Source organism: Candidatus Binataceae bacterium, from assembly GCA_035500095.1.
Taxonomy (GTDB): Bacteria; Desulfobacterota; Binatia; order Binatales; family Binataceae; genus JAKAVN01.
This window is the reverse complement of record DATJXN010000132.1, coordinates 1-54,469: the sequence shown is the minus strand read 5'-3', so window position 1 is coordinate 54,469 and position 54,469 is coordinate 1. Positions and strand designations below refer to the sequence as shown.

The window sequence follows — 54,469 nt, the reverse complement described above, 5'->3', positions numbered from 1 at the left end:
ACCTCGTCCTCGAGCGTGCGGCTGATCTTGCGGAAATAGTTCGGCAGCCGCCCGCGCACGCTGAGATAGAGGTCGGCGATACGCTCGAAGCTGAAACGGTTATCGATGCCCTTCTTGTAGCCCTTGCCGATGACGTGCAGCTCGCCGAGTGCGCGCCCGATGGTTTCGAGCTGGCTCGGGCGCAGCCGCTCGGGCGCCACTATTCGCCCCTCGTGGTAGCGGTAGAGCGAAGCGCACTTGCCCTCGCATTCGCGCCAGTAGCGGCCCATCCGATCCTGAAGCGGATGCGGGCACGGAAACGAATGCTTGCGCAGGAAGGTCAGCAGGTCGATTTCGCGCTTGACCTCGCTCTCGGTCTTGACCTCGTCAACCCGCAGCGTGAAGCGGCCCTTGGCGGTTTCGATCAGGTAGTTGCTGTTGACCGAGCCTTGCGGGATCCCGACGGCGCCCAGGATGCGTCCGAGATTGTAGTCCTCCCCGAGCTGCTCGAGGAACGATTTATGAAGCTCAGTATATGCTGCCATGAAGATGACGTTATTTTGGTCGGACGCTCGCTCGCCGCAAGCATAGAGGCTACCCGAGAGTCCGTCAACTACGATCCGGGCAAAGCCGTTGCGGCACAAGTGTTTTTTACCGCGTAGTAGAGCGTTGAGAGCTTTACCCGCGGTGCAAATGATGAAATCGTGAAGTCCATCGAGAAGCGAGATGACCAGGACGCGCAACACCGGGACCCCGAGAGCGGCCGCCAAGGGAGCGACGCACGCGATGGAGGGACGTATGGCCCCGCCTTTCGAGCTTCCCGACGCCGGCGGCGCTACGGTGTCGCTAAAGGAACTGCTCGGCCGCGGCAATCTCGTCCTTTACTTTTATCCCAAGGACATGACGCCCGGATGCACGACCGAGGCGTGCGACTTTCGCGACGTCGCGGCGCGGCTCCGGGCGGCCGGCGCGCAGGTGGTCGGCGTCAGCGCCGATTCGCCCGAATCGCATCGCAAGTTCATCGACAAGCACGAGCTTAGTTTTCCGCTGCTGAGCGACCCCGGCAATCGGGTCACCCGGCTTTACGGGGTCTATAAGAAAAAGTCGCTATACGGACGCGAGTTCATGGGAATCGAGCGCACCACTTTCGTCATCGACCGCGACGGCATGATTCGCAAGGTCTTCCCCAAGGTCAAGGTTGTGGGCCACGCCGACGCTGTCGTCCAGGCGGTCGAGGCGCTCGCCTGAGGCCGTACACCCGGTCACGTCTCTCCCAAATTGAAGGGTTACTTGCGGTCTCAGGACGGCGCGTGTGCGCGCGGTCCGGCAGCGATCAGATTCTCGCGCAGGAATTCCTTGAGCGGTCCGTCGACTTTCCCGCCAAGATCGTGGCCGTCGTCGAAAAAGCGCGTCTCGACCTTGGCGCCGCGGCTTTGCAGCTCCTGCGCCAACCGCTTGGCCTGCTGCACGGGCATCTTCTTGTCATGCTCGCCGTGCATGATCAGGACGCTGCAATCGAGCTTGGGCGGCAGGTGAGCGATCACGCTGCGCTCGGCGAGCACGCGATGGCTCGGAAAGACCTGGCGCAGGATGGTCACCTTCTCGCGCAGCGGCGCCTCGGGCCACATCTTGAGCGTGTCGTAAAATCCCGATTGCAGAATCACCGCGCGCAGCCGCGGATCGCTGTCCATCAACAGGCCCGCTGCCACCGCGCCGTCCGACAACCCCCACACCGCGATACGGTCCGGATCGACGTCCGGCCGCACCGCCATCAGGTCAACGGCGCGATGCGCCGCTTCGACCGCCTGCGGTCCAACGAAGCGGCTCGGCCCAGAGGACTTGCCGTAGCCGGGGATACTGATGCAGGCCTCCAGCATGCCCATCGCGACCAGCCCTCCGCTTTGCTCGATACAGCGGCGCGCGTTGCCCTCGCCCGCCGTCAGCACGAGCAGCGCGGGCAGGCGTCCCGGGCCGGCGGCATGTGCTATAAAGCCTTCGATATTATAGTGGTCGGCGCCGACTTCGATTTGGAAGTTAAAGGGCGCAAAGGCGGGCTTTGGCCGCGGCTCGGTTCTGGCGGCGCGCCTGCAGGCGCCCGTCGCCGCGAGGGGAACGATCAGCGCCGCGGCGAGCGCGCCCTTTAACGCCCGGGGCAGATTCATTTTCGACTATGGCTCATCGGCTAACAGCCCTTTGATTGCACAGGGCAGGCGGATGCCGACCCGGTTCTCCCCCCAAGAATACCCCAGGGGCGAATTTATACATGCGCGGTTCGAATTTGAAACCACGTGCAGATGAAGTTGGCTGTCAATAAGACGTAGGCAGGCCCCGCGGCATTGAAACGCTCCCTGCTTTAATCGATACTTTCGTGTTCACCAAAGGAGCTTGCCGGCGTACGGAAACCGGCGCACGCAGATGGAAACCCAGTCAGCATCGCAAGCGGCGGCCGCACAAATCGATTTCGAAAAGAGCGGCGGCGTCGTCCCGGTCATCGCCCAGGATTATCAAAGCGGACGGCTTCTAATGGTCGCCTACATGAACCGCGAGGCGTTCGAAGAGACCGTCAAAACCGGCCACGCCTGCTATTTCTCGCGCTCGCGCAACCGCCTGTGGCGCAAGGGCGAGGAGTCGGGCAACTACCAGACCGTGCATGAAATCCGCATCGATTGCGACAACGACACCCTCCTGCTCTCGGTCGAGCAGCATGGCGACCGCGCGGCGTGCCACGAGGGCTTCGAGTCGTGCTTCTTTCGCATCCTGCGCGACGGAGCCTGGCAGACCGTGGACACGCGCCGCGTGGACCCGGCCAAGTACGGCCCCGGCTATGGCCATCAGCCGAAGCCGGCGCACTAAGCCGCGGCGCTTTCGCATTTTCGAAGTCCGTAACTCGTATAGAACGCGAGCGATTATGGCTGCTGACAACGTACTCAAATTCGGACTACCCAAGGGCAGCCTGGAAGCCCAGACTATCGAGCTGATGCGCAAGTCGGGATGGCGCGTGTCGGTCGGTGCGCGCTCCTACATGCCGAGCGTCGACGATCCGACGCTCAGCTGCCGGCTGCTGCGCCCGCAAGAGATGCCGCGTTATATCGCCGACGGGTCGCTCGACGCCGGCATCACCGGCAGCGACTGGATCGTCGAGAACGCGGTCAAGCTGCACGAGGTCGAAAGCTTCACCTACTCCAAAGTCTCGCTCGCGCCGACGCGATGGGTGCTGGCGGTGCCCGATTCCTCGCCGGTGCGCCGGGTGGAGGACCTCGATGGCAAGCGCGTGGCGACCGAGATGGTCGCCTTCACGCGGCGCATCTTCGCCGAACGTAAAGTTAAAGTTGAAGTTGAGTTTTCATGGGGCGCCACCGAAGCCAAGGCTGCCGAGGGACTGGTCGACGCGGTCGTCGAGGTCACCGAGACGGGCTCGTCGCTGCGCGCCAACGGCTTGCGCATCGTCGAGGAGCTTCTGACTTCGACACCGGTGCTGGTGGCCAACCCGGGCGCCTGGGCGGTCGGATGGAAGCAGGCCAAGATTCGGCAGATCGGAATGCTGCTGCGCGGCGCGCTCGACGCCGAGAACCGCGTTGGGATCAAGATGAACGTCGCGCGGGAGAATCTCGAAAAGGTGATCGCGCTTTTGCCCTCGATCACCGCGCCGACCGTCTCCTCGCTCTATCCCTCGCCCAATCTCAAGGGCAAGGAATGGACCGCGGTCGAGACCGTGATCGCCGAGCACACGGTGCGCGAGCTTTTCCCCAAACTGCTCGAAGCGGGCGCGGTCGGGATAATCGAATTTCCGCTCAACAAGATCATCTAACCGGCAAGCACACGACAAGACCGCCTGACAAGAGCGCCCTGAAAGGAGCCTTCGGAAAGATCCTGTGAACAGAAAAACCCCGCTCGCACTTTCCGTCTGCGCCGCCCTGCTGGCCGGCCTCGCTCCCGCGCTCATGTCCTGCAAATCTTCGGCCTCCACAACGGCCAGGGCACCGGCAGCCAACCTGCCCCCCATCACGGGCAAGCAATGGCGTCTCGAGAAGGAATGGATCGCGGCCGACAGCAAGGAAGACTATGCGGCAGGCTCCGCGGCGCTCCGCGAGTTCGATGCTTTCGGCGCGATGGAAGTGAGCAAGCTCTTTTACCATCATAACCTTGTGATGGTGCCGGCCGGCACGCTGGTCGGAGAAACCGCCCCGAGCGAAAATGGCGGACACCAGGTCCGCGCGCTCGACGGCCCGCTATCGGGTCAGACGCTCTGGCTCTATCCCGAGTCGGCCGAGAAAATGGGATTTCCCGCGGCGTCGCCCACTCCTTAAACGATCCCGTCGCCCGCTCGCGGGCGCGGCGCAACAAACCGCGCGGGAGGACATATGACGGCAACAAACCCGCCGATCAGGATGTATGACCTCGCAGGCGCAGAGCCCGAGCGCAGGTTCAGTCCCTACTGCTGGCGCATCCGGATGGCCCTCGCGCACAAGGGCCTCGAGGTCGAGACGATCCCGTGGCGCTTCAGCGACAAGGCAGCGATCGCTCATTCGGGACAGGACCGCGTACCGGTGATCGAAGATGGCGGCCGCGTGATCGCTGATTCATGGGCGATCGCCAACCATCTCGAAGACACCTATCCCGACCGCCCCTCGCTGTTCGGCGGCGCCGCTGGACGGGCCGCCGCGCGCTTCATCAATAGCTGGGCCGACACGGTGCAAAACCGCGGAATCTCGACCTTCGTCGCGCTCGGCATCGTCCGCCATCTCGACCCGCGCGATCAGGAATATTTCCGCCGCTCCCGTGCGGAACGCTTCGGCATGACGCTCGAGCAGTTGTGCGCGAATCGCGACGCGCGCATCGGCGGTTTTCGCCAGACGCTCGAACCGCTCAGGATGACGCTAAGATCGCAGCCGTTTCTCGGCGGCGCGGCGCCGCTCTATCCCGACTACATCGTGTTCGGCGGCTTTCAATGGGCGCGAACGATAAGCGACTACGTTCTGCTCGAAGCAGACGACCCCATCGCCGCGTGGCGCGAGCGGATGCTCGACCGGTTCGGCGGCCTCGCACGGCGCAACCCGGGTTACTGAAAGGTCCGGCCGTCGCGGGGCCGAGGCTATCCGCTGAACACGCGGTTGCATCACGGACGCTCTTTTCCTAAATCCGTTTCTTAAATCCGACCGGCCGCGATAATCTGGGCGGAGTTGCGCGCGTGATCGGCGCGCCTGCAAGCCTCGAGGAGGACCGCCCGTGATCCATCTCAACGCTTTCACCCAATGCTCGGTTTGTCCGCAATCCAAGGGCCAGTGGAAGCATCCCCGGGATCGCTCTTCGACCGGCTACCGCGACCTCGAGTACTATGCCGAAATCGCGCGCACGCTGGAGCGCGGGCGCTTCGATGCGTTCTTCTTCGCTGATATCCACGGCACCTACGACGCGTTCTGCGGCACCCGCGACGCGGCCGTGCGTCACGCCGTGCAGTTTCCGTGCAACGACCCGACCGTGCTTATCCCAGCGCTCGCGATGGTGACGCGACATCTCGGGTTCGCCACCACCTACAGCACGACCTACCATCCCCCGTACCAGGCCGCGAAGTTGTTCTCGACGCTCGACCATCTGACAAAAGGGCGCGTGGGATGGAACGTCGTAACCTCATATCTGCCCGACGCCGAAAGAAACGGACTCGGCAAGATATTGCCGCACGACGAACGCTACGATCGCGCCGACGAGTACATGGAGGTCGTGTACAAGCTCTGGGAACAGAGCTGGGAAGAGGACGCGGTCGTGCGCGACGCCGAGCGCGATATCCATACCGACCCTTCCAAGGTTCACGAGATTCGCCATCGGGGAAAATATTTCGACGTGCTCGGGCCGCATCTGTGCGAACCTTCGCCGCAGCGCACGCCGGTGGTTTACCAGGCAGGTCTTTCGGGCCGCGGGATGCGGTTCGCGGCGACTCACGCCGAGGCGGTGTTCGTGGTCTTTCCCAACACCACCGTGTGCCGCGCCTACTGCGACCGGATCCGCGAGCTTGCCGCCGAGCGCGGCCGCGACCCCAAACATATGAAGATTCTGCTCGCGATCGCGCCGGTGGTCGGCACCACCGACGCCGAGGCGCGCCGCAAGCACGAGGAGATGCTGCGGTACGCGAGCCCCGAGGGCGCGTTCGCGCTGTTCAGCGGATGGACCGGGATCGATCTTTCCAAGTACGGCCCGGACGACAAAATCGGCAACGTGAATTCCGACGGGATGCAGTTCCTCGCGCAGTACTTCTCCTCGGTCGATTCGACCCGCGAATGGACGATGCGCGAGATCGCCGAGTTCGTCTCGATCGCGAGCGTGATGCCTGTGCCGGTGGGAGACTACCGGCGCATCACCGACGAACTCGAGCGATGGATCGTCGAGGGCGGGGTGGACGGCTTCAACTATTTTTCGGTAGATACGCCCGTCGACTATGAAAGCTTCGTCGACCTGGTCGTGCCCGAATTGCAGCGCCGCGGGCTCTTGCGCAAGGAGTACGAGGCAAGCACGCTGCGCGAACACTACTTCGGCAAGGGCCAAAAGCGCCTCGTCGACGACCATCCCGGTGCCGCCTACAGCAGTTACCGCAGCGGGACGAAATCCGATGTCCCGGCGCCCGCGCGCCTTTCCGCCTGACCGCGCGCGCCTATCGATGACATCGCCCGCGCGCAGCGCGGCTTCGCGACTGCGGCGCGCACAGACCGCGGCCGCCCTTGTTCTCTACGCGATCGCATCGGTCGCCTTTTTCGGGATTCCGCTTTGGAGCGGGTTTTCCCATCTCCGCCTCGGTCTCGAAGCCGCCGGCGACGCGCAGATTCCGATGTGGGGACTCGCCTGGTATCCATACGCGCTCGCGCATCGCCTGGATCCACTTTTTACCCACGCCGCCTGGGCGCCGGCTGGATGCACGCTCGCCTGGTCGACGACGTTCCCGGGCGCCGCGCTCGCGATGTGGCCGGTCACGCGCGCCGCCGGGATCGTCGCCACCTACAATCTTCTTTGCCTGATGACCCCGGCGCTAAGCGCGTTCACTGCGTTCGCGCTCTGCCGCTATCTCACCGGCAACTTCCGCGCGTCATTGGCCGGTGGCTTCGTGTTCGGCTTCTCGACGTACATTAGCTGGGAGTTACTCGACCACCTGTCGCTCGCGATGGTCTTTCTGCTGCCGCTCTTCCCGTACCTGGCTCTTTCCTTTCTGAGCCGCGAAACCGCCCATGGATTCGACCGCGCTAAATACGTTACGGCTTTGAGCGCGCTCGTAATCGGCCAATTTCTGCTCTCGCCCGAGATACTCGCTACCGCAACGCTGTTCGGCGCCATCGCGATTGTCCTGGCAATGGGGACATTCGACGAAGCCCATCGCGCGCGGCTGAAAAACCTGAGCCGCGTCGCGGCAATCTCATACGGCCTCGCCGCGCTTGTGCTGGCGCCCTATCTCGTGCGCTTCTTCCCCTCGCCCTTCGGGATTGCGCCGATTTACAATCCTGCGCATTGCTCGACAGATCTGCTGAACTTCGTGTTCCCGACCGACCCGAGCATGTTCTCGCGCGCGCAGCCAATGCGCTGGCTGAGAAAGCGTGTGACCTGGGGATGCGAACCCACCGCGTATCTCGGCCTGCTGCCAGTGGTGGCGCTTCTTTTCGCCAGCAACCGTCCGCGTTCGCCGCGCGAGCGGATGCTGCTCGCGATGGGGCTTGTCGTCGCAGTGGCCACCCTGGGCCCAGTACTTCATTTCAACAGCCGGGCATTGCTGCCACTGCCCTGGCTTTTTATGGTGCCGATCCCGTTGCTCAACAACGCCCTCCTGGCACGGTTCACGGCTTACCTGTTTCTTGTTTTCGCCACGATCACCGCGGTCTGGCTGGCGCGCCGCGAAGGACGCGCCGCGGGCCGCTGGGTGCTGTGCGGCGCAGCGCTCGTTAGCATCCTGCCGGCCTTCCCGCTGACGCCGTACGTCGCCAGCGACAATGTGCCGGCCTTTTTCAAAGAGGGAATGTACAAGCGGTATATCACGGCGAACGAGAACGTGTTGATCCTTCCCTTCGGTGCCTCGGGGTACGCCGTGCTGTGGCAGGCCGAAGCAAACTTCCACTTCAGGATCCCACAAGGCCTTCGCCTGCTCGCAAACACCATCCCGCTCGAATTCGCGCGATGGCCTATAGTGCCCGCGTTGGCTGACGACGATCCGTAGATTCCCGGGTACACCGCGCAGTTTGCGTCGTTCCTCGCAACCCACGGCATCCGGACGGTGTTGATCGACCCCAATGAAGAAAAGCGTTTCGCAGGATTGTTCGAAGGGGCCCGATGGCGCCGCAACGAGGTCGGCGGCGTCGCGCTCTATCAAATCGACCCCGGCGAATTGGCCGCGTTCAAATTCGCGACCGTCGAAGAAATGGCCACACGCTATAACCTCGACCGCTTCGCGTCCATTTTGCATGCCGCGCGCCTGGCGCTCGACGCGGGCTTAGCCCCTGAACATCTCGATGCGTTCGAATTGCGCAGCCGCGGCACGATAAGCACGGTCCTCGCGGGTCGTCCGGTGCGGCCGCAGCTTGCGCGCCACGCCGCGATGGCCAAGTTCCTCGACTCGCGCGTCTTCGCTCTGCTGCTCGGCCGTCTGGCGCGCCATACGTATATTCAGTATCGCGTGATGGCTGAACTGGGGCGGGCGCCCGCGGTCGGGCTGACTACTTCGGGCATATGGCTCAGCCCGTGGAGCGGCGACCGCGTGGCGATCGGTGTGGTCGGCGACCGTCAATCCGTTCGCGACGTGATCGCTAAATACGGCCCCGGCGCGGCTCAGGTCTTTTATCCCTATCCATTGGAATACGGAGCCGACAACGCAACGGCCGACGGACAGAATCTCCTGGTGATGGTTTTTCCGCGCTCCGCTCTCGCCGCGCTCGACCAAAGGGACGCCGCGGCCGCCCGGCCGCGCCCGCTCGGCGCGAATTAGGTCGGCGGCAGAACCAGGTCCTGGCCCTTCTCCGAGATGAGCACCGCGAGAATCTTTGCCGGCCGGGTCTTGCTCGCGTTGCGGGCGATGCGATGCGTATGAGCCGGGAGTTCGTACCAGGTCTGACCGGCGTGATAGGTGACCGGTTTGTCGGGATCGACCTGGCTCACCACCGAACCCTCCAGGACGTAGGCGACCGTCGAGCCCGGATGGCTATGCGGCGAGTTCCCGGCGCCCGGTGCGAATTCGACGACCACCATGCTGATCTGCTTGCCGGGCATGTCGGGCAAGTCGTGCTGCATGATCGGACGCACGGTGACGCCCTTGTCTCCAGCAATGGGGTTCGGAGCCTTTGGGTTGGTCTCGCCCGTGGCGGCGGCGCCTTCGGCAGCCTCCGCCAGAGCGATCGCGGCGAACAGTTGCGAGGCTATCGCTGCTGAGCCGGCAATCGTCTTCATCATGTGGCGGCGCGTAATCATCATGTGCACGCTCCTGGAGGTAAGATCGCACATTAAAAAGCCTTAAGCCGGGCCGATGTCAATTGCGCGCGGCCGGCTCCAGAACCAACTGGGTCTGGGTCACAATTGCAAGCAGGCGTCCCTGCGCATTGGTGATCCGCGTCTGCCAGACCATCGTGCGCCGCCCGCGATGCAAGGCTGCGCATTCGCCTGTGACGGTGGTGCCGACCGGCGCCGGGGCGATGAAATTGGTCTTCGACTCGATCGTCGTGGTTGTTGCGCCCTCGGGCAGATTGATCATCGTCGCATACGCGCCGAGCGAATCGGCGAACGCCATCACGGCTCCGCCATGCAGCACCGTCGGCAGGGTGCAGAGATCGTCGCGCACGGCCATCTCGGCCGTAAGGCGCTCGGGCGCCGCGGTCAGGACGCGGATGCCGAGCAGTTCCGCGAAAGGCATTTTTTTCGCTTCGATGGTGGCTAACGGATCCATCGCCATGTTCTCTCTTGCTGCGCGCCTTTCCGTTCTCTTCCGGACTTTGGCCGCCGCGGTGGCGCTGCGTCCTACCTCGCTACTCGTTCTTCCATTGCGGTTTGCGCTTTTGCGCAAACGCGAGCGGCCCTTCGATCGCGTCCTTGGACTTCCACAACCTCTCGGTGGCGAGAAACTTGTGCCGGCACGCCTCCTCCAGGCCCATCCCAAGCCCCGTCATCGCAGCTTCCTTGCTCGCCTGAACCGATATGGGCGAACATTCCATGATCTCGCCGGCCCATCGCTCCGCCGTCGCCATCAGCTCCTTCAGCGGCACGACTTCGTTGACCAGACCCCATCCATGAGCCTCGGCGGCGCTCAGATGCTTACCGGTAAGAATCATCCCCATCGCGATCTTGAGCGGGATATGTCGCGGCAGGCGATGGACGCCGCCGGCCGCAGCCATCAGGCCGACCCGCGGCTCGGGCAGACCCATGCGCGCGTGCTCGGCCGCGATGATGATGTCGCAGGCGAGCGCGATCTCGCATCCGCCGCCCAGCGCGAAGCCGTTGACCGCGGCGATGATCGGCTTGGTGATGTCGAAGCGCGAGGTGATGCCGGCGAAGCCGCCCTTGCTCATCTGCGGGCGCTCGCCGCGATGCTCGGCGGTCCATTTGAGGTCGTTGCCGGCGGAAAACGCGCGCTCGCCGGCGCCGGTCAGGATCGCGACCCACATCTCTCGGTCGGCCACGAAATCATCCCACACCTGGTCCATCTCCAGGTGACACGGCGGATGCAGCGCGTTCATGACCTCGGGGCGGTTGAACGTGATATAGGCCAGGTGGCCGCGCTTCTCGTACTTGATGAATTTGAGCTCCATCGTTTGCCTCGCTTTTTAGCGTTCCGCGTCTTCGAGCAGTTCGAAAAAGGCGTCGATACTCTGCATAAGCTGGCGGCGAATCTGCGCGCGCGTGCCTTCGATCAGATGCATCGCGATCCGTCCCGTGCTGCCGTCGTTAAGCCGCACCTGCGCGTCCTCGACGCCCGAGACGTCGCCCTGGGTAAAGACCCGCATCCCGTAAACCAGCGCGGCGCGCTCCGCAGCGCCCTTGACCAGCCGTAGCTTGCGCGGCATCGATTCCTCCTCCCTCGCCGACCAACGGCAGCGGTTATAGCACGAATGGCTTTGCGCCAGTCACCCGCATGCCCCACTGCGCCTGCGCGGGCGGAGTTGAAGTTGGCGGGCCCGATGCAGGAAGCTAGCCGCGGCGATCCGCCCGCGCCGGTCAGGCGGGGCTGCAATAGCGGCGGCGCCAGGCGAGGCGATTCGAAATGAATGGCGACGAATATCTCGAGCGCGTGCGCAAGCTTGTTCCCGGCTTTCGCGAGCGCACCGCGCTGACCGAACGCACCCGGCGTCTGCCCGACGAGAGCTGGGCGGATTTTCAGCGCGCGGAACTGCTGCGCGCGCTGCAGCCCACGCGATGGGGCGGGTTCGAGCTTCATCCGGCGGCTTTTTATCGCGCGGTCATGGAAGTTGGGGCGGCGTGCCCGTCAACCGGATGGGTGCTCGGCGTGCTCGGCGTCCATTCATGGCAACTCGCCGCGTTCCCCGAGCGCGCGCAACAGGATGTGTGGGGCGCGGACTCGACCGTCCAGGCCTCGTCCTCGTACGCGCCCACCGGCAAGATCGAGCGCGTCGAAGGCGGCTTCAAAGTGAGCGGGAGATGGTCGTTCTCGAGCGGATGCGATTTCTGCCACTGGGTGATTCTTGGCGGCGCGACGCGCAATCCCGACGGCACACCCGACGCGCGGAGCTACCTGCTGCCGCGCGCCGACTACGAGATCGACGACAACTGGCGCGTGATGGGGCTCAGCGGGTCGGGCAGCAAGGATATTGTGGTCAGCGGCGCCTTCGTGCCCGAATATCGCACGCACAAATTCCTCGACGCGTACAACCGCGACAATCCCGGCCAGGCGGTCAATCCGGGCGCGCTGTACAGGCTCGCGTGGGCGTCGGTGTTCGCCTACGCGATCGCGGCGCCGGCGGTGGGCGCCGCGATGGGCGCGCTGGATTGCTGGCGCGAGGGAAGCCGCGCGCGGCGCACCGCCTACGACCACAAGATGGTCGCCGAGGATCCGTTCGCGCAGATGCGTCTGGCGGAGGCCGCCTCAGCGGTGGACGCCGCGGGGCAGCGGATGCTCGACACGTTCGACGAGATGATGCGCCTTGCCGCGGAGGGGCGCGAGATAGGCGTCGCACGGCGCGCGCGGCTGCGCTGGGACGCGGCCAACGCGGTGCAACTGAGCGTGCACGCGGTTGACCTGATGTTCGAGTCGAGCGGCGGGCGCGCCATTTTCCAGGACAATCCGATCCAGCGTTACTTCCGCGAAGTGCACGCGATGCGCGCCCACGCGCTCAACAATCCGCAGCGCGCCGGGCGAACCTTTGCGATGGCCGATATGGGCACCTTCATCAACGAGCGCGGCTTCCCGGCCGACATTTTCGTTTGAGCACGCGTTGCGGGAGTTCAATACTTCTATGGAGACGATCATTGTCGCGCGGTGGCAGGGTTGGTCCGGCAAGGGAATCGAGCATACCGTCCTCAGATGCACCGATAACTCGAATAGCGCGGACGGGGTCGTAATCGGTATCGCCGAGGGCGAGAATTTCGCGGCCACCTATCAAATTCGATGCAACGCCTCGTGGACTCCGGAGCACGCGTCGGTCGAGATTGTTGGTGAGCGACGCCAGGCGGAATTCGCAAGCAACGGTCGCGGGCAATGGACCGACGGGTCGGGCAATGCTCTGCCCGCGCTCGACGGCGCGATCGATATAGACCTTTCGGTGAGCCCGGTTACCAACACCCTGCCGATTCGTCGCCTGAACCTGACCAAAGGAAGTTCCGCAGAAATCCGGGTCGCATACGTGCACTTCCCCGACCTCGCGATCGTATGCGACCCCCAGCGGTACACCTGCCTCGAGCTGCTGCGTCGCTACAGATACGAATCGCTGGACAGCGACTTCGTCCGCGAGATTGAGGTTGACGAGAACGGTCGGGTTGTTACCTATCCGGGCCTGTTCAAACGTCTTGTCTGAGTTTTAAACCTCAACCTTTTACCGCTGCCCGATTATCGTGAACGGACATGAACTGTCGGAAGCTCGGACGGATCCGACCTCGGGCGGCTGGTATGACGCGTCGGGCGAGGAGAATGGCGACAAGTGCGCGTGGACGGTCGGTGCGCCGTACGTGACCTTCAGCAACGGCACCATCTGGAAAATCCAGGGATTGTGGTCCAACGCGGCCTATAACTCAGGCACCGGCTATCCAAACAGCCGCGGTCAGGACGGCTGCCTCAACGGGCCATAGAGCCTGACTTGTATCTCGCAACTCCCGGGAACCGTCGCGCGCCGCCGCCGCTCGCCGCGGGCTTCAAGTTGACTTCGATGCCCGATGATGACGAAATTCTGCGCGATGGAACCGCGCCTCGTTTTCGTCGTCGCTCTCGCTGTCGCGCTTGGCGGATGCGGTGTCGCCTATCAGGCCTCGACCGAGATGCGGGCCTCGCGCATGCAGCGCGACCTCAAGGTCGGCGAGAGCACCGTGGAAGTGCACAATCAGTGGGGCGAGCCCGATATCCGCCAGGATGCCGATCAGGACACGCAAATCTGGAGTTATGCCAAACGCTCCAACACCAATGACGTCGCTGCCACCCTGCTCTACACCAACACCAAGGAAGGCGATTCGGGGGAATTCGTTGACTTGACTTTCGTGGACGGCAAGCTGACTTCGTGGAAGGAAGCGACCCATACGATGCCCTCAAAGACGGGCGGCCCCGGTCTGAGTTTCGGCGTGCGCGGTCCCGGCTCGACTACCGGCAACAAACGCCACTACTAGGCCGGTTGGACGAGGATACCCGCCCGCATCATTCCGCGGCTTTTAATACTCCTTGTTCGTCCGAAGCAAACCGGCATCGGGTCTCCCTCCTGCCGCGCGGCGCTTTGACCGGACGAGTTCGCCCGAATTCGGTGGTAAAACCGTGAATTGGGACCGCCTTTAGGCTCGGCTGGCGATGAGGATGTTGCATGGCGACCGAACCATCGTGTCTAATCTCTAACGGAACACGGAAGGCGTGTAATCGCAAGGGACGCCTAGTCATCGACACTGAGGGCGGTAGGCTGGCGAAGAATTGATCCGATGGCGACGGCAAAGAAGACTTTCGAATCAATTCTCTTGGACCGTTCCTGGGTATCCGAACAGGACCTGGAACGCGCGCGCCAGCGCAAGAAGCCGGGGCAGGACCTCGCCGACGTGCTGGTCGATATGGGGGCGCTCGAGCCGCAGCGACTGGCGCGGGCGCTCGCGCAGGAATACTGGCTGCCCTTTCAAGCCCATGTCGACGAGCATGCGATCGATTCGGCGTTGCTCGGCAAAGTGCCGATCAATTACGCCAAGAAAAACGGCGTCCTGCCGCTTAGCGGCGACGGCCATAGCGTGACTGTCGCGATTTCCGACCCGGCCAACTACGAGCCGCTCGACGACCTGCGCATGCTGTTCGGGATGCCGGTGCATCCGGTGGTCGTGCCGACCGAAGTGCTGACCGACGCGATCAATCGCTCGTACGACCAGGCCACCACCACGACCGCGCAGGACCTGATGATCGACCTCGAAGAGGATCGCCTGGACGTCGTCGCCAACGAACTCGCGCAGGAGCCGCTCGACCTCCTCGACTCCGACGACGCTGCGCCGATCATCAAGCTGGTCAACGGCTTGCTCTCGCAGGCGGTCAAGGACCGCGCGAGCGACATCCACGTCGAGCCGTTCGAGCGCGAGCTGATGGTGCGATTCCGCGTCGACGGCATGCTCTACGACGTGATCTCGCCGCCCAAGCGCTTTCAGCCGGCGATAACCTCACGGGTCAAGGTCATGGCTGGCCTCAACATCGCCGAAAAGCGCCTGCCGCAAGACGGACGCATCCGCCTGCGCGTGGCCGGCCGCGACATCGACATCCGCGTCTCGACCATTCCGACCGCCTTCGGCGAGCGGATTGTGCTCCGCCTGCTCGACCGCGCGCAGGCACTGGTCGATCTCAATCTCGATCGGCTCGGCTTCACGGGCGACAACCTGGCGCGTATCGATCGGCTGATTCGCCAAAGCCACGGCATCATTCTGGCGACCGGACCTACCGGATCGGGCAAGACCACTTCGCTCTATGCCTGTCTCGCGCGGATCAATTCCCCCGAGAAAAACATCATCACGATCGAAGACCCGATCGAGTACCAGTTGCGCGGCATCGGCCAGATGCAGGTCAATCCGAAGATCGAACTCACTTTCGCAAGCGGCCTGCGCTCGATCCTGCGCCAGGACCCTGACGTGATCATGGTCGGCGAAATCCGCGACAGCGAAACCGCCGAAATCGCGATCCACGCGGCGCTGACCGGCCATCTGGTCTTCTCGACCCTCCATACCAACGACTCCTTCGGCGCGCTGACCCGGCTGGTCGACATGGGAATCGAGCCGTTCCTGGTCTCCTCGTCGATCCTGGCGGTAGTCGCGCAGCGCCTGGTTCGAATGGTCTGCCCGACCTGCCGCGAGCCTTACACGCCGACCCCCGCCGAACTCACACGCATCGGGGTGCATCCCGAGGACCTGAAGGGCCCGCTCTACCGTCCGTCGGCCAACGGATGCCGCGCCTGCCGCAATACCGGATACCGCGGCCGAACCGCCATCCAGGAGCTGATGCTGATGGACGACGAGGTTCGCACGCTCGTGATGCAGAAGGCGGACGCGGCGACGATCCGGCGCGCCTGCACCTCGCGCGGGATGAAGCTCCTGCGCCAGAACGGCGCCGAGCGTGTGCTGCAGGGCGAGACCACCGTCGAAGAGCTGTTGCGCGTGACGCAGGAAGATATTCTGTAGGCGCCCCGGCGTTCTAAAGTTCAGCAGCGATGCCTGTTTTCGCCTATCGCGGATTGGCCGCCAATGGCCGCTCGGTGACCGGCGTCGTCGATGCCGACAGCGTGCGCACCGCGCGCGGCAAGTTGCGCGATCGCGGCATCTTCCCCACCGAACTCGCCGAAGCGGAGCAGGCGGTCAGGCGCAGCCTGAGCGACTACCTGCCCTCTTTCGGCCGGCGCATCCCGCCCTCCGAACTTTCCCTCCTGACGCGCCAGCTAAGCTCGCTGCTTGGCGCCGGCGTGCAGCTGGTTGACGCGCTCGCCGCGCTTGCCGATCAGTCGGCGCGGGCGGTGACCAAACGTCTGCTCTCGCAGATCCGTGAGCGCGTACGCGAGGGAACATCGCTCGGCGACGCGCTCGCGGCCCATCCTGACACCTTTTCCGACCTGTACATCGGGATGGTGCGGGCTGGCGAGGCGGCCGGAGCGCTCGAAACCGTGCTCAACCGCGTAGCCGATTTCAGCGAGAGCCAGGCCGAGTTCAAGGCCAAGGTGACCCATGCGCTGACCTACCCGATAATCATGGTCTGCGTCGGCAGCGCGATCATGTTTTTCCTGATGGGTTACGTGGTCCCCCAGGTCGCGACCATCTTCCAGCAGAACAACGCCGCGCTGCCGCTCCCCACGGTCATCCTGATTGCGATCTCGAATTTCGTTTCGAACTATTGGATGGTCCTGCTGCTGGCAATCGCCGCAATCGTCGCCGCCGTGACGTACGCGCTCTCGACGCGGCGCGGACGGCGCCTTTATGACACCTGGCTCCTGCGGATACCGTATATCGGCGGCACGGTGACGCGAGTACTGTGCGCGCGTTTTTCACGCACACTCGCGACGATGCTGCAAAGCGGCGTACAGTTGCTGCCCGCACTCGCCTCGGTCAAGCACGTGATTACCAACGCGCTGCTCGCCGACACCATCGAGCAAAGCCGCACCTCGATTCGCGAGGGACACGGGATGACTCATCCGCTCGCCCAGAGCGGGCTGTTCCCGCCGCTCTTGATCGAGATGATCCGCGTGGGCGAGCGCACGGGCGAGGTCGAGTCGATGCTCGAGCGGGTGGCCGACACCTATGAGCGCGAGGTCGAGCGCTCGCTCAACCAGTTGACGACGCTGCTGGAACCCCTGATGACCTTGGCGATGGCGGGGATTATCCTGTTCATGATGCTGGCGATCCTGCTGCCGATATTCCAGTTGAACCAGTTGATGAAATGACCAAACGGGGGCGCACGTTTATGGATTCAATGCCGCGGCGGCGCAGGTTCGCGCCGGGCTTCACGCTGATCGAGATCATGGTGGTGATCCTGATTCTCGGGCTCCTCGCCACGATCGTGGTGCAGAGCCTCAGAGGCGCCACCGACAAGGCCAAGCGCACCAAGGCCCAGGCCGACATCTCCGAGCTGAAGACAGCGCTCGACCGCTATTATCTGGACAACGGCTACTATCCGACCAGCGACCAGGGCCTGACGGCGCTGGTCAGTCCGCCGACCGGCGGCCGCCAGCCCGCCAACTACGAGCAGGGCGGCTACATCGAAAAGATTCCGCTCGATCCGTGGGGCACCTCCTACTTCTACCAGAGCGACGGCAACGCCTACGTGCTCAAATCGTTCGGCGCCGACGGCAAGCCCGGAGGCACCGGCAAGGACGAGGATATCGACGGCAGTTCGTCGTGAGCCGAATCCGTTTCAAGCTCGCGCTGGCGGATGACCGTCCGCCGGCCATTCGTCCGCGGCGCGGCGCGAGTCCTACCCGGCACCCCGCGATGCGCGCCGCTTCCGGCTTCACCCTGCTCGAAATCGCGGTCGTCATCTTCATCATGGGGCTGGTAATGACGCTCGCGATCCCCTACCTGGGAGGTTTCCACGGCGCGCAGCTCAAGAGCGAGTCGCGCCGCCTGGCCGGCAGGGCCAATTATCTTTACGACCAGGCCTCGATCGAGAAGGTCATCTACAAGATGACCTTCGACCTCGACAACAACAGCTACTTCGTCATGCGCCTGGATCCCTATGCGCCTCAGCCTCAGTTCATTCCCTATAGCGGGTCCTGGGGTTTCCAGGTCGCGATGCCGCCAGGGCTGAAGCTCCGCGACGTCTCGGTCGAGGGCATCGGCGGCGTAAAGATTGGCTCGATTAGCTGCCAGTTCTACCCCGACGGCTACGTGGACGCGACGGTGATCCACATCGTCACGGTCTCGGGCGAGGTCATGACGCTCAGTTTCAATCCGCTGACCGGCAACGTCGCGATCGAAAGCGGCGACCTGCCGCCGATACGGGCGCTCGCGGCGAATCAATGAGCGCCTCTTTCACGCGCGCCGCGCAGGATTGCGCCGGTGTCCCGAAGCTGCGCAAAGAGATCGCGCGCGCCGCCGGCCGCGGCTTCACCCTGCTCGAGGTTCTGATCGCGATCGCCGTGCTTGGCATCGCAATGCTCGCGCTGCTGTCGCTGGAGCATCAGGACCTTCAAAGCGTTGTGCGCGGACAGGAAATGACGCGCGCGGCGATGCTCGCGCAGGCGGTGATGACGCAGGCCGAGCTGGAGCGCTTTCCGCCGCTCGGCACCAGCAGCGGCAACTTCGACCAGATGTATGCCGGCCAGTATCCCGGTTTCCGTTGGACCCGCTCCGTCGAACCGTCGGGAAACTTCCCCGATCTGCGCAAAGTCGAAATCCACGTCATTTACGGCCCGCGCCTGGGCCGCGACTACGGGCTGGTCGAGTTCCTGCACAATCCGGTGCCGCAGTTAGCGACGCCGCAGAGTCAGGCGCCGCAGAACCCGGCGCTGCAGGGCTCGCAACCGCCGGCGGAAGCGCCCGGCGCGGCGCCGGTGGATTGAAGATGCCGGCGGGACGCGAATTGAAAATGTCCGCACGCTTGGCCCACGGCCGCCCTGCGCTGCTGCCGCCCTGCCGCTCGCTGAGCCGCGGCTTCACGCTCATCGAGATCATGCTCGCGGTGGCGATCCTCGGGGTGATCATGGTGATTCTCGCGGGCTCGTTTCATGCCGTGGCTGCGGGCAAAACGCACGCCGAAGGCCGCCTGCTGAGCAACCGGGAAGCGCGCGCGGTGCTGGCTCAATTGACCAACGAGCTGCACGGCGCGGTCCAGACGCCGCTCATCGCGAGCCACGTGCTGCTGGTCGGGCAGGGACGGATGCTGAACGGCGCGCCGTTCGACAACCTGATCATCTCGACTCTCGACCCCGGCCATCGCCGCAGCATCAGCACTTTCGGCGCCGAGGAGATGATTTCCTATACCGGCCAGGCCAACCCCGATCACCAGGGATGGTACATGCTGATGCGCCAGCAGCAGAGCGCGCTGCTCGGCGCCACCGCAGGCATCAGGGTTCCACCGCCGATGGTGCTCGCGGCCAACGTACTGTCGTTTCACGTGCGCTTTTTCAACGGCAACATCTGGCTGGAGAACTGGAACTCAGGGAGCCTGCCTCCCGGTATGCAGCTTCCGCAGGCAATCGCGATCGACCTGGTGCTGGCAGGTCCCGGCGGCGCGCCGTTAGAGCTCGCGACCCAGATCACCCTGCCGATGGCGTTCACGCAATGGTAGGCGCGGCAAAAAAGAGCGAACGCGGCGTCGCCCTGCTGGTCACCATGATGGCGCTCGCGCTGATGACGCTGCTGGTGATGGACTTCACCACCTCGGCCTCGCTCGGCTATCGCTCGGCCGCGGGCCAGGCCAACGAGCTGCGCTCCGAGTACCTCGCGCGCTCGGCGATAAGCGTAGGGCTCTCGCTGCTGTCGACGGACGCACAGCAGGATGCGCTCGCCAAGACTCCGCACGACGGACTGGACGAGCCGTGGGCGCAGCCGTATCCGCCAGTGCCGCTGGGCGGCGGTATCGCGCAGGTATCGATCGTCGACGAGGCACGTAAGATCGACATCAACCTGCTCCTCAACCCGCGCACCGGGCAACCTAATCCCGTCTATCTTGGGATCCTCGAGCGCCTGTTTACCATCATCGGGGTATCCCCGGCCCTCATTCCGGCCATAGTTGACTGGCTTGACCCGGATAGTATCGAATCACCCGGGGGGGCCGAGGCCGACTACTATCTGGCGCTGATACCGCCGTACGAACCCCGCAACGGCCCGATGCCCACGATTGGCGATCTCAGGATGATTCGGGGAGTGGACGACGCGATCTTTTTCCGGCTGCAACAGTTTCTGACCGCCGCGCCCGAGCCGCGCGTGAACATCAACACCGCGCCGCCCGAGGTTATCGCGGCGCTGTTGCCCGAGTTGTCCAACAATATCTCGATGGTGAAGGAGATCGTCCAGGCCCGAACGGTGCAGCCGTTCCTGATGGTCACCGACGTCGGCAACCTGGCCGGAATCGGTGACGCCGGCCAGCCGCTGATGAAGCTCATCACGACGCGCTCGGCCTATTTCACGATTACCGGCGTCGGCGCTTTCGCCAATTCGCGCCGGCGCATCACCAGCGTCTTTCGCCGCAACGCCAACGGCACCTCGATGCTGGCGAGCTGGCAGGAAGGCTGACCCCCGATGGCTCAACGCATACTCGCCATCGAGATCGCGGGCGACGCGGTGCGCGGCGCGCTCGGCGAGCGGAGCTGGAATTCGCTGGCGATGCTCGACGTGGTCGAAGAGCGGCGCGGAGCGGACGAGGCGGACCTCGCTCCGGCACTCGCGCGCCTGCTTGACGGCGCGGGCAAGCCCGATTTGGTCGTCAGCGCGCTGCCCGGCGAGCTGGTGGTCAAGCGGATGCTCTCGCTGCCGTTCAAAGACCAGCGGCGGCTGACGCAGACCGTGCCCTTCGCGCTGGAGGAGCATCTGCCCGTCGGCGTTGACGAGTCGGTGGTTGCTTTCACCCGCGTCGGCCAGGAAGACGGCAAGACGCTGGTGATGGCCGCGATGGTGCGCAAGGATGACCTGCGCCATCATCTGGACTTGCTCGCCCGCGCCGGGATAAATCCGAGCACGGTTACATTGAGCGCGCTCGCGCTCGCCGCCCTGCTCGCGCGCGTGCGCAACGGGAACGGTGGTCCGCATCTGCTGGTCGACCTCGACCAGAGTTCGACCTCGATGGTGTTGCTCGACAATAGCGGGATGCCGCGGGCGATCCGTACGGTCGTGACTGGTGGCGGCGCCGCCGCCAACGGAGCGCCGGCGCCCGGCGCTGCGGCGATCCTGGGCGCCGTGCGCCAGACACTGCTCGCCCATGCCTCGGATCATGAACAACCCGAGTTGGTGCTGACCGGGCCGATGGCGGCGGCGCCCGACGTGCGCCGGCGAATGGCCGAGGCGCTCGCGGTGCCGGTTCATACGCTCGATGAATTCAACTGCGCAGCGCTGCTCGGGCCGCTCTCCGCGCGCTCGACGCGGTTTGCTGGATGCCTCGCGATGCTGCTCGGCGAAACGCCGGGCGCAGCGGTCGAACTGCTCAACTTCCGCCAGGGCGAGTTCGCCTTTCGCGGCCGTACCGGCAGCCTGCGCCCATGGCGTACGAGCTTTATGCTGGCGGGCGCAGCCGTTGCTGCGATCGCACTGCATGTCGGGATCAAGGTCTCCTACAACCTCCGCCAGCTCTCAGAAATAAACCGCGAGATCGCAGCGATTGCAGCGCCGGCGCTCGGGCCCGGCGTCTCCGGGGCGGATGCCAGGGAGCAACTGGCCGCGCAGGTCGCCGCGATGGAGAAGCAGTTGCATCTGATGGGCGGGGCCGGCGCTTCGGCGTCGCCGCTCGACACGCTGCTTGCGCTCTCTCGCGCGCTGCCGCCCCATCTCGGTGCACAGATCGTGGATTTCACGCTCGATGAAGGCACGATCAAGCTCGATGGCCTGGCCGACTCATTCGCGACCGTCGACCGGGTCAAGAAGGCGCTCGACATGAGCGAGTACTTTCGCGATATCCAGGTCACGCATGCGACCGCCGGCTCCGACCCGAGCAAGGTGGAGTTCCGGCTGACCGCGACGATCCGCGGCGAGATGTTGGAATAAGGAACGGCTATGCTCGGCGGGATGCGAAAAGTCGTCGGGGAGCGCATGCGCGCTATCGGCGCGCGCCTCTCCCCCATGTCCGGTGCGGCCAGGGCGCGCCTGCGCGAGGCGCTCGCTCCGGCGCTCGCGGCCGCGCGCGGACGCTACCAGAAGCTCGAAGCGCGCGAGCGCCTCCTGGTGCAGGTCGCAGGCGTGGTGCTTGCGCTGTTTGTCGCGTTCAACTTTGTGTTCCTTCCGATCCAAGGCGCGATCGGCGGGCTCGGCGATCGGATCCAGGCGCGCCAGCACGACGCGGTCGACGTCGCGCACCTGATGCGTGCGTATCAGCGTCTGCATGTCGATCTGGCCACGATGCGCTCGCGGACGGTCGCGGGGAGCGGCGACTTCTCGCTCTTCTCGGTGGTCGAGCAGGCGCTGACGCGCGCGCCCGGCAAGGACAAGATCGGATCGATCACGCCGGCCGACAAAACCCTTCCGGGCGGCATGAAACAGTACGCCGTCGAACTCAAGCTCAACGGGCTCAGCCTTCCGCAGGTGGTCGATACGCTGTATGGGCTGGGCGCGATGAACGTTCCCGTGACCGTATCGACCCTGCATATCGCGCGGCGCTCGCAGGATCCGCATACCTTCGATGTCGAGATGACCTGCGTCGCGCTGGGCCGCAGTGGCTGACGGCCTGGCGAACCGGCTGGGCGGTTTCGCGCGCGCGCATCGCGGCGCGATCGTCTACTCGGCCTTCGGCGCCGCCGTGTTTATCGCTTCGTTGGCGGCGACTTTCCCCTACGCGGCGACCCTGACGGCGCTGCTACGACCGCTCAGGATCGGCTTCAGTTCCTCGGGCCAGGGCATCAGTCTGCCGCTTGGCGCGGCGCTCAGCGACGTGCGCCTGGTCTCGCTCGCACCGGCGGCGCCGTTCGAGATCGAAAGCCCCGGCGTGACGCTCGCACCCGCGCTCGGCGCGCTGATGCTTGGCGAGCCCGGCGTGCGCGTGCATGCGCAACTTTACGGTGGCGCGCTGCGCGCGACGGTCTATCGCCGCGGCACGGGCATCGGTCTCAGTTTCAAGCTGAGCGACATGGGCCTTGCGCAGGTGGCGGCGATGCGCGGTCTTGGCGGTAATGTGATCGGGCGGATCTCCGGCGGCGGATGGGCCGAAATGGTGGCGAACGGTACGGGTGCGGCCACCGGCGAACTCGAGTTCCGCACCGCCAATCTCACGATCCGGGTGGCCGAGGGTTTTGCGCCGATCCGCCTCGGCAAAGTCGAAGGCTCGCTCAAGCTCGCGCCCGGCGGCCCGCTCAGGGTGAACAAGGTGAGCGGCCACGGCCCCGACGGCGAGATCGAAGGGCACGGGACGATCCGCCTGGAACCCAACGCAGCACAAAGCCAAATCAATCTGGTGTTCACGATCACGCCGTCAGCGCAAGGGCGAACGCGCCTGGGCGTGCTGTTCGGACTGCTGCCCCATCCTCCGGACGCCCGCTCCTACCTGCTGAGCGGGCCGCTTCTGACCCCGTCGATCAGTTGAGCGCACGCAGGTTCTTGCCCGCCTCGCCCGCCCGCCGACGCGTCCGCGGACGGTTTCACTCCGGAACCGCCGCCAGGAAATCCTCGATCGCCTGGTGGAAGCGCGGATCGGCCGGAAGCGTCACGTGGTCGGCACCTTCCAGCAGGGCCACGCGCGCGTCGCGGAACCATTCGGCGAGCGGACGCGGATCGCCGGCGATCGCATCCTTGTCGCCCGTCGCGATTAACACGGGCTGCGGCGCGCACCCGAGTTTTTCGTGGTCGAGCACGGACTCGGCGTCGGTCGTCTCCTCGGCGCCGATACAGGCCGCGAGCGCGCGCAAATCCTTGCCGTTACGCTCGGCGCCGCGTCTGAACCGCCGCGCGAGCACATCCTCGATGACCGCAGGATCCTCGGCCAGGAGCGCGGCCGCGATACGATGGCGCTGGCCGGGAACCGCGATCTGGCCGCCCTCGCCATAGCCGCCGAGCACGACCGCGCAGAGGCGCTCGGGATCGCGCATCAGCACCTCGAGCGTGATCCGCCCGCCCATCGAGTAGCCGACCATCCGGGCGCGCGCGATCTTCAGATAGTCGAGCAGCCCGACGGCGTCGGCGCGCATGTTCGCAAGACCGTACTTCGCGGGATCGTGCGGCTTGTCGCTGCGACCATGCCCGCGCGCGTCGTACGCGACCACTCGCCATCGTCGCGCGAGCCGTTCGACCATCCCGGTCCTCACCCAGATCTCCTCGGTGCTCGAGCCGAAGCCGTGAATCATCAGCACGGGAGCGCCGCGGCCCTGGTCGAGGTAATGAATCTTGAGGCCGTTGGAATGAAAGAAAGGCATCGGTATGGCAACGCGCAGCCGGCGCTCAAGACCGATCATATAGTTCGCGCCGCCTTGGCCCGGCAACCGTCGCGGCGACTTGCGCAGGCAAGCGCGATAACGGCAGAATCGCGGCTGACCGCAACTAAACGGCGCCGGAAAGCGGATGTCACCACAAAACAAGAAGCTCGGACTGCATCTTTCGGTCGTCTCCTCCCTCTTCGGTTCGCTGGGCAAGCTCTCGCAGGAGGCCGAAGCGCTCGGCTACGGGTCATTGTGGGTTGCCGAGGTCGCCGGCCCCAATGCGTTCGTTGCGCTCGCGCCATGCGCGATGGCGACCAGGCGCGTCGACCTCGCGACCGGCGTGGTGCCGATCCAGATTCGCACTCCCGGCGTGCTCGCGATGGAGACGCTCGCGCTCAACGAACTTTCGGGCGGCCGCGCAATCGCCGGCCTTGGCGTCTCGAGCCCGGTGATCGTCGAGCGCTGGCACGGCGCGTCGTACCAAAAGCCGGTGACCGCGATGCGCGAGTGCGTGCACATCATGCGCGAATTGTTCACCAACGGGCGCTGCAAGTTCGAGGGCAAAGTTTACAAGTGCGACTTCCGCTTGAGCCTGGTCACGAACGCGCCGCGTCCGCCGCGGATTTATCTGGCCGCGCTCAACCCGCCGATGCTCCGGCTTGCGGGCGAAGCCGCCGACGGCGTCCTGCTCAACTACTCGCCGGCCGACGCGGTGCCCGCGATGGTGGCCGAGGTGCGGGCAGGCGCCGCGCGGGCCGGGCGCAATCCGGCCGAGGTCGATATCGCGATCTACCTTCGCATGTGCGTCACCGAGGACGAGGACAAGGCGCTGGAATCGTTCAAACGCGAGCTTGCGGGCTACGCGTTCGTTGACGCGTACAACGCGATGTTCGCGCGCTATGGGCTGAGCGATCAGTTCGCCGAGGTGCGCAAGCTCTGGCGCGAGGGCAAGCGCGACGACGCGTACAAGGCGCTGAGCGACGCCGACATGCGGCGGATCGGCGCGTTTGGCGCGGCGAAAAACGGCGCCGACTTCGTCGCGAGCTTTCGCGCGGCCGGCGTCAATCATCCGGTCATCTTTCCGATCGGTCCCGGACGCAGCGCCGAACGCGACTTTCAGAACACGATGCGCGCGATGGCGGGCGCCTAGCGCCCGCGCCCGCCGCGCTCGACAGTTCGTTGCACAGGAGTTCTGCAGCCGATGGGATATCCGTACAAGATCATTCTCTGTCCGGTGGATTTCGACGACAATTCGATGGCCGCGCTCGCGCATGCGCGCCGGCTCGCGATCGACATGGGCGCAACGATCCATCTGCTGCACGTGCTGCCGATCCTGCCGATGCTCGCCGATCACGGGGTCGGAATCGGTACAGACGAGCAAGTCGAGCAGCAGGCCAGGATCAAGCTGAAGGAGGCCGCCCGCAGGCGGCTTACCCGCGTGCCCGCCGAGCTCCACACTCGCATCGCGTTTGTCTCGGAGGTCCCGAAGAACATCCTCGCCTCGGCGCGCGACCTCAACGCCGACCTGATCGTCATGGCGACGCACGGGCGCACCGGCGTCAAACATCTGTTCTTCGGCAGCGTGACCGAGGCCGTGGTGCGCAACGCTTCCTGCCCCGTTTTGACCCTGCGATTTGCGCAAGCGGCCGCCGAATCCCAGCCGCAGGCGGCCAAGGCGCAGGCGTCCGCGCCGGCCGCGGCCGGAAAGAAAAAATCGGATGCTTCGCGCTAGAGCGCATCCGCAAAGGCGTTGCGCTCGCGATCACATCGAAATCCGACGGTATCTGCGGCGGCCATCGCGGCAGTCGCGATGTGGCTTGCGGCCATACTGATCGTCGTCCTGCCCGCGACGCCCGTTAGCGCGCGCGGCGGAAAAAAAAGCTTCATGCTGACCGTCGAGAACAAGCGCATCGACATCGGCCTTGGTCTGCGCTACGACGCGTGGACCTACGACGGAGCGGTGCCGGGACCGGTACTGCGCGCGCGCCAGGGCGACGAAGTGACGATCCGGCTCGTCAACCCGACCGCGATGGCGCACGGGATCGACGTGCACGCCGCGGAGCTTGCGCCCAAGGTCCACTTCTCGGCGCAGAGCGGCCAGCGCAATTTGAGCTTCACCTTTCGCGCCCGCGTTCCCGGCGCGTTTCTCTACCAGTGCAGCGCCATCCCGACGCTCTCCCACGTGGCCAACGGAATGTACGGAATGATGATCGTCGATCCTGCCAGGGGGTGGCCGGCGGCTCATGAAGTGATGATCGTGCAGGGCGAATTTTACGGCGTCCCGGACAAAAACGGGCTGGTCGCCGGCGACAGCCGCAAGGAGATGGAAGAGCGGCCCGACTTCGTGGTGTTCAACGGGATGGTGGACCGCTACGTCGAGCATCCGATTCCGATCAAGGTCGGCGAACTGGTGCGGGTCTTCTTCGTAAACGCCGGCCCCAACCTGACTTCGACGTTCCATGTGACCGGCGTTATCTTCGATTCGTTCTATCGCGGAGGCAATCCGGCCGACGCGATGCACGGCTTGGCGAGTTTCGAGGTCGGGCCCGGCGACGGCGCGGTCTTCGAATTCCGCGTCCACGAGGCGGGCGACTACGAGTTTATCGACCACGCGCTCGCGCGAACCACCAGGGGCGCCCAGGGAGTGTTTCGCGCCGCGCCGTAGCGCCACTTGCCACCCGCCGGTCCGTCCACGGCGGCACTTGCCGCCCGCGCACGCCGCATGCTAACGACCGTGGTAAGCGGCAACATCCGGCGCCGACCTGCAAGGAAGACATGGTCAAAATAATACTTCAGCTCTATCCCGTGATTCCCGCAGCCAGCGAAGAGGAGCGCGCCGCGCTGCGCCCGATCGGGCGCCATCGCGAACGCTACCACGAAACGCTGCTCGGATGGCATGACATCATCAAGGCCGCCGACGAAATGGGGCTGTGGGGCGCGGCCACGATCGAGCATCACTTCTGGTCGGAAGGCTACGAGGTCGGGCCCAACCCGGGCGTGCTCAACGCCTACTGGGCCGCGATCACCAAGAAAATCCGCGTCGGCCAGATGGGTTACGTGATGAGCACGCAGCATCCGCTGCGCGTCGCCGAGGAGACCGCGATCCTCGACCATCTCTCCAATGGGCGCTTCTTCGTCGGTTTCGCGCGCGGCTACCAGTCGCGATGGACCAACGTCATCGGACAGCATCTCGGCACCCGCGCGACCACCTCGCCGTCCGCCGCCAAGGTCGATCCGGCGCGTCTGTTCGGCAAGGATGTAGCCAAGAAGGACGTGGACGACGACGACATCAATCGCCGCATCTTCGAGGAAGAGATCGACATCGTCGTGAAGGCGTGGACCGAGGAGAGCATCGAGTACAAGGGTTCGGCTTGGCAGATTCCCTTCCCGTATGAGCGCGGCGTGGACGATTGGCCGCTCGGCAAGATCGGCGTGACTGCGCGCCTGGGCGCGCACGGCGAGGTTGACGCCGAGGGTAACACGCGGCGCGTATGCGTGGTGCCGTCGCCCTACACGCGGCCCCATCCGCCGGTTTTCGTCGCCACCGCGGGCTCGCCCGAGAGCGCCGAGTACGCGGCGAGGCGCGGCTTTATCCCGCTCTATTTCACCTCGCTCGACACCGCGCTCACCCTGGGCAACGCCTACGTCAAGGAGACCAACCGCATCGGCCGCCCGATGGCGCTTGGGCAGAACCAGGCGCTGGTCCGGATGCCGCATATCGGCGACACGATGGAGAAGGCGCACGAGTCGATCATGAAGTACGACTCGGACATCTTCCGCAATTTCTATGCGGCGATGGGCCGGCACAAGGTCGAGATGAGTGACGTGGTCAAGGCGACCACCAAGTTCGGACTATGGGTGCCGGGCACGATCGACAGCGTCCGTGCCAAGCTCGTCGAGGAGTACAAGCGCTTCCCCTCCGAGTACCTGACCCTGATTTATCATTACGCACAGATGCCGAAGGAAGAGGTGCTGCGCCAGTTGCACATCTTCATGAAGGAGATCAAACCCGCGCTCGACGAGCTGGCGGAGTATCCGGCGGAGCCGTCGGTGGCCGCGGCGGGCGGAGGACAGTAGTCTCGCCCGGAAGCTCGCTGAAGAACCTCTCCCTTCAGGGGAGAGGCGTCGGGGGGAAGGGAAGGCAGGAAAGGTGAGGTTACTTGATCGGTTCGCCGCCGACCTTGCCCGGGCGGTTGGCGATAACCTCGTCGATGATCCCGTATTCGACCGCCTGCGTCGCATGCATGAAGAAATCGCGGTCGGTGTCCTTTTCTATGCGCTTCAGGCCCTGGCCGGTATGGTTGGTCAGGATGTTGTTCAGGATCTCGCGCAGCCGCAGCGCCTCGCGCGCCTGGATTTCGATATCGGTGGCCTGGCCCTCGAAGCCGCCCGAGAGCTGGTGAATCATGATCCGCGAGTGCGGCAGCGCGTAGCGCCGTCCCTTGGCGCCCGCCGCCAGCAGCACCGCGCCCATGCTCGCCGCCTGTCCCACGCACAGGGTTGACACCGGCGGTTTGACGAACTGCATCGTGTCGTAAATCGCCAGGCCTGCCGTGACCGACCCGCCAGGTGAATTGATGTACATGTTGATCTCGCGCTCGGGATCCTCGGATTCTAGAAACAGGAGCTGCGCCGTGACCAGGTTGGCGGTCTCGTCATGGATCGGACCGCCGAGGAAAACTATCCGGTCCTTCAGCAAGCGTGAAAAAATATCATAGGCGCGCTCGCCGCGGCCGGTCTGCTCGACCACCATTGGAACCAAAAGGCTGCTCATACGCTTAAGGATAGCATCGCCGCGCCCGCGCCGCATCACCTGCCGCGCGGCCGCAGCCTAATTCGAATCAACGGGCCAGCCGGAAGCGCTCGCCCAGGAAGACCTGGCGCACGACGTCGCTCTCGACGATCTCGCGCGGCCCGCCGTGGAACAGGATCTTGCCCGAGTGAATCACGTAGGCGCGGTCGATGATCGACAGCGTCGCGTGGACGTTGTGGTCGGAGATGACGATGCCGATGCCGCGCTCCTTGAGGTAGCTGATGATGCGCTGGATTTCGACCACGGTTATCGGGTCGATTCCGGCGAATGGCTCATCGAGGCAGAGGAACATCGGGTCGAGCACCAGCGCGCGCGTGATTTCGACCTTGCGCCGCTCGCCTCCCGACAGCACGCTCGCCTTGGAACGCGCAAGACGCGCGATGTCGAGTTCGTCGAGCAGCGTCTGCAGCCGCGACTGCCGCTCCTCTTCCTCGAGCGGCAGCGTCTCGAGCACCGCGAGCAAGTTCTGCTCGACCGTCAGCTTGCGGAAGACCGACGGCTCCTGCGGCAGGTAACTGATCCCGCGCCGCGCGCGTTGGTATAGCGGGAGCATCGTGATGTCCTCGCCGCCGAGGCGCACCCGTCCCTCGTCGGGCTTAATCAGGCCGACCACCATGTAAAAGGTCGTGGTCTTGCCGGCGCCGTTGGGGCCGAGCAGCCCGACTACCTCGCCGCTATGCACGTTGACGGCAACATTATCCACCACGGCGCGCCCGCCGTAGCGTTTGACCAGCCCCTCGGCCTCGAGCGAGACCTGCCGAGCCTTTGGCGCGGGCGCCTCGGGGAGTTTCCGTTCTCGCAGTGGTTCGACTTTCGCCATCATTGCTGGGCGCCCAAGGAGGCCGCCGCTCCCAGAAACTTATCCCGTTTCCGGTTCCGATTGAAGAAACCCAAACGCAATTTCGCCGCGTTTGCCGGCTATTACGTCGGCGCACACGGACGGTTTCAGTCTGGCCGTTCTCTCCGCTGGTTTTACTCGACGGATTTGACCGGATGGTCTTCCTCGACCCTCCGCCTTGATGATGCCGCTTGCGCTATGCGGCGCACCGGCGGGCGCTGTGCTAAGTTTGCCTGCGTATGCCCGACGGAGTGAGGAAAATCTATCTCTGTGGACCGATTATGGACGCCGACGTGCATGCGGCCAAAGATTGGCGCACGCGCGCCAAGGAGCGTCTGGCCGGCCGTTTTATCCTGCTCGATCCGATGCGCCGCAACTTCCGCGACAACGAGATAGATTCATCCAACGAGATCGTCGAGTTCGATCTTCAGGACGTCCGCGACGCCGACCTGCTGCTGGTCAATTACTGCAAGCCCTCGCTCGGCACCGCGATGGAGGTCTTCTACGCGAGTTACGACCTCGGCAAGTTCGTAATCGCGTTCAGCCCCCTGAGCTTCAAGGACTGTTCGCCATGGATGGTGCGGTTCTGCACCAAGATCCTGCCCGACCTCGAAAGCTCGCTCGCCTACATCGAGCGCCACTTCACGTAAGCCAAGCAGCGCGTTCGCGCAAATCAGCGCACCATCTCGAGCAGCCAGTCGCCGACCGGGTTGGCGACCATCCGATGCGAGGACTGGTAGGTCGAATGATAGGTCGAGACCGACGCGTACTGGTAGCGATGGCTGTTGCGGCGGACGCGGCGGTATCGGCGCGGCGCGTAGCGGCTTAGCGTCGCCCTGCCCCTCCACGGTTCCGGTGGCGCCACCGTCGATGAGGCCGACGCGGTCGCGTCGAGCCTTGCAACGGACACGCGCGCGACGCCGCTGTGGTTTAGCCCAATCTGCTTGGCCGCGCGCTCTGAGAGATCGATGCCGCGGCCGCGTACGTACGGACCGCGGTCGTTGATTCGCACCACCACGGCGCGGCCCGTGTCGAGATTCGTGACCTGTACGCGAGTGCCGAGAGGGAGGCTGCGCGACGCAGCCGTCAAATCGTCGCGATGGTAAACTTCGCCGCTCGCCGTCCGCTGGCCGATGAAGCCGGGCCCATACCACGAAGCGAGCGTGACGCGGCCCTGCGCCGAAGAGATCGGCGCCGGCGCATGTTCGACCGCAGGTGCGGGAGCTGGCGCAACGCGCGACGCGTCATAGGCCGAACATCCACCGAGCCACAGCGCCGCGCAGGTCAACCACAATATTCGCCTCGGCAGCAGGCCCCGCCGCAAGGTCACTCCCGTTCCCCGCATACCGAACCGGACCGGCCCCGATCGATTCGGTTTCATCCGGATTCTATCCGGGCTTGCCATAGCGAATCCAACAAATCGCGGCGATTTATCGCAGAGAATTGGCCGTCGTTTAGCCAACACTGGTCTAAAGCATTGCAGCGGTCTGGTTCTTTTTACTAAGTGTCCGATGTACACTAAGTCTCTGCGAGGAGGAGACGTGAGAGCGGGCGAGGAGTTCTTCAATTTCCACAACCACGAAATGGTCCGTGTCGCGGCCGCGATCCCGTCCGTGCGCGTTGCCAACCCAGCCTTCAACAGCGATCAGACGATCGCCTTGATGCGCCAGGCGGCCGAGCGCCGCGCCGCCCTTGTGCTCTTCCCGGAACTGGGGCTACCCGGCTACTCAAGCGAAGACCTGCATCAGCAGCGCGCCGTGCTCGACGGCTCGGCCGCGGCGCTGGGCAGGATTGTCGAGGCCAGCCGCGCGCTCGACCTCGTCGCCGTCATCGGCCTCGGCCTCGCGATAGACCATCAGCTTTTCAACTGCGCGGCCGTCGTCCATCGCGGACGTATCCTTGGCGTCGTGCCCAAGACCTATCTGCCCAACTATCGCGAGTTCTACGAGATGCGCCAGTTCGTGCCCGGCGATGTGGCGCTCCGCAACGAAATCGAGCTTTGTGGCCAATCCGCGATACCGTTCAGCGCGCGGTTGCTGTTCGCGGTCGAGACGCAGCCACTGCTGACTTTTCACATCGAGATTTGCGAGGACCTGTGGGTGCCGATTCCGCCGTCGTCGTACGCGGCGCTTGCCGGTGCTACGTTGCTGCTCAACCCCTCAGGATCGCCGGTCACCGTCGCCAAGGCCGAGTATCGCCGCGCGCTGGTCGAAAACCAGGCGGCCCGATGCATGGCGGGATATATCTACGCCGGCGCCGGCGCGGGGGAATCGACCACCGACCTCGCGTGGGACGGCCAGGGGCTCATCTGCGAAAACGGCCGGATGCTCGCCGAATCGCGCCGCTTCAGCCTCGAACCGCAGCTCGTGTGCTCGGAGATCGACCTCGAGCGGCTCTCCCAGGAGCGGATGCGCCAGACGAGCTTCGCGCAGACCGTGCGCAACCATCGCGACGCTCTCGGCGGATTCCGCACCGTCCGGTTTCCGCTCGAGCTCGCGCGACGCGGCCGGATGCTGCCCGAGCGGCGGCCCGAGCGCTTCCCCTATGTGCCGTCGAACCCGGCCAAGCGCGACGAGCGCTGCGCCGAGGTTTACGAAATCCAGGTCCAGGGACTGGCGACGCGGCTTCGCGCGACGGGCATAGAACGCGTCGTGATCGGCGTCTCAGGCGGACTCGACTCGACGCAGGCGCTGCTGGTGTGCGCACAGGCGATGGATTCGCTGGGCTATCCGCGGGCCAACATCCTCGGCTACACGATGCCGGGATTCGCGACCTCGGCGCGCACGCTCGAGCAAGCACGGAGCCTGATGCGGGGAATCGGATGCACCGCGCACGAACTCGATATCCGCCCCGCCGCGCAGCAGATGCTCGCCGACATCGGCCATCCCCATCGCGACGAAGCCGCGGTTTACGACGTCGCCTACGAGAACGTACAGGCGGGCGAGCGCACGAGCCATCTGTTCCGGCTCGCCAATCTCAACGCCGCGCTGGTGGTCGGCACCGGCGATCTGAGCGAACTCGCGCTCGGATGGTGCACCTACGGCGTCGGCGACCAGATGTCGCACTACAACGTCAACGCGAGCGTCCCCAAGACGCTCATCCAGCATCTCGTCCGATGGGTCGCCCAAAGTGGCCGGCTCGGCGCCGATGCGAGCGCCACGCTGCACGAGATCCTGGCCACGCCGATCAGCCCCGAACTGGTGCCCGGCGGCGAAGGAGGCGAAGGCCCCGCGCAGGACACCGAGGCGATGATCGGCCCCTACGAGCTGCACGACTTCAGCCTCTACCACGTGCTGCGCTTCGGCTATCCGCCGGCCAAGGTGGCGTTCCTCGCCTACTGCGCATGGCACGATGTAAGCCGCGGCGGATGGCCCGACAACATTCCGCCGGCCGAGCGCCATCAATACTCGGTCGGCGAACTCAAGGCCCATCTGCGCACCTTCCTGTTCCGTTTCTTCCAGACCAGCCAGTTCAAGCGCAGCGCGGTCCCCAACTCGCCCAAGGTGGGTTCGGGTGGTTCGCTTTCGCCGCGAGGCGACTGGCGCGCGCCGTCGGACGGCGATGCCGCAGCCTGGCTCGCAGCGCTCGACCTCGTCCCCGACCGCGAATAACGCCCCTGACCGCGACCGCGAAAAGCGCCTTTTCGCTACTCGTAACGCGCCACGACACTCAGGCGGGGCAATCCCGGTTCAACCGGACGAGGCTTCGCGCTAACGCTCGTTCATCAGGATGCAACTGCCGGCGCGCTCATACAAAAGCTCGCTGCTCAACGCCGCGCTCTTTACGACCGTAGCGATTCGCTACGCCGTCCTGCTGCGAGCGCTTCCGGGGCGCGCCACCCGCTACGATTTCAGCATCTACTATGACTGGGCCGTCGCGGTCCGCCGCGGGCTCGATCCCTACGCCGCGGACCTTTACGGGCAGGGCCTGAGCCTCGGGCTCGAGGTCCCGAACCGTCAAGCAGTCTACCCTCCCCCGGCGCTTTCTGTCTTCGGACTGCTCGGTTATCTCCCGATCCACGCCGCGTACTGGATCTGGATGGCGCTAAGCGCGATAGCATTCGCGCTCGCGCTGCTGTTCGATCGCATTCGGATTGGCAGCGCGGCTCCCGCAGTCGTCGCGCTGATCCTGCTCTCACCGCCGGTGACGACTCATCTCTGGTACGGCCAATCTCAATTCCTGATTCTTCTGCTGTTAGTCCTCGTGATGCGCTGTCTCTGGCGCCGGCGCGACGAACTGGCCGGCCTCGCTCTGGCCGCTGCGATTCTGTTCAAGGCCTTTCCCGCGGTGATTATCGGATACATGCTCACGCAGCGCCGATGGAAGGCGGTCGGCTGGACGCTCTGCGGCTTGGTCTTGGGAGAAATGGCGATGATTTCCGCGACCGGGCTCAAGGAATGGACCGAATTCCTCAAAAGCCAGGCCGGAGCGGCACCCGGCGTCGAGAACATGGCCGTCGCAGGTCTTATCGCCCGCATCTGCGGCCAAGTGTTCAGCGCTGCCGGCGCCGCGGCGGGCCGCGCGATCCTGGTCGCGGGCTTCCAGGTATCGCTGTTGCTCGCGACCTATGCCGCGACGCTCGGCGGCGACGATAGCGGCGGCGGGTGCTTCGGGCTCTGGGTCGCGGCGATGGTCGCCGCGTCGCCGATCGTGTGGGAACACTACCTGGTGCTGCTGATAATCCCCGTCGTCGCGCTTGCGGCCGCTGCCGCTGCTGGGCGCGTGAGCCGCCGCGCGAAACTGGCGATGCTCGCCGCGTGCGTGCTCGTTTTTGCGATCCATCCGCTGACGCTGATTTTACCGCAAAGCGGCGCTGCAGCGATTCTCGCCGAATACGGCGTCGCGGTGCTGGTGCTCGTTTATCTCTCGGCCTGGTGGCTGGTGCGCGATCGCGCGGCGCCCTCCTGAGCGTGAATCGCGGCTCGGTCAAATTACGCGCGGCCCCGCCGCACCGGCGCCGTCGCGAGCGCAGATATGCTAAGCTCGCGTGCTTTACGTCCACACCAAGGAGCATTGAATGGAATTCGGCCTGTTTCTGTCGCAAATCGATTTCGCAGCCGTGCGCGAATCTGCGCGCAACGCCGAGCAAATGGGCTTCGACCTGGTGGTATTCCCCGACCACTTCGTCCACGAAGGGCCCGGCGGTGAATACAACCCTCACACGCTCGCCCACGACGCGATCATGCTCGCCGCAGCCGCCGCCGAGGCGACCCGCAAGATTCGAATCGGACACCTGGTGCTATGCAACCTGTTCCGGCATCCCGCGGTGACGGCGCAGGCGCTGATGTCGCTCGACCATTTAAGCGGCGGACGCGCGGTCGCCGGCCTCGGCGCGGGATGGATGGAGACCGAATTCCGGATGACCGGAATCGGCTTTCCCGATGTTGGCGCGCGCCTGCGGATGCTCGACGAGGCGCTCACCTGCATGAAGTCGCTGTGGACGCAGGAGCGCACGACCTTCTCAGGCGAATTCTATCGGCTAAGCGATGCGATCCTATGGCCCAAACCCCTGCAGCGGCCTCATCCACCGATCCTGATCGGCGGCAGCGGCCACGGTGCGCTGCGCGTGATGGCCAAGCATGCCGACATCGCCAATATCGCCGTCGACACGGGCAGGCCGGGCAAGCTGACGCTCGAGGCCATGAGCAAGGTCAACGATGCGGTCTTCAAGGAACGGGCCGGATTCGTTCGCGCCGAGGCGGCGCGTCTCGGGCGCGACCCCAAGGCAATCACTATCAGCAACGCGATCTTCGCCGTGATGCTCGCGGATTCGGCCGCCGCAGCCAAGGCCAGCGCGCGCGAGGTCGGCAAAATGTTCGGCATCCGGGCCGATGACGCGCCGCGCTCGGCGCTCTTTCTTATCGGCACGCCCGAGCAGTGCGCCGAGGAACTCAATCGCCGCGCCGCACAATGGGGCGTCGGGCAATTTCTCCTCAACGCCGGGAGCCTCGAGACCATACGCCGCCTGGCGCACGAGGTCCTGCCGCGCGTCCGACGATAAACCGGCCACGCTCGAATCATCGTCCGGCCCGCGCGCCGGCTGTCCATTTTTGGGGCCGCGAGGTAAACGTTAGGAGGGTGAGAAACGTCAAAGAGGGGTGTGAGCGTCATCCGGGGTCGCAGGAGTCGTCGATGGGCAAATTGAAGATTCTGGCCGCCGTTGCGGGATTTCTGCTGGTCCTGAAAATGCCCCTGCGCGCGCAAAACCCCGAGGACATCTCCCCGCAACCTCTCGCGGCCGATCAGGAGCAGGGCGAGGCTACCGCCGACAACGGCCAGGCCCGGATGCTTGGCGATACCAACTGGTGGCTGGAAAGCGACGGACTTACGTTCGGCTACCTGGCCGGAGGGTACGGATACGGATTCGGAATGAGGTCGTGCGGCGGACTGTCACAGCCGGGAGGTCATGGCACTGCATGGTGGAACGCCGGCGGAACCAATGCATGGTTTCCGGCCGGCCAGCAGTTGCCGTATCCGTACGGCTCCGGATGGTGCGGTAGCAACCACGGCCCGTATGGCAACTACGGCTACGCGCTGACCGCCAACCGGCTGATCGTCCCCAATCGGCACCATCACGCGTGGAAGCAGAAACCGGACGTCAATGCGAACAACCGGGGGACGAACAACCAGAGGATCGCCAGCGCCGCAAAGACGCCGCACGCCTCTTATTCCGACGGGGGTCCTGACGACAATTGGGTGCGCGTCGAGGACCATGTCGAGTCGCCGCATAGTGGCGAGACCGCAACCGCCGCGGGATCGCGCACGCGCTCGGTCGCCAGCGCCGGAACCGGCCGGCCGCGGGCGCAGCATCTGCACGTTACGCACGCTGCACAGGTGCGAGGTCCCGAGCATCGGGCGCTTGCACAACCAGGAACGCTCGCGCATCCGCATGTCGCGGTCCATCCTGCGGCTCACGCCGCCGCTCACGTAGCGGTCCGAGCCGGCGGCCGCGGCCGTTCATGAGCATTGAGAATCGCTGAGCCGCCCCGGACTCGAATTTTCTCGCCCTGTCTGCTTGGGACGACGAAAGCCGCCGTCTCGGTCACTCGGTCGTCTGTTCGCTCTGGAGTTGCTGAATCTGACGCCGCTGGCTCTGGATCTCGCGCTGCTGGCCTTCAATCTCGCCCTGCTGCGCGCGCGAGGTTACTTCCTGGTTTTGCAGCGCGTTGCCGACGACGTAGCCGGTGCCTGCGCCAAGCGCGCCGCCGATCGCCGCACCCGCACCCGGAGCGCCTACCGCGGCCCCGATAATCGCACCCGTGCCCGCGCCCAGCACGCCGCCACCTATCGTGCCTTTTTCGCGAGTCGACAACGGCTCTCCCGAGCATCCAGCCAGCACCAGCGCCCCAATAAGCGCTATCGCGCCCACAGCGATAGCGGCTCGATTCGACCACTTCGAAGATTTCAGCATTCTGGCACCCTCCTGCTAGCCGCGCCGCAGCAGCAGCGCGGCGCGAAACTGAGTCAGATAGAGCACGGCTAGTGCCAATCGGAATGACCAATAAAGCTTAAGATATCGCCTCGAATCTTTCCTTAAGGCTCCAAAATTACCGATGAATAGTGGTAATTTTTACCGCATCGGCCCCGGCGGCCGACGGTCCGAAACTTCAGAGAACGCTTCGCCTCATCAGCTGGAAGCGCAACGGAACTATATACAAGTGAGGGATCAACTCTGCGTTCCGGCCAAGTGCAGAGCTCGGAGGAGTACGTCGCGGTTATTGGCGAAAGGCGCCAATCTCAATAAGCGTATGTCGGCTGGCAGGAACGCGGCGACTGAGTGCAGCATTCCGAGAAACAGCACCCCGAGCTCACCGCGGGCGAGTGTAGTGCCTATCCGCCGCGCTACGAACTGATCACGCTTTTGAATCAAGGCAGCACTCGACGCCTTGACGTTCTGGTCCTTCCCCGGCGACTCGCTATTTGCGAGCAGACGCCGAACCCGGCCGTATTCCTCGACTAACAGCTCGCTGGATTCGGTACCCATGACAGTCGCGCCGCGGCGCGCCATCTCGAGGAGCAGCCGGTGATTGCGGCTACCCGCTGCGGCCAACTCCTTGACGATATCCAATTCGCGTCCGCATACCGGCAATCAATCCTGATACACGCGGACTCGCTCGTAGGGAATATCGGGATTGATAGGGGCAGCCTCGATATCATCCCACGCGCGCTCGACGAGAGTAGCCTTGCTTTGCCACCATTGCTCGCCGAATCTCTGCGCAAGCTCGCGCTTGATACGATCGCCAAGCGTACCCATGTCGATCTGCGTATGGATTATCGGAACATGGATAAGTACCCGCCGCTGTGTGGTCACATCGCCCACTATAGCAGCGCTCACGGGGCAACGAACGCTGCGCCACTAAGCGGCTGACCGAGCGCCCGGCGATCGGACGAAGTTGTAAGGAGGCCATGGGCCGGTGATCGTTATGGAAGTGGCAGCGCGTGTGGTTAAGGGGCGCAATGCCTTCTTGAATTGGTCGATGCCGTCGCGCGAAACGAGAAAATGGAGCGCGAGAACTCCCTTGCCGCGGTCCTCGCGGTAGTCGCTCGCGTAGCGGACAAAGGTCCCCTGCGCCAAGCCGCAAATCGCCGTTCGAATGTCCTCAAGCTGGTGCTCGAGAGCATCATGGCAAACGTAATAACGGCTGCGTCGCGTAAGATACGCGATACCCGGGCGATCGCCGTGTCCGCCCGAATATCCAGCGAGCGGCGGCGGATTCATGCGGCGATGCGAAAGCGGCGCGCATTGATTCAGCACCACCCTGGCGGACATCTCGGCGTGGCCGTCCAATTGAGCAAGCAAATCAAGATATTCGCGCCGATGATCTTCGAGGAGCCTCTTGATGTCCCGCAGCGCCTCCAGAACGCATCCATAGCGCATCGGAATGACGGTGCGATCGCGGTTGTAGCAATCGACGACTTTCGAATAGGCGAGCAGCCGGGCAACATCATGCGCAAGATCGGCGAGCGACGTTTCGGACGCCACCGCACCCAACTCGCGGGTGCGTACCATAATGGATGCCCGAGGATAGCCCAGAAAGCGCAGCCGTCGCGGCGGCTCCCGCCGTTTGGCGCCCAGAACGCAGTAGACAAGATAGCTCATGGCGTCACGAGTGGCGGACAAAAACTATATGCGGGCCATGGTCCGTTCAGCATAAGACCTAGCCCCTGCTCTGCGCGTTTCAGGTTGAAATCCTCGACGTGCGCGATCAGCTTCTCGCGCCGCTCATGCGGGATCAGCGCAGCGAGGTTCAGTACCAGTTCCCGCGAATCGCCCACCGCCGCATCGAGTATTCTTCTCTCACGCAACTCGATTGCATACTTGTTCAAAGCTCCGGCGATGGATTCGCAAGCCTCCGGAAGCCATCGCTGAAGTTGCTTTACCGCCGCGGCTTCGGCGCGACGCTGCTGTATGTAGCGCAGGCCGGGTGCCGTCCCGACTTGACCAGAAGCGCTCGCAGCCAGTTGAGCGCCCAGCCATTTGCCCGCAATCGAGCGCTCGAGCAGCACCTTGACTCCCCATTCTTCGTGGCCTTTCACATGCTCCAAAAAGCCGCTAATCGTCTGCTGATTTAGATTGAGGAAACGGTCCAGGCTCAAGAGCGAGGAAAACAACGTGCCGAAGCGCGCCGGCATCACGGGCCCGCGGCTAAATCCTTGCTCGATCACCCGTTGATGGCGCAGCGCCCGCTCAGCAATCCATGCGACGTCGCCCAGGTTGGCTTCCGCTGCAAGACCGCAAAAGTCGTCGAGTCGCACGCTTCCAAGCATCGAGACGAAATCGGCCGAGCGATGCGCCGAGAGAGCGGCATCGTTGATGCCCAGGCCGTCAATTTCTCCTACGAATTGCGATCCGGTCACATAATAGAGGTACAGCGCCTCGTTCTGTCGGAGACCGGTCACGCGGGCTTCTCATTGAATGCGGCTTCGAAGTCTTCAGGCTCAAGCCGTATTGCTGCGGCGAAGGCTGCTTTGTGTGCTCCGCGACTTACGACTGCTCTTCGTACCGCGCTCAGTCCGGCGCGCCGACAGAAAGACGCGATTTCAGCGCCTCCGTAACCTTCGATGCGCGCGGCCAACTCTCCAACGTCAACTTGCGCAGCGAGCGGCTTACCGCGGAGGTGAACGGCGAGGATTTCGAGGCGGTCGGATTCCTCCAGCCGCGGAATCTCGAGGATTTCGTCGAAGCGTCCGGGCCTCAGTACGCTCGGGTCCAGCCGATTGGTGGCGCCCAGCGCCAGCACGCCCTTCAAGTCTTCGATACCGTCGAGTTCAGTCAGAAACTGACTGAGCATGCGTTCGGCAACGCCATCGCTGGTGAGCCCCGTCCCGCGCGCCGGCACCAGCGGGTTGATCTCGTCGAAGAAAATGATCGTGGGTGCGGCCTGGCGCGCCTTGCGAAAGACGTCGCGCAGCGCGCGCTCCGATTCTCCCACGTATTTCGACATCAACTCGGGGCCCTTCACCGAAATGAAGTTGACGCCGCTCTCGCTGGCGAGCGCCTTGGCCAGCAAGGTCTTGCCGCATCCTGGAGGGCCGACCAGCAAAATCCCTTTGGGCGGCGCGAGCCGCGCCTGGGCGAATAATTCAGCGTACTTGAGCGGCCATTCGACGCATTCCCTCAGACGCTGTTTGAACCCCGCGAGACCGCCGATGTCGTCCCATTTGACGTCGGGCACTACGACGAAGACTTCGCGAATCGCCGACGGCTCGACTTCGCGCAGCGCCTCCTCGAAGTCCTCCATTCTGACTTCCAACCTCGCCAGAAATTCATAGGAAAAGTGCTCGGCGTTGAGATCGATATCCGGCATCACGCGCCGCAGCGTAAGCATCGCGGCTTCGCGGCACAGTGCTTCGAGGTCGGCGCCGACGAAGCCGTGGGTGATATCGGCCAGATGCGCGAGGTTTATATCCTGAGCGAGCGGCATTCCGCGGCTGTGAATCTCGAGCATCTCCAACCTGCCCGAGCGATCCGGAATCGGAATCGCCAGTTCGCGATCGAAGCGTCCCGGACGGCGCAGGGCGGGATCCAGCGCATTTGGAATATTGGTCGCGGCGATCACGATCACGTTCTCGCGGCGGGTGAGCCCGTCCATCAGCGCGAGCAACTGCGCCACGATGCGTTTTTCGACTTCGCCGATGACGCGTTCGCGCTGCGGGGCGATGGCGTCGATCTCGTCGATGAATACGATACTCGGCGCCTTGCGGGAGGCCTCCTCGAATATTTTCCGCAGCTTGGCTTCGCTTTCGCCGTAAAACTTGTGCACCACCTCGGGACCGCTCACCGAGAAAAAGTGACCTCGGTCTCGTGGGCTATCGCGCGGGCGATGAGCGTCTTGCCGCATCCGGGAGGACCGTACAGCAACACCCCCTTGGGAGCGTCGATGCCAAGCCGCTCGAAGACCTCGGGATGGCGCAGCGGCAACTCGATCATTTCGCGGATTCTCCGCAGCTGCGGTTTGAGTCCGCCGATGTCTTCGTACGAGATCGTCCGCGAGACCTTGTCGCTCAAGGTCTCGCCGATGGTCAACTGCGTATTGGGGCCGATCAGCACCGGTCCCCTGGGACTCGCGCTCTGGACCTTGAAGTCGAGCCAGCGGCTCCCGAACAGAGTCGCCCTCACGCGATCGCCTTCCACCAACGGCAGGCCGTCGAGCAGGCCGCCGATATAGTCGAGGTCGCGATCGGTCGGAGTTACGTTGACCGGCGCGAGGATCACGCGATCGGCGAGGCGGCAGGCAACCTTGCGCACCGTGGCAAGCTCATCCAGCGCAGCGCCCGCGTTCTCGCGACTGACGCCATCCATCTGGACGCACGACCTCCCGCGAAACTCCTTATGCAGAGGCATCACCTTGCACACGGTTCGGCGTTTGCCGGCGATCTCGACGACTTCGCCGATGGCAACGCCGAGCCGCGCGATGTTGTCGGGGCTGATGCGGGCGTAAGTGCGGCCCACATCCTTGCTCATCGCCTCCGCGACTTTCAGTCGAAACGGGGCGGCGGCGGGAGAATCTGCTGCGGCTTCACCTGGCATGGCGAAGTTACTGCTTAAGCGGGCATTCGATTTGGACGATGCCGTTGTTGCAGGAAATCGAGGCGTTTGCCCTGGAGACCGATCTCGGCAACAGGATTTCGTTGCGATACTTCTTGTCTTTGCGCCCGGCCTCGATGCTCATCACGTCGTCGGGTTGTTTTGTCGAATTTGATATCGCCGAAAGGCTCGACGTCCACTGCATCACCGCCCAGCAGGCCCAGCTTGACGCGCAACCCGTACACAGCCTTCATCTTGTCGTCGGCGCCGCCAAGCTCGCCGGCCTTGCGCAGTTCGCGCCCAGTTTCCGCAAGGTCGCCCAGCTTCTCGACGAGTTCGGTTAGTCCCTTGATGAAACCTTCACCGGGCGCGCTCCGCTGGTGCTCCGCGCCCCGCCGTTTTACCTTTTCGCTCATCGCCTTGACCCTCTGCGGCCGCCGCTCGACGCCGGCTACGGCCGCCGTTGCGCTAACTCGTTTTCCAGCCTGGCCAGGCGCTCCTCGAAGCCCTCCAGGGGCGAGGGCAGAAGTCCTCGATGCTCTTCGCGCGATTCGAGCGCGCTGCGGTTCCACCAGTCGAGGCCCAGTTCCTTGGCCTTCTCCACCGAGCACACGACGAGGCGAATCTGGATGGTCAGCAACTCGACTTCCACGAGCTTGATCTTGATGTCCCCGGCGATAACGATGCCCTTATCGAGCACGCGCTCCAGCAGGTCGGCCAGCGTCGCGGAGGAGACAGAATGCTGTACGGTTGGGGATCCCATAAGGCTCGCTATAGCAGCTTTCCCAGTGGACCCAGGTCGAGGTTGAGATCCTCCTCGGATAATCCGAAGGCGTTACGCAGTTTCTCGATCTGAATGCTTTGCTTCATCAGCGCGAGCCCGATCCATTCGCATTGATCTTCGCCCAGTCGGCCCGACTCGATCCGCCGGATCGCCTGCTTCTCGAGCAGTTCGTGCAGCAGTTTGACCAGCGTGAGGACGAGTTGCGCCAGTCCATTTTTGAGGTCTTCGGAATCGATATTGATTCGCCGGTCGCTCGTTTGTGCATGCCGTCGAACCGGCCGCGCGTCGTCCGCTTTAGGGCGCCGGCGCAAATCATCGGCCGATAGCCTGAGCGCCGCAGCTGCGTCGCTAGTCATTATGTGCGGTCTCAACCGAGCTCAGCATCAGTTGCAAGCCGAGATAGATAAGGTCGACGTCCGCCACCGAAATAGTCACTTCGCCGGCGACCACCGCACCCTTGTTGAGTACGCGATCGAGAGTTTCGCAGAGCGACACCCGTCCGCTATTGCGCATCGAAATGCGGTTCATCGTCGTTCTCCGCCCTTCAGCCGTCCTCATCCGCTTGGCGCCCTTCGCGCTCCGCCCCCCGAGACTTCAATTCCTCGAGGCGATCGAGGATTTTACGTTCGCGAAGGTCAAACTCGCGCTCGCCGATCGTGCGAGCCTCCAGACGCCGATGCAGTTCGCCGAGCTCCGCCGTCAGGCGCTCGCCCTCCTGGTCGAGTTCCTTCTCCGCGGCCTCATGGACCTGGCGCAGGACCCAGAGCACGAACTTGCCCGGCGCGAGGAGGAGATCGTCGATCAGAAACATCGGAGTTTCAGCTCTTGAGGTTGATCTCCGCGAACGTATGCGGCGCCCACGGTCCGTTGTAGTCGAAGGCAAAGCTGTTATCGAAGCGCTGCGCCGTGGCGAGCACGCCGCGTTCGAAGTCTTCGCGCCGGTCCTTTTCGACGAGGCACGCAAGATTCATGATTTCCTTTTCCTCGCGAACCCGGTTACGCCGGATTTCCACGCGATGGGCGGCCAGCACTTCCTCCGCCAATCGAGTATTGGCTTCGCGACTTTCATTGAGCAGGCGCTCGAACGTGCGCCCCAACTCGATGCGCTCCTCGTGCGAGACCCGGCAGCGTTGTAGAAAATAGTGTCGCGGAGCTCGCGGAGTTCGGGATGAACGCTGACGAAGTATTGAAAAATGTTGGGTACATCCCAGACTCCGCGCAAGCCCATCTCGACTTTGCCCGCCACGTGGCGCAACTGGCGCGAAAAGAGTCCGCGCTTGCGCGCGATTTAACCTTCCGATCTCGGCGGCCCCCGAGGCGATCGCCCCGAACCGCATCGGAAGCACCGCGTCCTCCTGCTCAATCAGTTTGGCCAGGACGGCGCGATGAGCGCTCAGGTGACGGCGTTCGGGCCGAATCCTTTCGGCCGCGAGGCCGCTGACGACCGATGCGATGCCGCCACGCTCGATGGTCTCAAGCGGGCGCTCATCTATGCCGACGAAGTCGAGCTTGCGCCCGGGCCGGGCCGGAATCACGGCATAGATGTATTTGCGGGCGCATGGAGCAGCGCTGTCGATCTTACGCGGCACGGTTGTTCGCTGGGGCATGTTGCAGACCACCCTCGCTGAGCGGCGGGGTGGCCTGCTTTGCCGCGCCTCGCGCTTTGTAGGATCCCGTCTTGCCACTCTTCACGCTCGCACCCTCTGGTTTTGCTCCGAGGCTTTGCCGTCGCTGTCGATTGACGCCGACAAATACCTTTCGGCAATCAGGAGGCCGCGAACCACGCCAAGCGTCTCAAAGGCGTCATAGGCTGCGCTCGAAATTGGGACATTTCCAAGAGCGCGCGAGACACTTGCCTGCAACAGATGATTCAGAGTGACGGCCTGGGTCAACGACAACTTGTGGCCGTATAGAAATTTGCCCAAGCGCCGCACGTCACAAACGTAACTTTCGAGATCACCCCTCAGCAAATCGTCCTTGCTGTGGGCGATCACGTCGCCGAGAAGATGGGAAAAGTCATCCTTTCGCAGCGAGCCGGAAAGACCGCACATCGCGTACAAGTCGTACCATCGGACCATGATCTCACGACGGTGGCTGAGAACCTGTTCAGCCAGGATGCGAAGCTCTTTCAGTGCAGGCTCGAGGCGTTCCACGGCCGACCGGTTGGCTTGCGATGAACGCGCCGCAGGCGGCTCCTGCCGACCTTGGATTCTTGCTACTACTGACACATCATTACTTCTCGATTACTTCTCGGCATGGTTGGAAATTTCCTGGGAAATTTGCTGCCGTAGGAACAGACCCGATACGGCATCCCCTGTTGGGGTCAACCAAATTTGAGCAAGGAAGGTGCCGCGCGTAGGGCCGGGCGCGAGCGAGCTCGGCCTTCATAGAATCGCACTCAGCTGTTGCGAATTCAGCTTGCGAATTGCGGAGGTCTGACGAAGAAATCCGGTGCCGCGAGGTATGCTGAGTTAGTCTCGCCTTCCAGCATTATGTCGGTTGGACTCCTTCCATGACCAGCTTTTTGGCGTGCTACGTCAAAATGGTGGCGGACCTGTCGCAGGCTTGAACACGCACGTCGGCGCCGCGGCCGATATCTACAGCCACGTCATGTCGGCAATGATCCGCGACGTGAGAGGATGGACGCGATTCTCTTCGCGTTGACGCTGTATAACGAAGCCAAAAAGGCAGCTCTGGAAGCCCGTGGCTGTGAGATCGGCCGTCGAACGTGCGAACCGGCGCTCGCAAAGCCGAAACAGCCTTGATTTCATTGGCGCGCCCGAAGGGAGTCGAACCCCCAACCCTCGGATCCGAAGTCCGATGCTCTGTCCAGTTGAGCTACGGGCGCGCGCCCAAGGAAAGTAAGGGTTTTCGGCGCCTCAGTCCAGCCGCGAGAGAGATTTGACGACCATTCGATCCCGATACCTTTGGCAGTCTTCGTGAGCGGCCAGCGCGGCTGCACTCGCAGATCGTGCGCCTGGTCAAGCTCCATCGGCCCGATATCGAGCGCGTCGCGCGGGCGCTCCAGGAGCGGCCTCGGCTCCGTGGCGAGGAGATCTCCGCCCTGTTGGCCGAGGCCGCGTAGGGGTATTCTCATCCGGATGGACTGGCAAGCCTCAATCGAGGAGCGCGGCGCTCTGATCACGTTTCGCGGCCTCACTCGGCAGAGCTCGCCCTCGGCCCCGCTCGGCGATGTCGAGAAGTCGATCGAGCCGGGACAATCTTGGAGCGGCCGGAGCTTCGAGGATTGGTTTGCGTTCCTTCAGGCCCGCGGTGGGTCGGCCACGGTTGGGTTTGATAGGTCAGGCGGCATCGTCGAGCGCAGCTAAGGAATGCTGCCCTGGCTGAATAGCAACTCCGCCGCGATTCAGGCGGCCGCTCTGGTCGCAAGCGTGACCCTTACGGTTCTCGTCGCTTGGTACACGCGCCGATTTGTGCAATCGACTCAAGATATTGATCGATGCTGGAAAGAAGACCAGGGGGCCGGATTTGCGTTCAATCCAGCGTCGCCGGCATCTTGAGCGTCGCGCGCATCTCCGCCGGAAGACTCTCCCAGAGCCGCTGCAGATAGATGCGCTTTTTGCGCCAGTCGGCGATCGCTTCGAGCAGTTGTTTCGCAGTCGGCGTGTTGCACAGGCGAACTGTGGGACCGTAGGCGGGAGCGGCGGAGACTGCCGACAGTTCGCCGAGCGCGGCGTGCTTCCATGCGTCGTCGCGCAGCCGCGTGCCGGTATCTGTAAGCGCGACGGCGATCGCGATCAGCCGGTTGACAAGGATCTGGGTTTTCTCGGCGGCGCGTTCGAGGGCGTCGTACGCCTCAAGGTAGGCGGCCGCGGCGCCGCTGATGTGCTCTCGCGCGTGAGATTTTTTTATCGACAAGCCCGCCCCCGAGTCGAGTATGAAAGCGGCGTATCGCCGCGCACCAGCGGCTGCTGCCGGCCGCGCCGCCTCACCGGGTGCGCCTGCGGCCGGACCGGACCAGGCCCGCGATCAGGGCGCGTGACGGCTGCCGCCGTTGCTGACCAGTTGGGCACGGCTCCAGTAGCCCAGGGGATGCGCCTCGGGTTCGTACCAGAAACGCGGCGGACGTTGCCCGCGCGGCGAACGGACCACTCTGATCGCCGAAGACCAGGCGACATTGCGGCGGAACCAGTAAGAGGGCGGCACCAGGATATCGCCGCACAACAGCGCGAGCATCTTCGATCGTTCCGGGCGCGAGTAGCACGAATTGCAGACCTTTATCCTGACCGCGACCACTCCGCGGTCGGGCGCCGGACCGCCCTCAGCCTCGAGGATGTGCACGTCAACGGAAACGGCCCCGCACGAATTGCACTTGAGCATATTCCCCCCTCTATGCCGCCGGCCCGCGGCGCGCGAAATCGGGCAGCCTTGGGGGGAGCATAGAACGTGCCCGTCGCTCGCTTAATCTCAATCGGCCAATGAGATGCCAAACCTCCATTCGGCCGGAGGCTGTTGCGCCTGCGCAACCGCCCGCGCCACCGGACGCATACAGCCTTCCGCGTGGGCTGGCGCCTCAATCTCGCGGGCGGACCGACACATAACGGTTGCCGCGCTCGTAAAACCTCCATCGTTTTTCCGCCCACGCCCCCGCGTAATCGACGTTGATCCGCGCCGAGCGCCCCACCCTTTCGACTGGCCGATCCGTCTCTTCGAGAAAAAGCCGGTCGCCGCACAGATCGCGTCCGTAGTCTTCGCCGGTGATCGCAAGCGCCTGGGTCAGCTTGCCGGGGCCGTTGGTAAGTTCGCGCGCGCCGGGCAGCATGTTGCCGCCCCGCCGGCGCACCATCAGCTCCACTCCGCGCAGCGGCTCGAGCGCGCGGATGAGGACGCCGTGCGGCTCGCCCTCGGTCGCCGCGATGATATTCATCGCCCAGCTCGATCCGTAGATCAGATAGACGTAGGCGTAACCCGCCGGCCCGAACATCACCTCGGTTCGTTTGGTGCGGAGCCCGCGCGCGCTGTGCGCGGCGAGATCGAGCGGCCCGCGATATGCCTCGGTTTCGACGATGCGTCCCGCGGCTTCGCCTTCGGGCGTGTGATGGACCAGCAGCTTTCCGATACATTCGCGCGCGACCACCAGCACCGGACGGGCGTAGAAATCGCGCGGAAGCCTCATCCGGTCTTCATGCGACGCTTGCGGTAGCGCGCGATGAGCGCGTTGGTCGAGCTGTCGTGTTTGAGCTCGGATTCGGCGGCGCTTTCCAGTTCCGGAATGATGCGCTGCGCGAGCACTTTGCCCAGCTCGACGCCCCACTGGTCGAACGAATCGATGTTCCAGATCGCGCCCTGCGTGAACACGCTGTGCTCGTACAGCGCCACCAGTTTGCCCAGCGCTTCGGGCGTCAACTGCTCGGCCAGGATCGTACTGGAAGGGCGATTGCCCTCGAATACGCGATGCGGCACGAGCCAGTCCGGCGTGCCCTCGGCCCTCACCTGCTCGGCGGTCTTGCCGAAGGCGAGCGCCTCGCCCTGGGCAAGGACGTTGGCAATCAGCATGTCGTGATGGCGGCCGAGCGGATTGAGCGCGCGGTGAAACGCGATGAAGTCGCAGGGGATGAGCTTGGTGCCCTGGTGAATCAACTGGTAGAACGAGTGCTGTCCGTTGGTCCCCGGCTCGCCCCAGAAGATCGGCCCGGTCTGATAGTCTACCGCAGCGCCGTCGAGCGTCACGTGCTTGCCGTTGGACTCCATCGTGAGTTGCTGCAGGTAGGCCGGAAAACGCTTCAAGTACTGCTCGTACGGGAACACGCCGACGGTCTCCGCACCGAAGAAATCGTTGTACCAGATCGAGAGCAGGCCCATGATCGCGGGCAAGTTGCCCGCGAACGGAGCGGTGCGAAAGTGCTCGTCGATCGCATGAAATCCGGCGAGCATCGCACGAAAGTTATCTGCGCCAACCGCGATCATGGTCGAAAGCCCGATCGCCGAGTCCATCGAATAGCGCCCGCCGACCCAGTCCCAGAAACCGAACATGTTATCGGTGTCGATCCCGAATTTGCGCACCTCGGCGGCGTTGGTCGAGACCGCGACGAAATGCTTCGCGATCGCCTTCTCGTCGCCCAGCGCGTCGAGCGTCCACTTCCGCGCGCTGTGCGCGTTGGTCATCGTCTCGAGCGTGGTGAACGTCTTCGACGAGATGACGAACAGCGTCTCGGCCGCGTCGAGGTCGCGTGTCGCCTCGGCGAAATCGGTGCCGTCCACGTTGGAGACGAAGCGCAGAGTGAGATTGCGATCGCTGAAGTGGCGCAACGCCTCGTACGCCATCACCGGCCCCAGGTCCGAGCCGCCGATGCCGACGTTGATGACGTTGCGGATGCGTTTGCCGGTATGGCCCTTCCATGAACCGTCTCGCACGCGGGCGCTGAACGCCGCCATCCGCTCGAGCACCTCGTGCACCTCCGGCACGACGTTTTTGCCGTCCACCGTGATCGTCGCGCCGCGCGGCGCGCGCAGTGCCACGTGCAGCACCGCGCGCCGCTCGGTGACGTTGATCTTCTCGCCCGTGAACATCGCGTCGATCCGCGCGCGCAGCCCCGACTCCTCGGCCAGCGCCAGCAGCAGGCGCATCGTCTCCTCGTCGATCCGATGCTTGGAGTAGTCGAGGTAAAGCCCCGCCGCCTCGAGCGCGAAGCGCTCGCCACGCTTGGGGTCCTCGGCGAAGAGCGTGCGCAGATGAACGCCGCGAATCCTGCGGTAGTGCTCGCCGAGCGCCTTAAAGGCCGGGCGCGCGGCGAGCGGCGCCGTTTTGGTCTCCATCGGTAGGTTCCCCTTTTTTCGGCATCTGCCCTCGTTTCCGGCAGTCCGCCCTTTTTCCGCGATCAGCTCGCCTTCTTCAGCGCGGCGCTCTTATCGACGAGGCAGGCCAGCAGATCGTCCCACGACTTGACGAAGGCCTCCGCGCCTTCGCGCTGAAGCTGTTCGCCAAGCGCGTCGACATCGATTCCCGCCTTCTTGAACTCGGCCAGCTCTGCCTCGGCGTTGTCGCCGTCGGGCGGCAGCATCGCGCCCACCTCGCCGTGATCGGCGAGCGCCTTGAGCGTATTTTCGGGCATCGTGTTGACCGTATGAGGCGAGGCGAGCGACTTCACGTAGAGCACGTCCGAGGCCTTGGGATCCTTGGTGCCGGTGCTGGCCCACAGCAGGCGCTGCGAGCGCGCACCGTAGTTGAGCAGCCGCAGCCAGCGGTTGGTCGCGAGCAGTTCGCGGTAGGCCTTGTAGATGCGCTTGGATATCGCGATCCCCAGCCGGTCATGCAGCGCGGGCGGCACCTTCTTGGCCGCCGCCACGTCCCATCGGCTGACAAACACCGAGGCGACCGAACCGACGTGAGGATTGAGGCCGGCCGCGACGCGGCGCTCGATTCCGCGCATATAGGCCTCGGCCGCGGCGACATACTGCTCGCGCGAGAAGAGCAGCGTCACGTTGATCGGCACGCCGGCGAAGATCGCCTCCTCGATCGCGGGCAGGCCTTCGCGCGTGCCCGGTATCTTCATGAACAGGTTGGGACGCGCGCCGCGCGCGGACAACCCTTTGGCGGCCGCGATGCTCGCGGCGGTGTCATAGGCAAGCTTGGGCGAAATCTCGAGCGAGACCCATCCGTCCACCCCGTTGGTCCGTTCGTGGATCGGACGAAAGAGGTCGGCGGCGCGCGTCAGATCTTCCAGCGCGAGATCGAAAAACAGATCCTCGCCATGTTTCCCCGCCCCGGTCTTCTCGCGGATCGCCGCGTCGTAGTCGCTGCTGTTCTTGATCGCGAGGTCGAAGATGCTCGGATTGGAAGTCAGGCCGGTGACCGAAAGATCGTCGATATAGCGTTTGAGCACGCCGCTGGTCAGCAGGCCGCGGGTGATGTTATCGAGCCAGATGCTCTGGCCTGCCTGATGCAATTGCTGGGTCGCTTTCATAATTTCCTCCTTGCGTCTCGCGCGCGCGGCGCCGAGGCGCGGCTTAGACCGATAACGGCCTGAGCTACAAAATCGTCCGGCGGCTCAACTCACTTCACTTCGGCGGGTTGTGCCAGCCGTCCACTTCCGCGGTCAATTCATCGGCCTTTGCAGGTCCCCAGGTTCCCGGCTGATATTCCAGCGCGGGCGTGGCGTCGCCCAGAATGGGCTGGACGATCGCCCACTGAGCCTCGACCGCGTCCTGGCGCGTGAACAGCAGATGGTCGCCGGCCATCGCATCGCCGAGCAGCCGCTCGTAAGCGTCCATCTCTTCGCCCTGCGGCCGCTGGACGAGCTTGAGTTCCGTCGGGGCGGATTCCATGTGTTCGCCGGGACGCTTGATCTGCGCGCCGATCGCGATCAGCACGTCGGGCCCGAGCCGGAAACGATAGTGGTTGGCGTCCTCGCTGCGGAGCTTGCGCAGCGGCGGCCGCTTGAGCGTGACGATCACCTCGGTCGCGGTCACCGGCATGCACTTGCCGGCGCGGATAAAAAAAGGCACGCCGTCCCATCGCCACGAATCGATATGCAGCCGCACGGCGGCAAAGGTTTCGACCGTCGAGTTCGGCTTGACGCCCGCCTCCTTGCGATAGCCGGCGAATTGTCCGCGCACGAGGTCGTCGGGGTCGAGCGGCAGGATCGAGCGGAAGACCTTCACCTTCTCGTCCTGGATCGATTCCGGGTAGGTGGTCAGCGGCGGCTCCATCGCCAGGTACGCGACGACCTGCAGCAGATGGTTCTGCACGACGTCGCGGATCGCGCCGTTGGCGTCGTAAAAGGCCCCGCGTCCCTGCACGCCGAAGCTCTCCGCCATCGTGATCTGCACGCTCTCGACGTAGCGCCGGTTCCAGATCGGCTCGAGAAACGAATTGGCGAAACGGAACAGCACCAGGTTCTGCACCGGCTCCTTGCCGAGGTAGTGATCGATGCGGAACACCGCGGATTCGTCGAACACCGAATGGAGCGTCGCGTTGAGCTCTTGTGCCGAGGGCAGATCGTGGCCGAATGGTTTTTCGAGGATCACACGCCCGTTCTCGGCGCATCCGGAACTGCCGAGTCCCTGGATCACGGTTTCGAACAGGCTCGGCGGGATCGCCAGGTAATGCGTGGGGTGGCGCGCGCCGCCGAGCGTCTTGCGCAGCGCCGCGTAAGTCGCCGGATCCTTGTAGTCGCTGTCGATGTAGGCGAGGCGCGTGATCAGCCGGGCGAAGGCCTCGTCGTTGACGCCGCCGCCGTGCTTCTCGACGCTTTCGCGCGCGCGGGCGCGCAGCTGATCGAGGTTCCAGCCCGACTTGGCCACGCCGATCACCGGGAAATCGAGATGCCCCCTGCCCGCCATCGCGTGCAACGCCGGAAATATCTTTTTGTATGCGAGATCGCCGCTCGCGCCGAAGAACGCGAGCGCGTCCGAGTGCGGTTGCGCGCTGCTCATGACTTCTTCTCCAGATGGCCGCCGAACTCATAGCGCATCGCGGAGAGCAGCTTGTCGGCGAAATCGGCCGCGCCGCGCGAACTGAAGCGCTCGTAGAGCGCCGCCGTCAGCACCGGCGCCGGCACGCCCTCGTCGATCGCCGCGTCTACCGTCCATCGCCCTTCGCCCGAATCAGAGACCCGGCCCGTGAACTTCGCGAGCGCCGGATCGCCGGCCAGCGCGTCGGCCGTAAGGTCGAGCAGCCACGAAGCGATCACGCTGCCGCGGCGCCAGACTTCGGCGATGTCGGTCAGATTGAAATCATACTGGTAGAGTTCAGGCTCGCGCAGCGGCGTGGTCTCGGCGTCGGAGGCCTGCTGATGCTTGCCGACATTGGCGTGGCGCAAGATGTTCACGCCTTCCGCGTAAGCCGCCATCAGGCCGTATTCGATTCCATTGTGCACCATCTTGACGAAATGCCCCGCGCCGTTGGGTCCGCAATGCAGGTAGCCGTGCTCGGCCGTGCTCGGCGCGGACTTTTCGCGCGCGGGCGTGCGCGGCGCGGAATCGATCGGCGGCGCGAGCGTGGCGAAAATCGGATCGAGATGCTTTATGACGTCGGGCTCGCCGCCGATCATCTGGCAGAAGCCGCGCTCGAGTCCCCATACGCCGCCGCTGGTGCCGGAGTCCACGTAGTGAATCCCTCTGGCGCGCAGCCCCTTGGCGCGGCGAATATCGTCGACGTAGTAGGAATTGCCGCCGTCGACCAGGATGTCGCCCGGCTCGAAGCGGCTCGCCAGATCCGCGAGCGTTTGTTCGACGAACGCCGCCGGCACCATCATCCAGGCCACTCGCGGCTTCTTGAGCTTCGCCTTGAAATCGTCAAGCGAGGCCGCGCCGGCCGCACCCTCCTTGACCAGGGCCTTTACCGCGTCGGCATTGATGTCGAAGACCACGCACTCGTGCCCGCCACGCAGGAGCCGCCGTACCATGTTGGCGCCCATCCTGCCGAGACCAACCATGCCTATCTGCATTGCTATCGCTCCTTAGAAGATCGGGGCCCGCCTGACGGCGCGCCGTTGACACGAGAGTGTCTGCAATCACCAGTATGCACCCTGGCGGGTCTCATGGAGAACTGCGGCAGACTTCACAGAACGGTCTTCACAGCTCGTGCGCAATTTCCTTGAGCACGGACAGATCGAATTTGTCGCAACCCTGAGCGCGCTTGCCTCGCGCCGTTAAGAGATCGTGAAGTCTCTTTTTCAAGCAATCGCCGACGAGTTCCAACTTCGAAGCGAACTTGACGTAAGGGTCGATGCCACTGCTTTCTGCGCTTCGTTCTACGCGTGTAATGGCCGGAAAATCGGAATCCAATGCCTCTAAATCATCCCTAGCGTGCAATGCGACATCGTCGCATGCTCAGTTAAGCCTGAACTTGCCAAGCTAAAGCCAAAAATGCTAACGTTTGGTGCGTGGGGTTCGCCGTTTCTTCAGTGAAACGGTCCAAGGGACGGGCGGTCGGCGGCCCGCAATCGCGGTCGCCAAAAATGGAGGAGGGAACTCGGATGAAACTCAAAGAAAGAATTTTGACGAAGACGCGAAAGGGGAGCAGCGGGCAGACGTTTTCAGAGTACTCGATCGTTCTGCTGTGTGTTGGTATCGCAGCCTTCTCCGCCTACGCCGGATTGGGAGCCGGGGTCAAAACCTTCGCAAGCAATGTCGTGACCTTCGTCGCCGCGGCAGCAGCCGCTCTATAAGTAAGAAGAACGGTCACACATCTCTCCGATGCGGGGGACCCAGGAGGCCGGAGTTCAACTCCGGCCTCTTCTTTTTCCACACAATCGGCATACCGGTGGGCAGCGGCCGGAGCGCGCGCGGCATGTGAATAATCCGCAAGCGCGGTCGTCGAATTATTCGAGTGCGGATATTTGAAACCAGTGTCCGCGCTTCGGTTGCAAGCTCCTCCCGGCAGCCGAATTGAGGTTCGCCGCAAGGCGGGCCATGAACAGGCGGGCATCAGAGAGCCTCCCCCCTCTTTTGGTGCCCGCCGTTCTCCTTTGGGGCCGACATTCCGAGTCGAGTCACCCTGAGGGTCCCGCGGTAGTCGCCAGCCGTTGTACCGGGTGGAAAACGATCCTCTCGGCGCAAAGCTTGACGAATTTTCGAGCGCCGCTCCTTGACAGTGCCGAAGCCGCCACGGCATAGCTTGATGCTCGATGTGGACAAAAAGATGTTTGCTGATCGCGCCGGTGTTGGCTTTCGTCATGACGGCATTGCTGCTCAGTTGCGGCGGCAGTTCGACTAGCTCGGCTCCGGTGGCGACCGCCACGCCGATAACCCTGATAGCGATACGGATTTGCGGTCAGTTGCCGTCAAGCTCCCCTTGCACGCCATCGGGACCGGTCCAGATTCCGCTCGGCACGCAGGACTTCCAACTTTGGGCGCAGGGCCAGTTCAGCTCCAACGGCGTCAATTCGTTTTCCAATAT

General features: G+C 64.2%; 64 protein-coding genes, 1 tRNA gene and 1 pseudogene (1 of these 66 cut by a window edge). 33 read left to right on the top strand and 33 right to left on the bottom strand.

What is annotated here, in order from left to right; genetic code table 11:
- Positions 1–524, bottom strand: the 5' portion of a protein-coding gene (locus tag VMI09_14400; protein HTQ25881.1) for a homoserine kinase. It extends 511 nt beyond the left edge of the window; 524 of the gene's 1,035 nt are visible here — the first part of the coding sequence; the start codon lies at positions 522–524; its stop codon lies off the left edge, out of view.
- Positions 525–705: 181 nt separating this feature from the next.
- Between VMI09_14400 and bcp the strand changes: the two genes are divergently transcribed.
- Positions 706–1,227, top strand: coding sequence for a thioredoxin-dependent thiol peroxidase (bcp, locus tag VMI09_14395; GenBank protein HTQ25880.1), 522 nt, complete (start codon positions 706–708; stop codon positions 1,225–1,227).
- A 50-nt stretch (positions 1,228–1,277) separates the two neighbouring features.
- Here bcp and VMI09_14390 read toward each other — a convergent pair whose 3' ends face one another.
- The gene (locus tag VMI09_14390; GenBank protein ID HTQ25879.1) at positions 1,278–2,141 is read right to left on the bottom strand and encodes a prolyl oligopeptidase family serine peptidase; all 864 of its coding nucleotides are present in this window, start codon (positions 2,139–2,141) and stop codon (positions 1,278–1,280) included.
- A gap of 253 nt (positions 2,142–2,394) precedes the next feature.
- Between VMI09_14390 and hisI the strand changes: the two genes are divergently transcribed.
- The 7 genes from hisI to VMI09_14355 all read left to right on the top strand — a co-directional run bounded on the left by hisI (position 2,395) and on the right by VMI09_14355 (position 8,932).
- Positions 2,395–2,832, top strand: a complete 438-nt coding sequence (hisI, locus tag VMI09_14385) for a phosphoribosyl-AMP cyclohydrolase (protein HTQ25878.1) — start codon at positions 2,395–2,397, stop codon at positions 2,830–2,832.
- Between the two features lie 55 nt (positions 2,833–2,887).
- On the top strand, positions 2,888–3,787 hold the full coding sequence (gene hisG, locus VMI09_14380; GenBank protein HTQ25877.1) for an ATP phosphoribosyltransferase: 900 nt from the start codon (positions 2,888–2,890) through the stop codon (positions 3,785–3,787).
- 64 nt (positions 3,788–3,851) lie between these two features.
- Positions 3,852–4,286, top strand: a complete 435-nt coding sequence (locus VMI09_14375) for a hypothetical protein (protein ID HTQ25876.1) — start codon at positions 3,852–3,854, stop codon at positions 4,284–4,286.
- A 54-nt stretch (positions 4,287–4,340) separates the two neighbouring features.
- Positions 4,341–5,045 (top strand): glutathione S-transferase family protein, encoded by a 705-nt coding sequence (locus VMI09_14370; protein HTQ25875.1) that lies wholly within the window; start codon positions 4,341–4,343, stop codon positions 5,043–5,045.
- Between the two features lie 160 nt (positions 5,046–5,205).
- Positions 5,206–6,612 (top strand): LLM class flavin-dependent oxidoreductase, encoded by a 1,407-nt coding sequence (locus tag VMI09_14365; protein HTQ25874.1) that lies wholly within the window; start codon positions 5,206–5,208, stop codon positions 6,610–6,612.
- Between the two features lie 16 nt (positions 6,613–6,628).
- On the top strand, positions 6,629–8,167 hold the full coding sequence (locus tag VMI09_14360) for a hypothetical protein (GenBank protein HTQ25873.1): 1,539 nt from the start codon (positions 6,629–6,631) through the stop codon (positions 8,165–8,167).
- Positions 8,168–8,263: 96 nt separating this feature from the next.
- The gene (locus tag VMI09_14355; GenBank protein HTQ25872.1) at positions 8,264–8,932 is read left to right on the top strand and encodes a hypothetical protein; all 669 of its coding nucleotides are present in this window, start codon (positions 8,264–8,266) and stop codon (positions 8,930–8,932) included.
- On the opposite strand, the gene VMI09_14350 is transcribed toward VMI09_14355, so the two are convergent.
- From VMI09_14350 to VMI09_14335, 4 genes are all read right to left on the bottom strand, one after another.
- Entirely contained in the window at positions 8,929–9,414 is a 486-nt protein-coding gene (locus tag VMI09_14350; GenBank protein HTQ25871.1) for a cupin domain-containing protein, read from the bottom strand. The genes VMI09_14355 and VMI09_14350 overlap by 4 nt on opposite strands.
- 55 nt (positions 9,415–9,469) lie before the next feature.
- Positions 9,470–9,883 (bottom strand): PaaI family thioesterase, encoded by a 414-nt coding sequence (locus VMI09_14345; protein HTQ25870.1) that lies wholly within the window; start codon positions 9,881–9,883, stop codon positions 9,470–9,472.
- 79 nt (positions 9,884–9,962) lie between these two features.
- A complete protein-coding gene (locus VMI09_14340; GenBank protein ID HTQ25869.1) occupies positions 9,963–10,742 on the bottom strand; it encodes an enoyl-CoA hydratase-related protein in 780 nt (259 codons plus the stop codon).
- A 15-nt stretch (positions 10,743–10,757) separates the two neighbouring features.
- Positions 10,758–10,997 carry a hypothetical protein gene (locus VMI09_14335; protein HTQ25868.1) on the bottom strand — a complete coding sequence of 80 codons (240 nt, stop codon included), beginning with the start codon at positions 10,995–10,997 and terminating at the stop codon, positions 10,758–10,760.
- A gap of 197 nt (positions 10,998–11,194) precedes the next feature.
- Between VMI09_14335 and VMI09_14330 the strand changes: the two genes are divergently transcribed.
- The 14 genes from VMI09_14330 to gspN all read left to right on the top strand — a co-directional run bounded on the left by VMI09_14330 (position 11,195) and on the right by gspN (position 23,314).
- Complete coding sequence (locus VMI09_14330; protein HTQ25867.1) at positions 11,195–12,376, top strand: acyl-CoA dehydrogenase family protein; 1,182 nt, start codon at positions 11,195–11,197, stop codon at positions 12,374–12,376.
- Positions 12,377–12,404: 28 nt separating this feature from the next.
- Positions 12,405–12,962 (top strand): putative glycolipid-binding domain-containing protein, encoded by a 558-nt coding sequence (locus VMI09_14325; GenBank protein ID HTQ25866.1) that lies wholly within the window; start codon positions 12,405–12,407, stop codon positions 12,960–12,962.
- Between the two features lie 37 nt (positions 12,963–12,999).
- On the top strand, positions 13,000–13,233 hold the full coding sequence (locus VMI09_14320) for a hypothetical protein (GenBank protein ID HTQ25865.1): 234 nt from the start codon (positions 13,000–13,002) through the stop codon (positions 13,231–13,233).
- 105 nt (positions 13,234–13,338) lie between these two features.
- Positions 13,339–13,761, top strand: coding sequence for a hypothetical protein (locus VMI09_14315; protein HTQ25864.1), 423 nt, complete (start codon positions 13,339–13,341; stop codon positions 13,759–13,761).
- Positions 13,762–14,061: 300 nt separating this feature from the next.
- A complete protein-coding gene (gene gspE / locus VMI09_14310) occupies positions 14,062–15,783 on the top strand; it encodes a type II secretion system ATPase GspE (GenBank protein HTQ25863.1) in 1,722 nt (573 codons plus the stop codon).
- Between the two features lie 29 nt (positions 15,784–15,812).
- Entirely contained in the window at positions 15,813–17,033 is a 1,221-nt protein-coding gene (gene gspF, locus VMI09_14305) for a type II secretion system inner membrane protein GspF (GenBank protein HTQ25862.1), read from the top strand.
- Between the two features lie 20 nt (positions 17,034–17,053).
- Entirely contained in the window at positions 17,054–17,491 is a 438-nt protein-coding gene (gene gspG, locus VMI09_14300; GenBank protein HTQ25861.1) for a type II secretion system major pseudopilin GspG, read from the top strand.
- Positions 17,488–18,111 (top strand): type II secretion system protein, encoded by a 624-nt coding sequence (locus VMI09_14295; protein ID HTQ25860.1) that lies wholly within the window; start codon positions 17,488–17,490, stop codon positions 18,109–18,111. Before gspG ends, VMI09_14295 begins: the two co-directional genes overlap by 4 nt.
- A complete protein-coding gene (gene gspI, locus VMI09_14290) occupies positions 18,108–18,650 on the top strand; it encodes a type II secretion system minor pseudopilin GspI (protein HTQ25859.1) in 543 nt (180 codons plus the stop codon). Before VMI09_14295 ends, gspI begins: the two co-directional genes overlap by 4 nt.
- 26 nt (positions 18,651–18,676) lie before the next feature.
- Positions 18,677–19,378: a prepilin-type N-terminal cleavage/methylation domain-containing protein gene (locus VMI09_14285; GenBank protein HTQ25858.1), complete on the top strand. Its 702-nt coding sequence runs from the start codon at positions 18,677–18,679 to the stop codon at positions 19,376–19,378.
- A complete protein-coding gene (gspK, locus tag VMI09_14280; GenBank protein HTQ25857.1) occupies positions 19,372–20,325 on the top strand; it encodes a type II secretion system minor pseudopilin GspK in 954 nt (317 codons plus the stop codon). The genes VMI09_14285 and gspK overlap by 7 nt, the downstream gene beginning before the upstream one ends.
- Positions 20,326–20,331: 6 nt before the next feature.
- On the top strand, positions 20,332–21,786 hold the full coding sequence (gspL, locus tag VMI09_14275; GenBank protein HTQ25856.1) for a type II secretion system protein GspL: 1,455 nt from the start codon (positions 20,332–20,334) through the stop codon (positions 21,784–21,786).
- Between the two features lie 21 nt (positions 21,787–21,807).
- Positions 21,808–22,458, top strand: coding sequence for a hypothetical protein (locus tag VMI09_14270; protein HTQ25855.1), 651 nt, complete (start codon positions 21,808–21,810; stop codon positions 22,456–22,458).
- Positions 22,451–23,314 carry a type II secretion system protein GspN gene (gene gspN, locus VMI09_14265; GenBank protein HTQ25854.1) on the top strand — a complete coding sequence of 288 codons (864 nt, stop codon included), beginning with the start codon at positions 22,451–22,453 and terminating at the stop codon, positions 23,312–23,314. Before VMI09_14270 ends, gspN begins: the two co-directional genes overlap by 8 nt.
- 55 nt (positions 23,315–23,369) lie before the next feature.
- Here the strand turns inward: gspN and VMI09_14260 are convergent, their stop codons facing one another.
- Positions 23,370–24,179 (bottom strand): alpha/beta hydrolase, encoded by an 810-nt coding sequence (locus VMI09_14260; protein HTQ25853.1) that lies wholly within the window; start codon positions 24,177–24,179, stop codon positions 23,370–23,372.
- Between the two features lie 106 nt (positions 24,180–24,285).
- Here VMI09_14260 and VMI09_14255 point away from each other — a divergent pair, with 106 nt between their 5' ends.
- From VMI09_14255 to VMI09_14240, 4 genes are all read left to right on the top strand, one after another.
- Positions 24,286–25,293 (top strand): LLM class flavin-dependent oxidoreductase, encoded by a 1,008-nt coding sequence (locus VMI09_14255; protein HTQ25852.1) that lies wholly within the window; start codon positions 24,286–24,288, stop codon positions 25,291–25,293.
- A 51-nt stretch (positions 25,294–25,344) separates the two neighbouring features.
- Positions 25,345–25,875 (top strand): universal stress protein, encoded by a 531-nt coding sequence (locus VMI09_14250; GenBank protein ID HTQ25851.1) that lies wholly within the window; start codon positions 25,345–25,347, stop codon positions 25,873–25,875.
- A 78-nt stretch (positions 25,876–25,953) separates the two neighbouring features.
- Positions 25,954–26,808 carry a multicopper oxidase domain-containing protein gene (locus VMI09_14245; protein ID HTQ25850.1) on the top strand — a complete coding sequence of 285 codons (855 nt, stop codon included), beginning with the start codon at positions 25,954–25,956 and terminating at the stop codon, positions 26,806–26,808.
- Between the two features lie 110 nt (positions 26,809–26,918).
- Positions 26,919–28,220: an LLM class flavin-dependent oxidoreductase gene (locus VMI09_14240; GenBank protein HTQ25849.1), complete on the top strand. Its 1,302-nt coding sequence runs from the start codon at positions 26,919–26,921 to the stop codon at positions 28,218–28,220.
- A 79-nt stretch (positions 28,221–28,299) separates the two neighbouring features.
- Here the strand turns inward: VMI09_14240 and clpP are convergent, their stop codons facing one another.
- Both clpP and lptB read right to left on the bottom strand, forming a co-directional pair.
- Positions 28,300–28,917 carry an ATP-dependent Clp endopeptidase proteolytic subunit ClpP gene (clpP, locus tag VMI09_14235; GenBank protein ID HTQ25848.1) on the bottom strand — a complete coding sequence of 206 codons (618 nt, stop codon included), beginning with the start codon at positions 28,915–28,917 and terminating at the stop codon, positions 28,300–28,302.
- Positions 28,918–28,984: 67 nt separating this feature from the next.
- Positions 28,985–29,776 (bottom strand): LPS export ABC transporter ATP-binding protein, encoded by a 792-nt coding sequence (gene lptB, locus VMI09_14230; GenBank protein ID HTQ25847.1) that lies wholly within the window; start codon positions 29,774–29,776, stop codon positions 28,985–28,987.
- Positions 29,777–30,033: 257 nt separating this feature from the next.
- Here lptB and VMI09_14225 point away from each other — a divergent pair, with 257 nt between their 5' ends.
- Positions 30,034–30,444, top strand: a complete 411-nt coding sequence (locus VMI09_14225) for a nucleoside 2-deoxyribosyltransferase (GenBank protein ID HTQ25846.1) — start codon at positions 30,034–30,036, stop codon at positions 30,442–30,444.
- 23 nt (positions 30,445–30,467) lie between these two features.
- On the opposite strand, the gene VMI09_14220 is transcribed toward VMI09_14225, so the two are convergent.
- Entirely contained in the window at positions 30,468–31,082 is a 615-nt protein-coding gene (locus VMI09_14220) for a septal ring lytic transglycosylase RlpA family protein (protein HTQ25845.1), read from the bottom strand.
- Between the two features lie 253 nt (positions 31,083–31,335).
- Here VMI09_14220 and VMI09_14215 point away from each other — a divergent pair, with 253 nt between their 5' ends.
- From VMI09_14215 to VMI09_14200, 4 genes are all read left to right on the top strand, one after another.
- The gene (locus VMI09_14215; GenBank protein ID HTQ25844.1) at positions 31,336–33,405 is read left to right on the top strand and encodes an NAD(+) synthase; all 2,070 of its coding nucleotides are present in this window, start codon (positions 31,336–31,338) and stop codon (positions 33,403–33,405) included.
- A gap of 118 nt (positions 33,406–33,523) precedes the next feature.
- The gene (locus VMI09_14210) at positions 33,524–34,702 is read left to right on the top strand and encodes a glycosyltransferase family 87 protein (GenBank protein ID HTQ25843.1); all 1,179 of its coding nucleotides are present in this window, start codon (positions 33,524–33,526) and stop codon (positions 34,700–34,702) included.
- A gap of 109 nt (positions 34,703–34,811) precedes the next feature.
- Positions 34,812–35,795 (top strand): LLM class flavin-dependent oxidoreductase, encoded by a 984-nt coding sequence (locus tag VMI09_14205; GenBank protein ID HTQ25842.1) that lies wholly within the window; start codon positions 34,812–34,814, stop codon positions 35,793–35,795.
- A 131-nt stretch (positions 35,796–35,926) separates the two neighbouring features.
- Positions 35,927–36,757: a hypothetical protein gene (locus tag VMI09_14200; protein HTQ25841.1), complete on the top strand. Its 831-nt coding sequence runs from the start codon at positions 35,927–35,929 to the stop codon at positions 36,755–36,757.
- Between the two features lie 79 nt (positions 36,758–36,836).
- Here VMI09_14200 and VMI09_14195 read toward each other — a convergent pair whose 3' ends face one another.
- The 23 genes and pseudogenes from VMI09_14195 to VMI09_14085 all read right to left on the bottom strand — a co-directional run bounded on the left by VMI09_14195 (position 36,837) and on the right by VMI09_14085 (position 53,355).
- Positions 36,837–37,205, bottom strand: a complete 369-nt coding sequence (locus VMI09_14195; GenBank protein ID HTQ25840.1) for a glycine zipper domain-containing protein — start codon at positions 37,203–37,205, stop codon at positions 36,837–36,839.
- A gap of 255 nt (positions 37,206–37,460) precedes the next feature.
- Positions 37,461–37,862, bottom strand: a complete 402-nt coding sequence (locus VMI09_14190) for a hypothetical protein (protein ID HTQ25839.1) — start codon at positions 37,860–37,862, stop codon at positions 37,461–37,463.
- A gap of 21 nt (positions 37,863–37,883) precedes the next feature.
- Positions 37,884–38,129 carry a hypothetical protein gene (locus tag VMI09_14185; GenBank protein ID HTQ25838.1) on the bottom strand — a complete coding sequence of 82 codons (246 nt, stop codon included), beginning with the start codon at positions 38,127–38,129 and terminating at the stop codon, positions 37,884–37,886.
- A 21-nt stretch (positions 38,130–38,150) separates the two neighbouring features.
- Complete coding sequence (locus VMI09_14180; GenBank protein HTQ25837.1) at positions 38,151–38,915, bottom strand: GvpL/GvpF family gas vesicle protein; 765 nt, start codon at positions 38,913–38,915, stop codon at positions 38,151–38,153.
- Positions 38,891–39,694 carry a GvpL/GvpF family gas vesicle protein gene (locus tag VMI09_14175; GenBank protein HTQ25836.1) on the bottom strand — a complete coding sequence of 268 codons (804 nt, stop codon included), beginning with the start codon at positions 39,692–39,694 and terminating at the stop codon, positions 38,891–38,893. Before VMI09_14175 ends, VMI09_14180 begins: the two co-directional genes overlap by 25 nt.
- Positions 39,691–40,536, bottom strand: a complete 846-nt coding sequence (locus VMI09_14170; GenBank protein HTQ25835.1) for an AAA family ATPase — start codon at positions 40,534–40,536, stop codon at positions 39,691–39,693. The genes VMI09_14175 and VMI09_14170 overlap by 4 nt, the downstream gene beginning before the upstream one ends.
- 63 nt (positions 40,537–40,599) lie before the next feature.
- Positions 40,600–41,825 (bottom strand): annotated as a pseudogene (locus VMI09_14165) (AAA family ATPase).
- A gap of 14 nt (positions 41,826–41,839) precedes the next feature.
- Positions 41,840–42,238, bottom strand: coding sequence for a hypothetical protein (locus VMI09_14160; GenBank protein ID HTQ25834.1), 399 nt, complete (start codon positions 42,236–42,238; stop codon positions 41,840–41,842).
- A 35-nt stretch (positions 42,239–42,273) separates the two neighbouring features.
- Positions 42,274–42,585: a gas vesicle protein gene (locus VMI09_14155; protein HTQ25833.1), complete on the bottom strand. Its 312-nt coding sequence runs from the start codon at positions 42,583–42,585 to the stop codon at positions 42,274–42,276.
- Between the two features lie 8 nt (positions 42,586–42,593).
- On the bottom strand, positions 42,594–42,962 hold the full coding sequence (locus VMI09_14150) for a gas vesicle protein K (GenBank protein HTQ25832.1): 369 nt from the start codon (positions 42,960–42,962) through the stop codon (positions 42,594–42,596).
- Complete coding sequence (locus tag VMI09_14145; protein HTQ25831.1) at positions 42,955–43,134, bottom strand: gas vesicle protein; 180 nt, start codon at positions 43,132–43,134, stop codon at positions 42,955–42,957. Before VMI09_14145 ends, VMI09_14150 begins: the two co-directional genes overlap by 8 nt.
- A gap of 16 nt (positions 43,135–43,150) precedes the next feature.
- Positions 43,151–43,417 (bottom strand): gas vesicle protein GvpG, encoded by a 267-nt coding sequence (locus tag VMI09_14140; protein HTQ25830.1) that lies wholly within the window; start codon positions 43,415–43,417, stop codon positions 43,151–43,153.
- Positions 43,418–43,424: 7 nt separating this feature from the next.
- Positions 43,425–44,195: a GvpL/GvpF family gas vesicle protein gene (locus tag VMI09_14135; GenBank protein ID HTQ25829.1), complete on the bottom strand. Its 771-nt coding sequence runs from the start codon at positions 44,193–44,195 to the stop codon at positions 43,425–43,427.
- A gap of 99 nt (positions 44,196–44,294) precedes the next feature.
- Positions 44,295–44,834, bottom strand: a complete 540-nt coding sequence (locus VMI09_14130; GenBank protein ID HTQ25828.1) for a hypothetical protein — start codon at positions 44,832–44,834, stop codon at positions 44,295–44,297.
- A gap of 543 nt (positions 44,835–45,377) precedes the next feature.
- A tRNA-Arg gene (locus VMI09_14125) sits at positions 45,378–45,454 on the bottom strand.
- Between the two features lie 647 nt (positions 45,455–46,101).
- Positions 46,102–46,485, bottom strand: coding sequence for a hypothetical protein (locus VMI09_14120; protein HTQ25827.1), 384 nt, complete (start codon positions 46,483–46,485; stop codon positions 46,102–46,104).
- Positions 46,486–46,596: 111 nt separating this feature from the next.
- A complete protein-coding gene (locus tag VMI09_14115) occupies positions 46,597–46,947 on the bottom strand; it encodes a hypothetical protein (GenBank protein ID HTQ25826.1) in 351 nt (116 codons plus the stop codon).
- A gap of 193 nt (positions 46,948–47,140) precedes the next feature.
- Positions 47,141–47,743 (bottom strand): DNA-3-methyladenine glycosylase, encoded by a 603-nt coding sequence (locus VMI09_14110; protein HTQ25825.1) that lies wholly within the window; start codon positions 47,741–47,743, stop codon positions 47,141–47,143.
- Positions 47,740–49,383: a glucose-6-phosphate isomerase gene (gene pgi, locus VMI09_14105; protein HTQ25824.1), complete on the bottom strand. Its 1,644-nt coding sequence runs from the start codon at positions 49,381–49,383 to the stop codon at positions 47,740–47,742. Before pgi ends, VMI09_14110 begins: the two co-directional genes overlap by 4 nt.
- A gap of 62 nt (positions 49,384–49,445) precedes the next feature.
- Positions 49,446–50,531 (bottom strand): transaldolase, encoded by a 1,086-nt coding sequence (tal, locus tag VMI09_14100; protein HTQ25823.1) that lies wholly within the window; start codon positions 50,529–50,531, stop codon positions 49,446–49,448.
- A 94-nt stretch (positions 50,532–50,625) separates the two neighbouring features.
- Positions 50,626–52,002 carry a glucose-6-phosphate dehydrogenase gene (gene zwf / locus VMI09_14095; GenBank protein HTQ25822.1) on the bottom strand — a complete coding sequence of 459 codons (1,377 nt, stop codon included), beginning with the start codon at positions 52,000–52,002 and terminating at the stop codon, positions 50,626–50,628.
- Positions 51,999–53,015, bottom strand: coding sequence for a decarboxylating 6-phosphogluconate dehydrogenase (gene gnd, locus VMI09_14090; protein HTQ25821.1), 1,017 nt, complete (start codon positions 53,013–53,015; stop codon positions 51,999–52,001). The genes zwf and gnd overlap by 4 nt, the downstream gene beginning before the upstream one ends.
- Positions 53,016–53,142: 127 nt before the next feature.
- Entirely contained in the window at positions 53,143–53,355 is a 213-nt protein-coding gene (locus tag VMI09_14085) for a hypothetical protein (protein HTQ25820.1), read from the bottom strand.
- A 191-nt stretch (positions 53,356–53,546) separates the two neighbouring features.
- Here VMI09_14085 and VMI09_14080 point away from each other — a divergent pair, with 191 nt between their 5' ends.
- Positions 53,547–53,738: a hypothetical protein gene (locus VMI09_14080; protein HTQ25819.1), complete on the top strand. Its 192-nt coding sequence runs from the start codon at positions 53,547–53,549 to the stop codon at positions 53,736–53,738.
- A 477-nt stretch (positions 53,739–54,215) separates the two neighbouring features.
- Positions 54,216–54,469, top strand: a 254-nt coding sequence (locus VMI09_14075; GenBank protein HTQ25818.1) for a hypothetical protein, incomplete at its 3' end; no start/stop codon positions are given.

What these genes read in the sequence shown, in the direction of transcription:
- VMI09_14390 (HTQ25879.1), bottom strand. Translation starts at nt 2,141, where the DNA reads ATGAATCTGCCCCGGGCGTTAAAGGGCGCGCTCGCCGCGGCGCTGATC.
- hisI (HTQ25878.1), top strand. Translation starts at nt 2,395, where the DNA reads ATGGAAACCCAGTCAGCATCGCAAGCGGCGGCCGCACAAATCGATTTC.
- VMI09_14335 (HTQ25868.1), bottom strand. Translation starts at nt 10,997, where the DNA reads ATGCCGCGCAAGCTACGGCTGGTCAAGGGCGCTGCGGAGCGCGCCGCG.
- VMI09_14330 (HTQ25867.1), top strand. Translation starts at nt 11,195, where the DNA reads ATGAATGGCGACGAATATCTCGAGCGCGTGCGCAAGCTTGTTCCCGGC.
- gspL (HTQ25856.1), top strand. Translation starts at nt 20,332, where the DNA reads ATGGCTCAACGCATACTCGCCATCGAGATCGCGGGCGACGCGGTGCGC.
- VMI09_14285 (HTQ25858.1), top strand. Translation starts at nt 18,677, where the DNA reads ATGTCCGCACGCTTGGCCCACGGCCGCCCTGCGCTGCTGCCGCCCTGC.
- VMI09_14145 (HTQ25831.1), bottom strand. Translation starts at nt 43,134, where the DNA reads ATGAACCGCATTTCGATGCGCAATAGCGGACGGGTGTCGCTCTGCGAA.
- VMI09_14205 (HTQ25842.1), top strand. Translation starts at nt 34,812, where the DNA reads ATGGAATTCGGCCTGTTTCTGTCGCAAATCGATTTCGCAGCCGTGCGC.
- VMI09_14150 (HTQ25832.1), bottom strand. Translation starts at nt 42,962, where the DNA reads ATGACTAGCGACGCAGCTGCGGCGCTCAGGCTATCGGCCGATGATTTG.
- VMI09_14110 (HTQ25825.1), bottom strand. Translation starts at nt 47,743, where the DNA reads ATGAGGCTTCCGCGCGATTTCTACGCCCGTCCGGTGCTGGTGGTCGCG.
- VMI09_14260 (HTQ25853.1), bottom strand. Translation starts at nt 24,179, where the DNA reads ATGATCGGTCTTGAGCGCCGGCTGCGCGTTGCCATACCGATGCCTTTC.
- VMI09_14115 (HTQ25826.1), bottom strand. Translation starts at nt 46,947, where the DNA reads ATGCTCAAGTGCAATTCGTGCGGGGCCGTTTCCGTTGACGTGCACATC.
- VMI09_14240 (HTQ25849.1), top strand. Translation starts at nt 26,919, where the DNA reads ATGGTCAAAATAATACTTCAGCTCTATCCCGTGATTCCCGCAGCCAGC.
- tal (HTQ25823.1), bottom strand. Translation starts at nt 50,531, where the DNA reads ATGAAAGCGACCCAGCAATTGCATCAGGCAGGCCAGAGCATCTGGCTC.
- gspF (HTQ25862.1), top strand. Translation starts at nt 15,813, where the DNA reads ATGCCTGTTTTCGCCTATCGCGGATTGGCCGCCAATGGCCGCTCGGTG.
- pgi (HTQ25824.1), bottom strand. Translation starts at nt 49,383, where the DNA reads ATGGAGACCAAAACGGCGCCGCTCGCCGCGCGCCCGGCCTTTAAGGCG.
- VMI09_14270 (HTQ25855.1), top strand. Translation starts at nt 21,808, where the DNA reads ATGCGAAAAGTCGTCGGGGAGCGCATGCGCGCTATCGGCGCGCGCCTC.
- VMI09_14370 (HTQ25875.1), top strand. Translation starts at nt 4,341, where the DNA reads ATGACGGCAACAAACCCGCCGATCAGGATGTATGACCTCGCAGGCGCA.
- VMI09_14345 (HTQ25870.1), bottom strand. Translation starts at nt 9,883, where the DNA reads ATGGATCCGTTAGCCACCATCGAAGCGAAAAAAATGCCTTTCGCGGAA.
- VMI09_14360 (HTQ25873.1), top strand. Translation starts at nt 6,629, where the DNA reads ATGACATCGCCCGCGCGCAGCGCGGCTTCGCGACTGCGGCGCGCACAG.
- hisG (HTQ25877.1), top strand. Translation starts at nt 2,888, where the DNA reads ATGGCTGCTGACAACGTACTCAAATTCGGACTACCCAAGGGCAGCCTG.
- gspK (HTQ25857.1), top strand. Translation starts at nt 19,372, where the DNA reads ATGGTAGGCGCGGCAAAAAAGAGCGAACGCGGCGTCGCCCTGCTGGTC.
- lptB (HTQ25847.1), bottom strand. Translation starts at nt 29,776, where the DNA reads ATGGCGAAAGTCGAACCACTGCGAGAACGGAAACTCCCCGAGGCGCCC.
- VMI09_14195 (HTQ25840.1), bottom strand. Translation starts at nt 37,205, where the DNA reads ATGCTGAAATCTTCGAAGTGGTCGAATCGAGCCGCTATCGCTGTGGGC.
- VMI09_14200 (HTQ25841.1), top strand. Translation starts at nt 35,927, where the DNA reads ATGGGCAAATTGAAGATTCTGGCCGCCGTTGCGGGATTTCTGCTGGTC.
- VMI09_14245 (HTQ25850.1), top strand. Translation starts at nt 25,954, where the DNA reads ATGTGGCTTGCGGCCATACTGATCGTCGTCCTGCCCGCGACGCCCGTT.
- gspE (HTQ25863.1), top strand. Translation starts at nt 14,062, where the DNA reads ATGGCGACGGCAAAGAAGACTTTCGAATCAATTCTCTTGGACCGTTCC.
- bcp (HTQ25880.1), top strand. Translation starts at nt 706, where the DNA reads ATGACCAGGACGCGCAACACCGGGACCCCGAGAGCGGCCGCCAAGGGA.
- VMI09_14210 (HTQ25843.1), top strand. Translation starts at nt 33,524, where the DNA reads ATGCAACTGCCGGCGCGCTCATACAAAAGCTCGCTGCTCAACGCCGCG.
- gspI (HTQ25859.1), top strand. Translation starts at nt 18,108, where the DNA reads ATGAGCGCCTCTTTCACGCGCGCCGCGCAGGATTGCGCCGGTGTCCCG.
- VMI09_14350 (HTQ25871.1), bottom strand. Translation starts at nt 9,414, where the DNA reads ATGATGATTACGCGCCGCCACATGATGAAGACGATTGCCGGCTCAGCA.
- VMI09_14170 (HTQ25835.1), bottom strand. Translation starts at nt 40,536, where the DNA reads ATGGAGGACTTCGAGGAGGCGCTGCGCGAAGTCGAGCCGTCGGCGATT.
- VMI09_14325 (HTQ25866.1), top strand. Translation starts at nt 12,405, where the DNA reads ATGGAGACGATCATTGTCGCGCGGTGGCAGGGTTGGTCCGGCAAGGGA.
- VMI09_14155 (HTQ25833.1), bottom strand. Translation starts at nt 42,585, where the DNA reads ATGGGATCCCCAACCGTACAGCATTCTGTCTCCTCCGCGACGCTGGCC.
- VMI09_14140 (HTQ25830.1), bottom strand. Translation starts at nt 43,417, where the DNA reads ATGTTTCTGATCGACGATCTCCTCCTCGCGCCGGGCAAGTTCGTGCTC.
- gnd (HTQ25821.1), bottom strand. Translation starts at nt 53,015, where the DNA reads ATGCAGATAGGCATGGTTGGTCTCGGCAGGATGGGCGCCAACATGGTA.
- gspG (HTQ25861.1), top strand. Translation starts at nt 17,054, where the DNA reads ATGGATTCAATGCCGCGGCGGCGCAGGTTCGCGCCGGGCTTCACGCTG.
- VMI09_14250 (HTQ25851.1), top strand. Translation starts at nt 25,345, where the DNA reads ATGGGATATCCGTACAAGATCATTCTCTGTCCGGTGGATTTCGACGAC.
- VMI09_14080 (HTQ25819.1), top strand. Translation starts at nt 53,547, where the DNA reads ATGAAACTCAAAGAAAGAATTTTGACGAAGACGCGAAAGGGGAGCAGC.
- VMI09_14225 (HTQ25846.1), top strand. Translation starts at nt 30,034, where the DNA reads ATGCCCGACGGAGTGAGGAAAATCTATCTCTGTGGACCGATTATGGAC.
- clpP (HTQ25848.1), bottom strand. Translation starts at nt 28,917, where the DNA reads ATGAGCAGCCTTTTGGTTCCAATGGTGGTCGAGCAGACCGGCCGCGGC.
- VMI09_14160 (HTQ25834.1), bottom strand. Translation starts at nt 42,238, where the DNA reads ATGAGCGAAAAGGTAAAACGGCGGGGCGCGGAGCACCAGCGGAGCGCG.
- VMI09_14255 (HTQ25852.1), top strand. Translation starts at nt 24,286, where the DNA reads ATGTCACCACAAAACAAGAAGCTCGGACTGCATCTTTCGGTCGTCTCC.
- VMI09_14340 (HTQ25869.1), bottom strand. Translation starts at nt 10,742, where the DNA reads ATGGAGCTCAAATTCATCAAGTACGAGAAGCGCGGCCACCTGGCCTAT.
- VMI09_14315 (HTQ25864.1), top strand. Translation starts at nt 13,339, where the DNA reads ATGGAACCGCGCCTCGTTTTCGTCGTCGCTCTCGCTGTCGCGCTTGGC.
- zwf (HTQ25822.1), bottom strand. Translation starts at nt 52,002, where the DNA reads ATGAGCAGCGCGCAACCGCACTCGGACGCGCTCGCGTTCTTCGGCGCG.